Source organism: Enterococcus rotai, from assembly GCF_001465345.1.
GTDB lineage: Bacteria > Bacillota > Bacilli > Lactobacillales > Enterococcaceae > Enterococcus_L > Enterococcus_L rotai.
In genome coordinates this window covers 2,738,102-2,795,772 of record NZ_CP013655.1, presented here as the reverse complement: position 1 = coordinate 2,795,772, position 57,671 = coordinate 2,738,102, and the positions used below count along the sequence as shown (strand labels likewise).

At 35.9% G+C, this 57,671-nt stretch carries 55 protein-coding genes, 1 other RNA gene, 1 pseudogene and 1 other annotated feature (1 of these 58 cut by a window edge); of the genes and pseudogenes, 16 read left to right on the top strand and 41 right to left on the bottom strand.

The genetic code is table 11. From position 1 onward, the window contains the following. The 4 genes from pyrG to ATZ35_RS12325 all read right to left on the bottom strand — a co-directional run. On the bottom strand, nucleotides 1-555 hold the start of the coding sequence (pyrG, locus tag ATZ35_RS12340) for a CTP synthase (protein ID WP_208930483.1). Its footprint begins 1,047 nt before the window's first position; the window shows 555 of its 1,602 coding nt (coding positions 1-555); the start codon lies at nucleotides 553-555; its stop codon lies off the left edge, out of view. Nucleotides 556-799: 244 nt separating this feature from the next. Then, nucleotides 800-2,470, bottom strand: a complete 1,671-nt coding sequence (locus ATZ35_RS12335; RefSeq protein WP_208927499.1) for a peptide ABC transporter substrate-binding protein — start codon at nucleotides 2,468-2,470, stop codon at nucleotides 800-802. Between the two features lie 32 nt (nucleotides 2,471-2,502). Continuing rightward, a complete protein-coding gene (locus ATZ35_RS12330; RefSeq protein WP_208927498.1) occupies nucleotides 2,503-3,873 on the bottom strand; it encodes a transglutaminase domain-containing protein in 1,371 nt (456 codons plus the stop codon). A gap of 16 nt (nucleotides 3,874-3,889) precedes the next feature. Next, entirely contained in the window at nucleotides 3,890-4,954 is a 1,065-nt protein-coding gene (locus tag ATZ35_RS12325; RefSeq protein WP_208927497.1) for a dipeptide epimerase, read from the bottom strand. 304 nt (nucleotides 4,955-5,258) lie between these two features. Between ATZ35_RS12325 and ATZ35_RS12320 the strand changes: the two genes are divergently transcribed. Together ATZ35_RS12320 and ATZ35_RS12315 are read left to right on the top strand one after the other, a co-directional pair. Then, on the top strand, nucleotides 5,259-5,825 hold the full coding sequence (locus tag ATZ35_RS12320) for a helix-turn-helix domain-containing protein (RefSeq protein WP_208927496.1): 567 nt from the start codon (nucleotides 5,259-5,261) through the stop codon (nucleotides 5,823-5,825). A gap of 125 nt (nucleotides 5,826-5,950) precedes the next feature. Continuing rightward, on the top strand, nucleotides 5,951-6,292 hold the full coding sequence (locus ATZ35_RS12315) for a metal-sulfur cluster assembly factor (protein ID WP_086281890.1): 342 nt from the start codon (nucleotides 5,951-5,953) through the stop codon (nucleotides 6,290-6,292). 83 nt (nucleotides 6,293-6,375) lie between these two features. Here ATZ35_RS12315 and ATZ35_RS12310 read toward each other — a convergent pair whose 3' ends face one another. The 7 genes from ATZ35_RS12310 to ppdK form a co-directional block, all read right to left on the bottom strand. Continuing rightward, on the bottom strand, nucleotides 6,376-6,720 hold the full coding sequence (locus ATZ35_RS12310) for a hypothetical protein (protein ID WP_208927495.1): 345 nt from the start codon (nucleotides 6,718-6,720) through the stop codon (nucleotides 6,376-6,378). Nucleotides 6,721-7,244: 524 nt separating this feature from the next. Then, complete coding sequence (locus ATZ35_RS12305) at nucleotides 7,245-7,592, bottom strand: EamA family transporter (RefSeq protein WP_208927494.1); 348 nt, start codon at nucleotides 7,590-7,592, stop codon at nucleotides 7,245-7,247. After that, a complete protein-coding gene (locus ATZ35_RS12300; RefSeq protein ID WP_208927493.1) occupies nucleotides 7,589-7,957 on the bottom strand; it encodes an EamA family transporter in 369 nt (122 codons plus the stop codon). The genes ATZ35_RS12305 and ATZ35_RS12300 overlap by 4 nt, the downstream gene beginning before the upstream one ends. Before the next feature lie 14 nt (nucleotides 7,958-7,971). After that, nucleotides 7,972-8,940: an alpha/beta hydrolase gene (locus ATZ35_RS12295; protein ID WP_208927492.1), complete on the bottom strand. Its 969-nt coding sequence runs from the start codon at nucleotides 8,938-8,940 to the stop codon at nucleotides 7,972-7,974. 125 nt (nucleotides 8,941-9,065) lie between these two features. Further along, entirely contained in the window at nucleotides 9,066-10,367 is a 1,302-nt protein-coding gene (gene lysA / locus ATZ35_RS12290) for a diaminopimelate decarboxylase (protein ID WP_208927491.1), read from the bottom strand. Between the two features lie 111 nt (nucleotides 10,368-10,478). After that, complete coding sequence (locus ATZ35_RS12285; protein WP_208927490.1) at nucleotides 10,479-11,576, bottom strand: serine hydrolase domain-containing protein; 1,098 nt, start codon at nucleotides 11,574-11,576, stop codon at nucleotides 10,479-10,481. Between the two features lie 182 nt (nucleotides 11,577-11,758). Beyond that, the gene (gene ppdK, locus ATZ35_RS12280; RefSeq protein ID WP_208927489.1) at nucleotides 11,759-14,368 is read right to left on the bottom strand and encodes a pyruvate, phosphate dikinase; all 2,610 of its coding nucleotides are present in this window, start codon (nucleotides 14,366-14,368) and stop codon (nucleotides 11,759-11,761) included. A gap of 175 nt (nucleotides 14,369-14,543) precedes the next feature. Between ppdK and ccpN the strand changes: the two genes are divergently transcribed. The 4 genes from ccpN (at nucleotide 14,544) to ATZ35_RS12260 (ending at nucleotide 19,154) form a co-directional block, all read left to right on the top strand. Next, a complete protein-coding gene (ccpN, locus tag ATZ35_RS12275) occupies nucleotides 14,544-15,179 on the top strand; it encodes a transcriptional regulator CcpN (RefSeq protein ID WP_208927488.1) in 636 nt (211 codons plus the stop codon). Between the two features lie 41 nt (nucleotides 15,180-15,220). Further along, nucleotides 15,221-16,033, top strand: coding sequence for a pyruvate, water dikinase regulatory protein (locus ATZ35_RS12270; protein ID WP_208927487.1), 813 nt, complete (start codon nucleotides 15,221-15,223; stop codon nucleotides 16,031-16,033). A 15-nt stretch (nucleotides 16,034-16,048) separates the two neighbouring features. Then, nucleotides 16,049-17,944 (top strand): fructose-1,6-bisphosphatase, encoded by a 1,896-nt coding sequence (locus ATZ35_RS12265; protein ID WP_208927486.1) that lies wholly within the window; start codon nucleotides 16,049-16,051, stop codon nucleotides 17,942-17,944. A 253-nt stretch (nucleotides 17,945-18,197) separates the two neighbouring features. Beyond that, nucleotides 18,198-19,154: a serine hydrolase gene (locus ATZ35_RS12260; RefSeq protein ID WP_244148162.1), complete on the top strand. Its 957-nt coding sequence runs from the start codon at nucleotides 18,198-18,200 to the stop codon at nucleotides 19,152-19,154. Between the two features lie 46 nt (nucleotides 19,155-19,200). On the opposite strand, the gene ATZ35_RS12255 is transcribed toward ATZ35_RS12260, so the two are convergent. From ATZ35_RS12255 to ATZ35_RS12210, 10 genes are all read right to left on the bottom strand, one after another. Then, nucleotides 19,201-19,836: a V-type ATP synthase subunit D gene (locus tag ATZ35_RS12255; protein WP_208927485.1), complete on the bottom strand. Its 636-nt coding sequence runs from the start codon at nucleotides 19,834-19,836 to the stop codon at nucleotides 19,201-19,203. Nucleotides 19,837-19,842: 6 nt separating this feature from the next. Further along, nucleotides 19,843-21,219 (bottom strand): V-type ATP synthase subunit B, encoded by a 1,377-nt coding sequence (locus tag ATZ35_RS12250; RefSeq protein ID WP_069639671.1) that lies wholly within the window; start codon nucleotides 21,217-21,219, stop codon nucleotides 19,843-19,845. Next, nucleotides 21,212-22,993, bottom strand: coding sequence for a V-type ATP synthase subunit A (locus ATZ35_RS12245; RefSeq protein WP_208927484.1), 1,782 nt, complete (start codon nucleotides 22,991-22,993; stop codon nucleotides 21,212-21,214). Before ATZ35_RS12245 ends, ATZ35_RS12250 begins: the two co-directional genes overlap by 8 nt. 282 nt (nucleotides 22,994-23,275) lie before the next feature. Then, nucleotides 23,276-23,587: a V-type ATP synthase subunit F gene (locus tag ATZ35_RS12240; protein ID WP_208927483.1), complete on the bottom strand. Its 312-nt coding sequence runs from the start codon at nucleotides 23,585-23,587 to the stop codon at nucleotides 23,276-23,278. Beyond that, complete coding sequence (locus ATZ35_RS12235) at nucleotides 23,584-24,579, bottom strand: V-type ATPase subunit (protein WP_208927482.1); 996 nt, start codon at nucleotides 24,577-24,579, stop codon at nucleotides 23,584-23,586. Before ATZ35_RS12235 ends, ATZ35_RS12240 begins: the two co-directional genes overlap by 4 nt. 94 nt (nucleotides 24,580-24,673) lie before the next feature. Further along, nucleotides 24,674-25,255, bottom strand: a complete 582-nt coding sequence (locus ATZ35_RS12230) for a hypothetical protein (RefSeq protein WP_208927481.1) — start codon at nucleotides 25,253-25,255, stop codon at nucleotides 24,674-24,676. A gap of 130 nt (nucleotides 25,256-25,385) precedes the next feature. Next, on the bottom strand, nucleotides 25,386-25,859 hold the full coding sequence (locus ATZ35_RS12225; RefSeq protein ID WP_208927480.1) for a V-type ATP synthase subunit K: 474 nt from the start codon (nucleotides 25,857-25,859) through the stop codon (nucleotides 25,386-25,388). Nucleotides 25,860-25,874: 15 nt separating this feature from the next. Further along, nucleotides 25,875-27,866, bottom strand: a complete 1,992-nt coding sequence (locus ATZ35_RS12220; protein WP_208927479.1) for a V-type ATP synthase subunit I — start codon at nucleotides 27,864-27,866, stop codon at nucleotides 25,875-25,877. After that, nucleotides 27,853-28,179: a hypothetical protein gene (locus tag ATZ35_RS12215; protein WP_208927478.1), complete on the bottom strand. Its 327-nt coding sequence runs from the start codon at nucleotides 28,177-28,179 to the stop codon at nucleotides 27,853-27,855. Before ATZ35_RS12215 ends, ATZ35_RS12220 begins: the two co-directional genes overlap by 14 nt. A 156-nt stretch (nucleotides 28,180-28,335) precedes the next feature. Beyond that, nucleotides 28,336-28,383, bottom strand: a sequence feature (sodium ion sensor (DUF1646 type); this cis-regulatory element may regulate processes involved in with the transportation of sodium ions). Nucleotides 28,384-28,617: 234 nt separating this feature from the next. Continuing rightward, nucleotides 28,618-28,935: a hypothetical protein gene (locus ATZ35_RS12210; protein ID WP_208927477.1), complete on the bottom strand. Its 318-nt coding sequence runs from the start codon at nucleotides 28,933-28,935 to the stop codon at nucleotides 28,618-28,620. Nucleotides 28,936-29,198: 263 nt separating this feature from the next. Between ATZ35_RS12210 and ATZ35_RS12205 the strand changes: the two genes are divergently transcribed. From ATZ35_RS12205 to ATZ35_RS12190, 4 genes are all read left to right on the top strand, one after another. Beyond that, complete coding sequence (locus ATZ35_RS12205; RefSeq protein WP_208927476.1) at nucleotides 29,199-29,540, top strand: hypothetical protein; 342 nt, start codon at nucleotides 29,199-29,201, stop codon at nucleotides 29,538-29,540. Between the two features lie 448 nt (nucleotides 29,541-29,988). Then, nucleotides 29,989-30,903 carry a helix-turn-helix domain-containing protein gene (locus ATZ35_RS12200; RefSeq protein WP_208927475.1) on the top strand — a complete coding sequence of 305 codons (915 nt, stop codon included), beginning with the start codon at nucleotides 29,989-29,991 and terminating at the stop codon, nucleotides 30,901-30,903. A 291-nt stretch (nucleotides 30,904-31,194) separates the two neighbouring features. Continuing rightward, the gene (locus ATZ35_RS12195) at nucleotides 31,195-31,506 is read left to right on the top strand and encodes a hypothetical protein (RefSeq protein WP_208927474.1); all 312 of its coding nucleotides are present in this window, start codon (nucleotides 31,195-31,197) and stop codon (nucleotides 31,504-31,506) included. Nucleotides 31,507-31,842: 336 nt separating this feature from the next. After that, nucleotides 31,843-33,285 carry a YfhO family protein gene (locus ATZ35_RS12190; RefSeq protein ID WP_244148160.1) on the top strand — a complete coding sequence of 481 codons (1,443 nt, stop codon included), beginning with the start codon at nucleotides 31,843-31,845 and terminating at the stop codon, nucleotides 33,283-33,285. Between the two features lie 267 nt (nucleotides 33,286-33,552). On the opposite strand, the gene ATZ35_RS12185 is transcribed toward ATZ35_RS12190, so the two are convergent. The 3 genes from ATZ35_RS12185 to ATZ35_RS12175 are packed head-to-tail and all read right to left on the bottom strand — an operon-like array spanning nucleotide 33,553 to nucleotide 35,338. Continuing rightward, on the bottom strand, nucleotides 33,553-34,299 hold the full coding sequence (locus ATZ35_RS12185; protein WP_208927472.1) for an SDR family oxidoreductase: 747 nt from the start codon (nucleotides 34,297-34,299) through the stop codon (nucleotides 33,553-33,555). 21 nt (nucleotides 34,300-34,320) lie between these two features. After that, nucleotides 34,321-34,701 (bottom strand): cyclophilin-like fold protein, encoded by a 381-nt coding sequence (locus ATZ35_RS12180; protein WP_244148159.1) that lies wholly within the window; start codon nucleotides 34,699-34,701, stop codon nucleotides 34,321-34,323. Nucleotides 34,702-34,759: 58 nt separating this feature from the next. Then, nucleotides 34,760-35,338, bottom strand: coding sequence for a sugar O-acetyltransferase (locus ATZ35_RS12175; protein WP_208927471.1), 579 nt, complete (start codon nucleotides 35,336-35,338; stop codon nucleotides 34,760-34,762). A 115-nt stretch (nucleotides 35,339-35,453) separates the two neighbouring features. Here ATZ35_RS12175 and ATZ35_RS12170 point away from each other — a divergent pair, with 115 nt between their 5' ends. Beyond that, nucleotides 35,454-36,323, top strand: a complete 870-nt coding sequence (locus ATZ35_RS12170) for a LysR family transcriptional regulator (RefSeq protein WP_208927470.1) — start codon at nucleotides 35,454-35,456, stop codon at nucleotides 36,321-36,323. A gap of 119 nt (nucleotides 36,324-36,442) precedes the next feature. Here the strand turns inward: ATZ35_RS12170 and ATZ35_RS12165 are convergent, their stop codons facing one another. After that, on the bottom strand, nucleotides 36,443-37,891 hold the full coding sequence (locus ATZ35_RS12165; protein WP_208927469.1) for a 6-phospho-beta-glucosidase: 1,449 nt from the start codon (nucleotides 37,889-37,891) through the stop codon (nucleotides 36,443-36,445). Nucleotides 37,892-37,967: 76 nt separating this feature from the next. Then, nucleotides 37,968-39,815, bottom strand: a pseudogene (locus ATZ35_RS12160) (beta-glucoside-specific PTS transporter subunit IIABC). A 250-nt stretch (nucleotides 39,816-40,065) separates the two neighbouring features. Here ATZ35_RS12160 and ATZ35_RS12155 point away from each other — a divergent pair. Further along, nucleotides 40,066-40,662: a histidine phosphatase family protein gene (locus ATZ35_RS12155; RefSeq protein WP_208927468.1), complete on the top strand. Its 597-nt coding sequence runs from the start codon at nucleotides 40,066-40,068 to the stop codon at nucleotides 40,660-40,662. A 59-nt stretch (nucleotides 40,663-40,721) separates the two neighbouring features. Here ATZ35_RS12155 and ATZ35_RS12150 read toward each other — a convergent pair whose 3' ends face one another. Both ATZ35_RS12150 and ATZ35_RS12145 read right to left on the bottom strand, forming a co-directional pair. Then, the gene (locus tag ATZ35_RS12150; protein ID WP_208927467.1) at nucleotides 40,722-41,615 is read right to left on the bottom strand and encodes a MurR/RpiR family transcriptional regulator; all 894 of its coding nucleotides are present in this window, start codon (nucleotides 41,613-41,615) and stop codon (nucleotides 40,722-40,724) included. A gap of 27 nt (nucleotides 41,616-41,642) precedes the next feature. Next, the gene (locus tag ATZ35_RS12145; RefSeq protein WP_208927466.1) at nucleotides 41,643-42,029 is read right to left on the bottom strand and encodes a MerR family transcriptional regulator; all 387 of its coding nucleotides are present in this window, start codon (nucleotides 42,027-42,029) and stop codon (nucleotides 41,643-41,645) included. 213 nt (nucleotides 42,030-42,242) lie between these two features. On the opposite strand from ATZ35_RS12145, the gene ATZ35_RS12140 reads away from it, so the two are divergent. Next, nucleotides 42,243-43,043 (top strand): MBL fold metallo-hydrolase, encoded by an 801-nt coding sequence (locus ATZ35_RS12140; RefSeq protein ID WP_208927465.1) that lies wholly within the window; start codon nucleotides 42,243-42,245, stop codon nucleotides 43,041-43,043. A gap of 183 nt (nucleotides 43,044-43,226) precedes the next feature. On the opposite strand, the gene ATZ35_RS12135 is transcribed toward ATZ35_RS12140, so the two are convergent. After that, complete coding sequence (locus tag ATZ35_RS12135; protein ID WP_208927464.1) at nucleotides 43,227-44,207, bottom strand: aldo/keto reductase; 981 nt, start codon at nucleotides 44,205-44,207, stop codon at nucleotides 43,227-43,229. 409 nt (nucleotides 44,208-44,616) lie between these two features. On the opposite strand from ATZ35_RS12135, the gene ATZ35_RS12130 reads away from it, so the two are divergent. From ATZ35_RS12130 to ATZ35_RS12125, 3 genes are all read left to right on the top strand, one after another. Continuing rightward, nucleotides 44,617-45,123 carry a hypothetical protein gene (locus ATZ35_RS12130; protein WP_208927463.1) on the top strand — a complete coding sequence of 169 codons (507 nt, stop codon included), beginning with the start codon at nucleotides 44,617-44,619 and terminating at the stop codon, nucleotides 45,121-45,123. A gap of 94 nt (nucleotides 45,124-45,217) precedes the next feature. Next, nucleotides 45,218-45,343 carry a hypothetical protein gene (locus ATZ35_RS16885; RefSeq protein ID WP_279614908.1) on the top strand — a complete coding sequence of 42 codons (126 nt, stop codon included), beginning with the start codon at nucleotides 45,218-45,220 and terminating at the stop codon, nucleotides 45,341-45,343. Nucleotides 45,344-45,459: 116 nt separating this feature from the next. Beyond that, on the top strand, nucleotides 45,460-46,584 hold the full coding sequence (locus ATZ35_RS12125; protein WP_208927462.1) for a C47 family peptidase: 1,125 nt from the start codon (nucleotides 45,460-45,462) through the stop codon (nucleotides 46,582-46,584). Between the two features lie 32 nt (nucleotides 46,585-46,616). On the opposite strand, the gene ATZ35_RS12120 is transcribed toward ATZ35_RS12125, so the two are convergent. The 12 genes from ATZ35_RS12120 to ATZ35_RS12065 form a co-directional block, all read right to left on the bottom strand. After that, nucleotides 46,617-47,060 (bottom strand): hypothetical protein, encoded by a 444-nt coding sequence (locus ATZ35_RS12120; RefSeq protein ID WP_208927461.1) that lies wholly within the window; start codon nucleotides 47,058-47,060, stop codon nucleotides 46,617-46,619. Between the two features lie 610 nt (nucleotides 47,061-47,670). Then, nucleotides 47,671-48,038, bottom strand: a transfer-messenger RNA (tmRNA) gene (ssrA, locus tag ATZ35_RS12115). Between the two features lie 139 nt (nucleotides 48,039-48,177). Then, nucleotides 48,178-48,501 (bottom strand): DMT family transporter, encoded by a 324-nt coding sequence (locus ATZ35_RS12110; RefSeq protein ID WP_208930480.1) that lies wholly within the window; start codon nucleotides 48,499-48,501, stop codon nucleotides 48,178-48,180. Nucleotides 48,502-48,669: 168 nt separating this feature from the next. Further along, nucleotides 48,670-49,101, bottom strand: a complete 432-nt coding sequence (locus tag ATZ35_RS12105) for a VOC family protein (protein ID WP_208927460.1) — start codon at nucleotides 49,099-49,101, stop codon at nucleotides 48,670-48,672. A gap of 69 nt (nucleotides 49,102-49,170) precedes the next feature. Further along, nucleotides 49,171-49,647 carry a free L-methionine (R)-S-oxide reductase MsrC gene (gene msrC / locus ATZ35_RS12100; RefSeq protein ID WP_208927459.1) on the bottom strand — a complete coding sequence of 159 codons (477 nt, stop codon included), beginning with the start codon at nucleotides 49,645-49,647 and terminating at the stop codon, nucleotides 49,171-49,173. A 554-nt stretch (nucleotides 49,648-50,201) separates the two neighbouring features. Next, nucleotides 50,202-50,999, bottom strand: a complete 798-nt coding sequence (locus tag ATZ35_RS12095) for a MurR/RpiR family transcriptional regulator (protein ID WP_208927458.1) — start codon at nucleotides 50,997-50,999, stop codon at nucleotides 50,202-50,204. An 11-nt stretch (nucleotides 51,000-51,010) separates the two neighbouring features. After that, on the bottom strand, nucleotides 51,011-52,108 hold the full coding sequence (aguA, locus tag ATZ35_RS12090) for an agmatine deiminase (RefSeq protein ID WP_208927457.1): 1,098 nt from the start codon (nucleotides 52,106-52,108) through the stop codon (nucleotides 51,011-51,013). 123 nt (nucleotides 52,109-52,231) lie between these two features. Continuing rightward, on the bottom strand, nucleotides 52,232-53,170 hold the full coding sequence (gene arcC / locus ATZ35_RS12085) for a carbamate kinase (RefSeq protein ID WP_208927456.1): 939 nt from the start codon (nucleotides 53,168-53,170) through the stop codon (nucleotides 52,232-52,234). Nucleotides 53,171-53,180: 10 nt separating this feature from the next. Continuing rightward, entirely contained in the window at nucleotides 53,181-54,272 is a 1,092-nt protein-coding gene (gene aguA, locus ATZ35_RS12080; protein ID WP_208927455.1) for an agmatine deiminase, read from the bottom strand. Beyond that, nucleotides 54,259-55,665 carry an APC family permease gene (locus ATZ35_RS12075; RefSeq protein WP_208927454.1) on the bottom strand — a complete coding sequence of 469 codons (1,407 nt, stop codon included), beginning with the start codon at nucleotides 55,663-55,665 and terminating at the stop codon, nucleotides 54,259-54,261. Before ATZ35_RS12075 ends, aguA (ATZ35_RS12080) begins: the two co-directional genes overlap by 14 nt. 92 nt (nucleotides 55,666-55,757) lie before the next feature. Next, nucleotides 55,758-56,783, bottom strand: a complete 1,026-nt coding sequence (ptcA, locus tag ATZ35_RS12070; protein ID WP_208930479.1) for a putrescine carbamoyltransferase — start codon at nucleotides 56,781-56,783, stop codon at nucleotides 55,758-55,760. 216 nt (nucleotides 56,784-56,999) lie between these two features. After that, on the bottom strand, nucleotides 57,000-57,671 hold a 672-nt coding region (locus tag ATZ35_RS12065), incomplete at its 5' end, for a family 1 glycosylhydrolase (protein ID WP_208927453.1).

Sequence of the window (57,671 nt, the reverse complement as noted above, 5' to 3'; positions counted from 1 at the left end):
ACCAGCAGCTTTTAGGTATGGAATCAATGTTGTATGGATATACATGACATTGTCACTGCCTACTTCTGCCTTCATTTGGCGTAATGCTTCTAAGAATGGTAAAGATTCAATGTCACCGACTGTTCCACCCACTTCAGTAATAATGATATCTGCATCGGTCATGCTTGCGGCTCTCATGATTTTTTCCTTGATTTCATTTGTGATATGTGGAATAACTTGAACAGTAGCACCCAGATATTCACCTTTGCGTTCTTTTCTCAGTACTTCTGAATAAATTTTCCCTGTTGTCACATTTGAATATTTATTTAGATTGATATCAATAAATCGTTCATAGTGACCTAAATCCAAGTCTGTTTCGGCACCATCATCTGTGACAAAAACTTCTCCATGTTGGTAAGGACTCATTGTTCCTGGATCCACATTGATATACGGATCAAATTTTTGAATCGTTACTTTCAAGCCGCGATTTTTTAATAAACGTCCTAAAGATGCTGCAACAATTCCCTTCCCAATCGAAGAAACTACGCCGCCTGTAACAAAGATATATTTTGTCATAATATAAAAAAACCCTTTCTCAAAATAGATTTGTAGAGATGAGTAAACAATATCCCTTTGTTTTTTACCAGCCATAAAAAACAAAAGCTCCCTATTCAAAATGAATAGGGAGCTGGAATTCGTTGTAAACTTCTGACCTTCTTAAAGGTGCCCAAGTAGTATAATACAAGCAAATTTGTTTGAGGTCAAGTGTTTCTATTGGAAGATTTTTATTTTTTTAGTCAAGTTATAAAGCTCGTCTCATTTATTCTTTGATGTAAGCATTTTTGTATGTGCTCGTTGCACCAAAATTATGATACTCAATTCCTTCAACACCTGGACGAACAAGTTGCCCTCTGGCTTGTTGATATAAAGGAATCAAGGCAACGTCTTCTTCGATCAACACTTTTTCAGCTGCAATCAACGCTTCCCAACGTTTTTCAGGTTCATTAGCGTATTTATTTGATGCGTCATCAATCAATTGATCATATTTTTCACTACGATAGCTTGTTTTATTTTTCGTGCTGACTGAGCTTTCTAAGAAAGTCATTGGATCTTGATAATCTGGCCCCCACATGCTGACAGATAGTTCATAGTCCCCTTTTTTCATAAGTTCGATGGAATTATTAAGAGGAACTGTTTTAACATTGATTTTTAGACCAGGTAACGTTTTTTCTAATTGTCCTTGAATAAATTCTGCTACTTTCTTATCACCATCACCATCTTTAGAAAGTAATTCGATGGTTACATCACCATTTAATTCTTTTTTCGCTTTTTCTAGGTATTCATTGGCTAATTTTTCGTCTGTTTTTACTAAATCGCCGGCTTCTTTTCGGAAATCTTCTCCAGTTTCAGGATTAGCCACAAAGTCTTTAGGAATGTATCCATAAATGTCTTTTGAACCATCTGCTAAGATATTTTCGATTAAGCTTTTCTTATCAAGCGCATAGGCTACTGCTTTTCGGACATTTTCATTTGCGAAAATCGATGGTTTGTCATTTCTCTTTTGGTTCATTCTTAATGAATAGACTTTGGAACGTTGGATGGCTTCGTAGTCTGGATTGTCTTTATTTTGTTTGGCAAAGTCTCCTGTCAAAATCGCTACATCCAATTCGCCAGATTCGTAAAGGTTGAAAACTGTGTTTGTTTCTTTTAAAACTTCAAAATGAATTTTTTCTGATTTTACTTTATCTGCATCATAATATTCTGGATTCGCAACTAAATCCCATGACATTGACGCTTGATCCCAATTTTCCATTAAGAATGGCCCATTTGAGACGATATTCTCGCTAGAAGTCCCATATTCTTTGCCTTTTTCAGTCACAAATTTTTCATTTTGTGGGAAGAAAGGAGAAAATGCTAGTAGTGAGGTGAAATACGTGACAGGTTTTGCCATTTTGATTTCTAGTGTATAATCATCTATTGCTTTTACCCCTAGTTCATCTGCTGATTTTTCTTCGTTTACGATCTCTGTTCCGTTTAGAATCGTCCCATCCATCAAGAAGAAGTAATTCGCTTGATTTTTAGGATCCGCCATCTTCTTCCATGCAAAGACAAAATCATTCGCTGTTACTTTGTCACCATTTGACCATTTTGCATCTTCTCTTAACTTGATTTTATACGTTTTACCATCTTCAGAGATTTCCGGCATTTCTTTGGCAACGGCTGGAATCACATTGTCTTTTTCATCTAATTGATATAATCCTTCAAAAACATTCGACTGAGCATTGACACTTGGCTCATCTTGCGTAAAAATCGTATCCATTGATCCTACTTCCGATGCTTCCATTAAATTTAGGACTTTCGCTGATTTCTGTCCTGTCGCAACTTTATCATCTGTACTATCTGCTGATTTATTACTTGAATTTCCCCCGCAAGCTGATAGCAGTAATAGTGTTGTCACCAAAGTGATCCCTTGTTTTAACCCTTTTTTCATACGTTCCACCATTTCCTTCTCTTTTTTATTTATTACACAAGTTCTTCCATTGAAACGAGTTCTTGTTTCACCTCTAAGTAGGCATACGGAAGACCTTGGTTTTGATATTCAAATTCTCCCCGCTGATTATCAATTGGATCTGCTCGTAAAAACTGTTTTGGTGGATTAAAATCCGTTTGAATCTCACTATTGGCCGGCATTCTAAATATATCCAAATTACCAAAATAGTAATTCCACCGTTCTAAATCCCCATTTCGACGCGCGCCGCCGCCAAATGATAGATCCGCAAAAACCCAACCATACGGTGCTACATAAAATTGCGTCCAATCATGACACCCTGTATAGTATTGCGACACATAGAGCCCTGACTGCCATTTTGCCGGGATTTTAGCCATTCGACATAACGTAATGAACAAAATGGCTTGAACGCCGCAATCCCCCTTTAAATTGACTGCAGCATACTCTGAGATATTCTCGATCGTAAAATATTCTCGCATAAAAGAGTAATTGACTTTGGTTGTAATAAAATCATAGATTTTCCGAGCTTTTTTAATTGGATTTGTTTCACCCGCTAAAATTTCAGCCAACAGTTGCTCCAGATATGGAGTAAAGCGAATATGAGGCAGTTGTTCATTTAGTTCAAATTCTGGCTGCACCTCAGCAGCTTTTTCTGGATCTAATTCGACATAATCCACTTGGCTGATATAACTGTACTCAACTGAAAAAATTTGACCTTCTTCAAGAATCGTCTCAAAATAAACTGTTCGCTGTGCTTCATCTTCCGGTGCAATAAAAGTTGCTTCAGGCGTCGTTTTCAAGATTTGAATATCTGATGTTTGTTTACATTCTTTTGGCAACGGTAGATAGACTTTCACCTTTTCACCTGGACGTTCATATTCTTTTTTTACCTGAATGCTGGTTTTTAAATGGATTTTGACTTTTCTGCCGCCTTTCGTTTTCATCCATTGGACATTTTCTGTCAGCTCTTGCTTGCGTAAACGATCAACTTTGTTATCTTCTTTAACAATCAATCTCGCTTCATAATCAGCTTGTGTCTTGATTAAATTCATTAAAAAGCGGCGCTGAAAATGGACTTTTCCATCGATATAAAGCCAATCTACTTTTCCGGTTTCTTTTAAATGAGTCAGTTCTTGCTCGTCGTATTCCTTAAACGTTTCTTTCATCATTTTGGTTGCTTCTGTAAAGTCAAATGGATATTCATTAATGCCAACAATACGGATGATGTCTTGTTCAATCTCCAAGCGTTTTCTAAGCGACTCAGGTAATTCACTCGTTAATAGATAAGCTATCAACTTTCCTGCACCATCAAAATCCCCGTAATTTTTCAATTTAATGACATCTTCTGGCAATGGTACACTCATATATTTTAGATCATAATACATTTGACACTCCCCTTTCTTATTTGCTCAAACCTAAACCAGCTTTGTTTGACAATGAAATCAAACTAGTCGCTTCCAAGCCAACGCCTCCGGGAATTGCCACTTCATTCAATCCGAACGTTGCATCTAAATCAGCTCTAGTAATATTTTTAGTTGCAGCAGCTAAATGAGCGGCCGCTGTCACTCCGATATTCGTTTCTTCTACCATACATCCAATCATACACTCAACGCCTGCCGCTTCACAAATGCTATTGATTTTCAACGCTTCATGGATTCCTCCACATTTCATTAGCTTGATATTCACAAAATCGACTGCACGTGCTTTGATCAAACGCAAGGCATCTTTAGAATTAAAACAGCTTTCATCTGACATGATTGGCGTCGTCACATGATTTGTAACAAACGTCAACCCTTTGATATCATGATAAGCGACCGGTTGTTCAACTAACTCAATATCATATTGAGCTAAATGATTGATCGTATTTACAGCTTCCTTAGGGTTCCACCCTTGATTGGCATCTAATCGTAGTTTGATTTGACTGCCAACTGCTTCTCTGATGGTTTTGATTCTGGCAATATCGGATACAAACCCTGTCCCAACTTTTATTTTTAACGTATCAAACCCCTGTGAAATAGCTGATTTTGCTTTTTCAGCCATTATCTCAGGCGTATCGATCCCAATCGTCATATCTGTTTTAACAGAAGAAGCAAAACCGCCTAGAAGTTTATACACTGGAAGGTTAGCCTTTTTCCCAAACAAATCATAACATGCAATATCGATCGCTGTTTTGGCTGAGGGAGCTTGCGCCGCAACAGAATTCATAATGCTGTGAACTTTCTCCAAATCTAATGGATCCACACCTAGCAATTGTTTTTCAAATAATTGAATACATTCCGTTGTCCCCTTCAGTGTCTCACCTGTAATCAGAATCCCAGGAGAGCCTTCACCATAACCGATAATTCCTTCGTCTGTTTCAATTTCAACAATTGCACTCATCGAGTGTTCGATCGTTCCCAATGAAATGGTGATTGGTTCTTTTAGTTTTACAGCTTTGGGCGCTACATTAATTTTTGTTATTTTCAATTTTTTTCCCCCAATAGTATTTCTTCTAATTTTTTACTCATTTTCAGTGAATCTTCTACTTTATTGTTTTTGAAATTAAATCATGCTACAAGAAAAAATAACCTCGCTTTTTTTAATTTTGAATTAAATTTGATTGTTAAATTTGAATTATTGGTTACAATTTTAAGTTTAGTATATGAAAATGTCAACACAATAATGAGATTACGATGTGTTTTTATTCATTAAAATTCAAGTGCTTGTAATTTTGTAACGAATTCGAGATAATATGAATGAAAAAAGGAATTTAGACAAAGGACGGCTGTAGATGGAATTTAGAAAAATTAAGAGTTTAAGAAAAGAAAAAAAGATTACTTTAACGGAACTTGGTGAAAGAACAGGTTATTCTGCAAGCTTCTTATCGCAAATCGAACGTGGCACGAATCGCCCCTCACTAGAAGCTTTACGAAAAATTGCAGATGCGCTTGATGTCACGGTAGCTTCTCTTTTAGCGAATGAAGCGCCTCAAGTGATCCAAGACGAAGAAACATCAGCTCATGGCTATAAAGTTATTCGCAACTCTTCAGGTAAGATTTACAATCCTTGGCAAACAAATTCTACTTATTATGATACCTTGTTTAATTTACCCGTACATACGAACAACATGGTGATTTCAAAAATTTATATTGATGCACAGTCCTCTTCTAGCGGAAGAAAAATTGCTCATAATCTTTGTGAAATCAATTACGTGATCAAAGGTGAAGCAACGATCGAACTTCAAGATGAAGTGCTTATCTTACACGAAGGGGACGCAATATTTTTAGAAGCGTTCACTCAACATAACATTATAAATGCTACTGAAAACGAGTTGATGCTCTTTACTTTGCAATTTTAGTTCTAGCCCTTTTTTCACTGAGTAACTCGTGTGCCAATCGCATTTAATTGAAAAAGATTCTCATTTACAAAGCTTTTAAAAAAAGGTATTATATGGGAAGAACGAACTATAAAGGAGTAGATACAATGACTGAAACAAATCAAGAATGGTCTGCTGAAGAGATTGAAGATATCAAAGAAGAGATTCTAACTGCTCTGGAGACAGTAATTGACCCTGAGCTGGGAATCGATATTGTGAATTTAGGATTGATTTATGAAGTAGACTTCGCGCAAAATGGCGATACGGTCATCAAAATGACACTAACAACTATGGGTTGCCCACTAGCTGATATTTTAACGGATCAAATCCATGAAGCGTTGAAAGAAATCCCAGAAGTAAAAAATCCAGAAGTAAAACTGGTCTGGTATCCAGCTTGGACAACGGATAAAATGTCTCGTTATGCTCGGATTGCTTTGGGTATTCGCTAGTTTTTTATTTACTATTTTGATTACGAACAGTTAGAAAGCTTTCAAGTTGCTATCATTGTGATAGTAATCTGAAAGCTTTTATGCTAATTATCCCCCTTCTCATCTGCTTTTGTAGTTGCTACTTGCCATGCTCCTTCTGAAATAACTGATACGATATAGTTATCAGCATCCTTAGGAATTTGAACAACCAACTTCCCTATGTAACTGCCAGTTCTATCAACCAATGTTGCTATGATTTCTCCATCACTATCCAATAATTTAACGGTGAATTTTGCCGTTCCATTATAAGTTAGCGTAATGACTACAGGTCCTTTTTTAAAAGCTAAATTAGTAATTACATCGTCGCCATTACCCGTTCTTGCCAATGAAGTCCCGATAGTTTGAGCATCACTGCTACTTTCGCAGCTATAATTGCTACCTTGATTCACTCCGTAATTATCATCTCGAGCACTTTAAGGACTGTTATTTTCAATCTTGCAACCTGATAATAGAAATAAGAGCAAAATTGGCAGCACCAACATTTTTTTCATCTTTTCCCTCCCTACATTCGCACAATCACGCATCCTGACAATAGCACCACCATCACAACAAAAAATAGTGCTACCCTAAGTTTTTTACTCATTATTTCCCCTCCTTTATCTTCACTATTTTTTAAGTATATAAGATTCTAGCTAAGACAAACCTTCAATATTCTCCCAACTTTATTACTAAAAAAAGCTTTACTGCAATTGCTCTTCAAAGAACAATCACAGTAAAGCTTTCCATATATCTTTTTATTTTTTGGCTGCTTTCAAAACTGCATTCAACATAATGATTCCTGTCACGATCGTTGTTACCGCCTGCAGTAATTTGATTTTATCGATTCCTTTGCTTTTAGTAGACATAGTAACACCTCCTGTTGTTTATAGTTTCATCTTACAACTAGATGGTTTAACTTACCACCAAACAGCTCTTACTGACTAATAATAAACACACCAATGATGATCAAAATAACGGCTAGTACTTTGCGAAAAGTCAGCTTTTCCTTAAAAATAAAATAACTAATAATAACTGTCCAAACATAAGTCAAAGAAGTCATAGGAAAGGCAATCGAATAGTCCAAAAATTTTAATAATGCGATATTCGTTACAGCACTTAAAATATATAAAAAGGAACCTAAATAAATCCAACCATTCGTCACGACCCGTTTCAAGGTTAGTTGAGGTAGATCATTCATTCCCTTTTTCAAAGCCAATGCTCCTGCACTACCAGAAAAAGTCGTAATGATCAGGATCGTTAAGATCGCAACATAATTGATCATGTGCTTTCCTCATTTCCTTCAATCCCCAAAAGAATCGAACCTGCAATAATGAAGCCTGTTCCTATTAACTTATACCAAGTAATACTTTCATCTAAAAATAACGCACCCAAAACAATCGATAACGCAAAACCCAAACTCATCATTGGTTGCAAAATCGACACTTCACCATAACGAAAAGCTGCCATCATGAAAAACATCCCAGCTCCTGCCGCTATAAACCCAATAAGATAAAGTAAAATGGCATAACTGCCTGTGCCATCTGCCCCAAATTTCCAAGCTAGCTGACCTAAACTACTGAGTGCTGCAGCAATTAAAATCAATAAAATTCCCAAGCTTAATTTCTGTTGTTTATTTTTTGCATCCATACAATTTCCCCTTCCTAACAATAACGATGAATGAATTCAAAAACAGTCTCAAAATAATGTTCTGGTTCATAAATAAATGAAGACAAATGCGGGGCTTTTTCAACAATCAAACTTTCTTTAACACCCTTCGTCGCTTCCATATTCTCGTAAAGCATTTGGTGTGGCACAAATTTGTCCCCTGTCCCATGGATGAATAAAGTTGGTAACTCATTTTTGGCTAATTGACGAACTGAAGACGCATCTTTCAACGAATAGCCCACTTTCTTTTTAGCTAAAGCATTCGCAATCGTCAAAATCGGAAATGCTGGCAACTTAAATGCCGAACGCAACATAGCCCCAAATTCATTGTAAACAGAGGAATAACCGCAATCCACAACAAATCCTTTAATGTTTTCCGGTAAGTTTTCTCCACTTGTCATCATCACCGTCGCCGCGCCCATTGAACCGCCAAACAAAATAATTTCTGCAGTGGGCTCAATCACGAGTACTTCTTGGATCCATTTTAATAAATCCAAACGATCCAGCCAGCCCATTCCAATCACATTTCCAGTACTTTTTCCATGCGCCTTCAAATCAGGCACGAGGATATTGTATCCTTGTTCAGAAAATTTTGAAGCGACAAATGCCATATCACGCTTGCCAAACGAGCGATAGCCATGAACACAAATCACCCATTTTTTACTTTCAGGATGCGGGATGATCAAACGACTATATAATTTTTCTCCCCCTGTTTCAAGCCAATGATCTTGCGCAAATGCTAATTGCCAAAACGCATCACCTTGTTGAATTTGTTGCTCCTCGATCAGATCATACTGAGACTTCCCTTTATTAAAATTATCTGGATTCATCATTTTATGACCTGTCTCGTCATACCATTTATTGTTTCTAAAAAGTGCGACATTCAAGAAAAAATTAGCCGCATAGACCGAAATTACAATAACCAAAATCACTATAATAACAAAAACGTACAGAACCCACTTCAAACACGACACCTCAATTCTAACAAATTTTTTTATCTATTCTAATTATACTCTTATTTCAGAAAAAAAGTACAAATGCACATAAGTGAACAAAAACCTTTTCCAAAGGGAAAAGGTTTTTGTTTTTTCTATTCACAATCCAGAGAAATTAAATCTTCGTATGTTTCGCGGCGAATAACTAACTTATCCTGTCCATTTTCAACAAAAACAACGGCTGGCTTTAAATTACGGTTATAATTATTTGCCATTGAATAACCATAGGCGCCTGTGCTAGTCATAGCAAATAAATCTTCTGCTACCATCGGCGGTAATTCGATTTCTTTGATCAAGATATCACCGGACTCACAATATTTCCCAACCACTCTTACCGTTTCTGGTGTTTCCGTACTAATTCGATTGGCTAAAAAACCATCATAAAGCGCATCGTATAAAGCAGGACGAATATTATCCCCCATTCCGCCATCAACTGACACATAATGACGTACATCAGGAATCACTTTTTGCGAACCAACTGTGTAAACCGTTGTACCTGCTTCGGCAATAATACTACGGCCTGGTTCAATCCATATTTCTGGAAATGAGTAATTCAATAATTCACATTGACCTTTTACTGCATTCACAATCGCTTTGACAAACGCTTCTGGTTCTAATGGATCATCTGCTTCAGTATATTGCACACCAAAACCGCCACCCATATTTAAAATCTCTACAGTGTAATCAAATTTTTGCTTCCATTGATTTAAAATTAGCATCATTTTTTCTACAGCAGCTAAAAAGCCTTCAGCTGAAAAAATCTGTGAACCAATATGACAGTGGGCACCTTTTAAAATCAAATGCTCATCCGCTAAGATTTTTTCTAGCGCTTCTGTCGCCTGACCACTGTTGACATCGAACCCAAATTTTGAATCTACTTGCCCAGTCAAAATGTACTCATGGGTTTCTGCATCAACACCTGGAGTGATCCGGAACATCACATTTTGCTGCTTCCCAGTTTCTTTCAAAATAGTACTCAATAAGTCAATTTCGTAAAAATTATCAATAATGATCGTTCCTACACCTTGCTCTACAGCGTATAACAATTCTTCTTTCGTCTTATTATTACCATGAAACTCGATATTTTCAGGGGACATACCGCCTTTGATCGCTGTATAGATTTCTCCAGCAGAAACAACATCGCAGCCAAGTTCTTCCTCTTCTAAAAGCTGATACATAGCTAAACAACAAAATGCCTTGCTTGCATAGATAACCTTATTTTTTACTCCTAAAGCGTTAAATGTTTGTTTAAATCCTCGAGCACGCTCTCGGATATGCGCAACGTCGTAAACAAATAAAGGGGTTCCGTATTTCTCGGTTAGACCTACAACGTCACAGCCTCCGATCGTTAAATGATCTTGTTCATTAAATGTTGCTGTTCCAAATAATAGTGGCATCTCTTCACCTTCTTCGATTGATTTATTAAAAATAATAGCACAAAAATGAAAAACTTCCTATCTATTTTTCATGATTTTCACAATATTTTGCAGTAAGTGTGACACGCTTATTCAGTTAACGTCCAATAGTGTATGATAAATTGTCTCACTTAATTCGTTCATCCCATCATATGCTGGCTGATTTGCAAAAAGAATCACCAGATTTTGATTTTTTTGATCGCCATAGATCACGGTATCATACCCTCCTAAATTCCCTTCAGAGTATTTTAAATCATCAAAATAAAACAGCCCAGCTTGGTAGCCTTTTTGCTCAGTACTTGCAAGTTGCGCATATTCCTTTTGCTCAAAAAGTTGACCATTAGCCAAACTTTGAATAAACACCCAGAAATCTTCCGTTGACATATATAAATTCCCAGCTCCTAACAAACTTGAAAAAAGTTTCTCACTTGCTGGAAATGGATCTGCCTGATAGTCCTGTCCCATATAAAAATATGGTTTTGGTAGTGGTTCATTTTTGGGGACTTGATCCCAAAAATAAGTGTGTCTCAATGCTAATTTATTGATCACTCTTTTTTGTACAACCTCTTCATAGGTTTGTCCAGTAAGTTTGGAAATAATCCCCGCCAATAAAGTGTAATTTCCATTTGTATACAAAAATTCCTTATTCGATGTTGTAGATAAGGTATTCAACGCATTTTCTAATTGACTATCTTGATCTGACAAAAGTTCTTCTGGCTCTTTTTCTTCCATAAAAATGCCAGAGTTATGATTAAGTAACTGTTGGATCGTGATCGTCTGACTAAGATCGATTTCAGGGTAGAAATGATCTAATGTGGTATCCAATGTAAGTTGGTCCTCTTTCACTAATTCTAGAATAAGTGAACCCGTAATGATCTTTTGCAAAGAAGCAATTGGATAAAGGCTATCATTTTTATTGGGAACTTTAGTTCGTGCGTCAGCATATCCGTAACTTTGTTGATAAAAAATCTGTCCCTGATGGATAATCAACGCTGTCCCTTGAAAATGAGCTTCTTCGATCAACTGATTAATCGTCTCTTTGCTTTTTGATTCTGAACTAGTAGACGCTTGCTTTTTTGACGAATGTTCTATAAAAAAACCATTTTTCTGTTTAATAAACCAATGACCGATCAACATCACACATAAAACGAGCATCCCCAATGAAACGAACCATTTCCAGCGCAAATTCATCTACTTCACTTCTTTCCCAAATAACTTCTATTAAATTATACCATTTGCTGGAAAAAAAGCAGACTAATAAAACAAAAAGGCACTTAGAATCCTAAAAACGGTTGGAACAGAAGCAACTCCTGCTTACTTCTCGGAGTCAAACACTTCTATCCCAACCTCGTATTCTAGTCTATTGTTTGATTTTATTTTTCTTGCGCAATCGTTAAAATTGCTGCCGGAACTCGATAAGGAGAGCATGAAATATAATCCACACCAATTTTTTTCAGAAAACGAATCGATTGAGGATCTCCCCCAACTTCACCACAAACGCCGATTTTAATTGACGGATCAAAATGTTTGATTTTATCTACCGCGATCCTCATCAAAGCCCCCACTCCTTCTTCATCGATGTGCTGAAATGGATCTTCTTTTAACAATTGTTTCTGTTGATAAGCACCAATAAATTTGCCCGAGTCATCACGTGAAAACCCATAAGTCAACTGAGTTAAATCATTCGTACCAAAACTGAAAAAGTCAGCAACTTCAGCGATTTTTTCAGCAGTTAAACAAGCTCTTGGAATCTCTAGCATTGTCCCGATTTTATAAGAAATTACTTGATTTTTTTCTGAAAAAATAGTTTGAATCGTTTGATCTAAACGCTCTCGTAACCAGCGCATTTCCTCTTGACTACCAATGAGAGGAATCATGATTTCTGGTATGATCGTGAGGTCTTTTCCTTTTTGAGCAACCTCTAATGCACTTTCTATAATGGCGGCTACTTGCATTTCGTAAATCTGAGGGGTCGTAACAGCTAAACGACAGCCTCGATGTCCTAGCATTGGATTTTGTTCATGAAGCTCTTCTATGCGGTGCTTTATTTCCCCTACAGTTCGTTGGGTCGCATCCGCTAAATGGGTTATTTCAGCCTCTGTTTGCGGTAAAAATTCATGCAGAGGCGGATCCAGTAAACGAATCGTACAAGCTTTTCCATTCAATAACGTAAACATTGTTCTAAAATCTTCTTTTTGGAATTCTTTTAGCTGATTCAAAGGCGCCATTAAAGCATCCTCACTTTCAGCAAGAATCATTTTACGCATTTCAAAGATTCGCTCTTCACCGAAAAACATATGCTCTGTCCGTGCCAAACCAATTCCTTCTGCCCCTAATTTCAAAGCAGTTTTGATGTCAGCAGGTGTTTCGGCATTGGCTTTGACACCAATAGTCGCTTCTTCTTTGGCCCAGTTTGTGATTGTTTCTAGCAGTTGCCACTCATCTCCTTCAACATAAGGGATATCACCTCTGTAAATCGTTCCTGTTGTCCCATCTACAGAAACAACGTCTCCTTGATGTAAGGTAATGCCTCCTGCTGTGGCCTGTTCTAAAAATTCATCTACATAAATCTCTTCACAACCTGCGACACAACACACCCCCATGCCGCGAGCTACCACTGCTGCATGAGAGGTCATACCGCCTCTAGAGGTCACGATTGCCTCACTGACCACCATCCCCTCAATATCTTCTGGCGATGTTTCTTGTCGAATCAAAATAACTTTTTCTCCCTGTTCACTTGCTTGTTTTGCACGTTCTGCCGTGAAGTAGATGTTTCCACTCGCAGCCCCAGGACTTGCTGGTAATCCTGTGGCAAACACTTCCGCATTCTTTAACTGATCGAGTTCAAATACAGGATGGAGTAATTGAGTGACCATCGTTGGATTGATGCGTTGAATTGCCTCCGCTTTTGAAATAATCCCCTCTTCAACTAACTGAATACAAACTTTGAAAGCTGATTTAGCGGTTCTCTTTCCATTCCTAGTTTGCAAAAGATACAGCTGACGATTTTCAATCGTAAATTCAATATCTTGCATATCTTTGTAATGACGCTCTAATAAATGACTCAACGTTAAAAATTCCTGATAGACTTCTGGCATCAATGATTCTAGTTTACTGATGGGTTGCGGTGTTCGGATACCAGCTACAACATCTTCTCCTTGAGCATTTAATAAAAACTCTCCAAAAATCCCCTTTTCACCTGTCGCCGGATTTCTAGTGAACGCTACCCCTGTTCCACTATCCAAGCCAAAATTACCAAAAACCATTTCTTGAATATTAACTGCGGTTCCTAAAGAATCACTGATATCGTGCAGCCGGCGGTAAGTGATCGCTCGACGATTGTTCCACGAACGAAAGACTGCCTCGACCGCTAATTGCAATTGCTCATAAGGATCTTGAGGAAAAGCTTGATGAGTTACTTCTAGAAAAATGTTTTTATAAACCGCTACCAATTCCTGCCAATCTTCAGCTTGCATCTCTATATCTGATTGATAGCCTTTCTTTGATTTATAAAAATCCAACTGCTCTTCAAATCGATTTTTGTCAATACCGCAAACAACATCCCCAAACATTTGTAAAAGCCTTCTATAACAATCATAAGCAAAACGAGCATCTCCAGTTTTTTGTGTCAACCCAAGAACGGTTTCGTCATTCAAGCCAAGATTTAAGATTGTATCCATCATACCTGGCATTGAGAATTTTGAACCACTTCGAACTGAAACCAGTAATGGATCAACAGCATCACCTAAGCGCTTCTTCGTTCTTTTTTCCATACTCTCAATGTGTTGTCGAATTTCTAAATTTAGTTCATCTGACATCTGTTCTTTCTGTTTTAAGTAATCCAAACAGGCCTCTGTTGTGATTGTAAAACCTGTTGGTACTGGTAGCTTCAGCTTTGTCATCTCCGCTAAATTGCTCCCTTTACCACCTAATAAATCACTTTGTTCTTTACTTCCTTCAGAAAAATCAATCACATAGTTCACGAGCAAACTCTCCTTCTTGTTTTTTAATAGTGTATCACATTAACTTATTTACGATTATATTGTGTATCACATTGGATGTCAACAAGAATTAGTGTAACTTTTTTTTATTGTTGCTTTATTTTTATAAGAAATATATAATAAATAGTGTGTCACATTTAGAAAGTAGGTCGATAAAATGAAACTTACCTCAAGACAATTAGAGATCATCAAAATCGTCAAGGAAAATGAACCGATCAGCGGTGATAGTATCGCTAAAACATTAGGGTTAAGTCGGGCAACCTTGCGCAGCGATTTAGCTATTTTGACGATGACTGGTTTGCTTGATGCAAGACCAAAAGTCGGCTATTTTTATACAGGCCAAACCATTGAACCATTGCTCTACGAAAAACTGTATAAAAAAACAGTCGAAGATATCATGCTCCCACCGATTCTGATTCATCAAAGTACAACGGTTTATGATGCCGTTACTAATTTATTTATGTATGATGTCGGTTCACTCTATGTAAAAGATGATAATGATGAACTAAATGGTGTCTTATCACGAAAAGACTTATTACGAGCAGCAATTAGTAACCCAAATACAGAAAAAACGCCTGTTGCTATGATCATGAGTCGAATGCCCAACATCATCACGATTACGCGCGACCGCACCATTTTAGAGGCAGGTGGATTATTGATGCAACATAATATTGATACTTTACCTGTTGTTGAGAACGATCAACCGAAAAAAGTCATTGGGAAAGTAACTAAGACTAGGATCATGTCTTATTTTATAAATGCCGGTAATGATATTGAAAAAGAAAATTATTGATCTTCAAAAAAATAAACCTTTAAAAATTAGGAGAGTGTACCATGCAAAAAGACAAAATCAAAATTTATTTAGTATCAGATTCAGTCGGTGAAACCGCTCAAAAAATCATTTCAGCCGTCTCAGCTCAATACCCAAGTATTGATATGAGTGATATTCAGCGCTTCCCATTTATTACAGACGAAGAATTACTGCAACCAATTTTGAGAGATGCTTTACATGATAAAGCTGTTGTTGTTACAACGTTAGTGAATAAGAAACTAGTAAACTTAGTGAAAGACTTTGCCAATAGAACTGGCTTACAATATGTCGACTACATGAGCCCCTTAAGTGAAATCGTTGAAGGGACCTTTGGTGTTCAACCATTACAAGAACCAGGTGCCATCCACAAGTTAAATGAACAATATTTCAGTCGTGTTTCTGCAATTGAATTTGCTGTAAGATACGATGACGGAAAAGATTCGAAAGGCTTTTTAGAAGCTGATTATGTGTTATTAGGCGTTTCCCGTACTTCAAAAACTCCTTTAAGTATGTATATGGCTAACCGTAATCATAAAGTCGCCAACTTACCGTTGATTCCTGAGGTTTCTTTACCTGCCGAATTAGATCAAATCAACCCGAAAAAAATTATTGGTTTGACCACTAGTATGGACAGTTTGATGGACATTCGTAAATCACGGCTACATTCATTAGGGTTAAAAGAAGATTCTGCGTATACAAATGCCGATCGTATTCAAGAAGAATTAGATTATGCAAATAGTGTTTTTGAAAAATACAATGCACTCGTAATCAACGTTGATAAAAAATCCATTGAAGAAACAACAACTATTATTGAAGATTTAGCCCAAAACCAATAGTCAGGAGTCCTCTAGATGAGTAACAGACAATCGAATGAGTTGATTGCCGAAATAATTAATTTAGAAGCGATTTTAAATTTACCAAAAGGAACTGAACATTTTATCAGTGACCTTCATGGTGAGTTTGATGCGTTCAATCATATTTTACGAAATGGTTCTGGAAGTATTCGTGATAAAGTCCATACTCTTTTTAACCAAGAACTTTCCGCTGAACAAATGGATGAACTATGCTTTTTGATTTATTACCCTGAAGAAAAAATTCACTCTTTAAAACGACAGCAAGAATTAACGCAACAGTGGTGGTATGAAACAATCGAACATTTATTGGTGATTGTCCGCTTTTCATCAAGCAAATATACTCGCTCTAAAGTTCGTAAAGCCTTACCTAAAACATATGCCTATATATTAGAGGAATTGATTTATCAATATGATGAAACAACTAATAAAAAAGCCTATTATCGGCAAATCATCAAAAAAATTATCGAACTGAACGAAGCGGAACGGTTTATCGCTGATTTAGCCTATTTAACGCAACGATTTGTGATCGATCATCTTCATGTAATTGGTGATATTTATGATCGTGGGCCTCATCCTGATAAAATCATGGATTCTTTGATGACGTATCATTCGCTTGATATCCAATGGGGAAATCACGACATTATTTGGTTAGGAGCGGTCAGTGGCTCAAAAGCTTGTTTGGCGAATGTCCTGCGGATTTGCGCTCGTTATGGGAACCTTGATCTTTTGGAAGAAGCCTACGAAATTGATTTACATCGATTAAGATCCTTCAGTCGCAAAACCTATCAAGAAAATATGCATTTTAGGCCAAAGCAAAATCCTTATCAACAACTAACAACGACTGAAAAGATAGATGCCATGAAAATGCAACAAGCGATGGCGATCATTCAAGAAAAACTAGAAGGCCAAGTTATTCAAAGACGACCCGAATTTAATATGGTGCACAGACGATTACTCGATAAAATCCAAGGAAATCAAATCGTGATCGAGGGCCTCTCTTACCAACTGATCAATCCTTGTTTTCAAACGATCAACTGGGACGATCCTTATCAGCTATCTGCAGAAGAAGAGTTGATTGTAAATGATCTACTAGAGCAATTCCAGCATTCTCAAAAATTGAATCAGCATATGGCTTTTTTACTGGAAAAAGGCTCTCTGTATCTTTCTTATAACCATAATTTATTGATTCATGGCTGTATGCCACTTAATGAAGACGGTTCATTTCAAGCAGTTACTTTTAACGATCAAGACTATGCTGGCAAAGACTTACTTGATTTTTTTGAATTAAACATCAGAAAAGCCTTTGATCGGCCATGGCAAACAGATGATTTTTCAACAGATGTTATCTGGTATCTTTGGTGTGGTGAACGCTCTTCCCTCTTTGGTAAAAATGCCATGAAAACATTTGAGCGCTATTTTATTAAAGAACCTAGCACCCATATTGAAATAAAAAATGCCTATTACAAATTAAGAAACGACGCGAACATTTGCCAGCAGATTTTACTGACCTTTGGACTTGATCAGCCAGATGCTCATATCATTAACGGACATACTCCAGTGAAATTGATCAAAGGGGAATCACCAATCAAAGCGGATGGGAAAATGATCGTAATTGACGGCGGCTTTTCTCGTGCCTATCAGAAAGTGACAGGCATTGCTGGTTATACGCTTTTATATAATTCTTTTGGTATGCAGCTTGCTGCTCATAAACCATTTTCTGATCAAGAAACAGCGATCAAAAACAATGATGATATTGTTTCTACTCGTCAAATCGTTGATCGCCAAGTAAATCGCCTACAAGTTAGAGATACAACAATTGGTTTGTCTTTACTGCAGGACACTGCTCAACTGAAAGAACAGTTAGAAAATCACACCAAATTTTCTTCTACTTAAAAGTAAAAACTAAGACGTTGATGATCTTTCGTCTTAGTTTTTTTAATTGTCTCTGATAATGATTTATCGTTACCTCAAAAGAGTGATGTTTATCTAAATAAACGATCACCTTCCCCTTAGCTCTTTTTTCATCTACCTTTAACCAACCTTGCAAATCTACAAAAAAAATGATTAAATGGTTGTGGTCGTATTTTTTGCTTAAGCTATTAATAGGATCCATCATCTGATTTTTTGGGAAAGGATCGAAAGTTCGTTGGAAAAACAGAAAATGACTCTATACGGGATGATTTTCTCGATTTGTTTCTTTTTGATCGTATCGTTCTTTTTTTCTACTCATACAGTAGACTATGCAAACGAAACAGAGACAAGCGGGAAAAACAATGTACCAGTCAAAAAAATAGCTTCCGCACCTGTTAAGGATACGGAACCAAGTGACGAAGAAAGTCCGGAACTTATGGCTTTTTATCATAAAATAGAGCAAACAATGACAGCTACTGTAAAAAGCTTCAATGGTGATGTCGGCGTAACTTATGTAGATTTGACAACAGGAAAGCAGCTTTCCGTCAATGGGACAAAAGAATTTTACAGTGCAAGTACAATCAAAGTGCCTTTAGCTATGATGATTGCGGATAAAGTCCAGGCTGGTAATTTAAAATGGGATGATCAGCTGACTTTTAATGAAAAAGAAGATTATGAAGATGGCACTGGGATCATTATAAATAATATTCAACCCAGCTATTCCTTAAGAACTTTACAGGAATATAGTATTACCTATTCAGATAATATCGCCAAAAATATGTTATATGATACATTTGGTGGCGATGTTGCAGCTAAGAAAGCACTATATGCTCATTTTCTACAAAAGGAAACTGATTGGGATGACGCAAAATTCACTTCTGAAGATGCTGCTAAAATCCTTAAAATCTTGTTTGAAGAAAAATCTTCAAACCAAGAGTATCAGACTATTTATAACTATATGAAAAACACAGTGTTCCATGAACGGATGGAAACACCTACGACTTCAGGTAAAGTGGCGCATAAAATCGGCTCTTACGCAGGTTTTCTACATGATATCGGGATCTTAGAAACAGAACATCCTTTTATTCTAACCGTCTTTACAAACGGAGAAACAGATGCTGGTATTCCATTTATTTCAACACTTACAGATCAATTATGGACTGTTCAAAGTAACGAGTATCCAAAAAAATAGAGCCGAGATAACATCAATCGTTATCTTTGCTCTATTTTTAGTTTGCTCAAGTATTACTGCCCATATTTTTGATCTTGATCAAGCGAGTGATTTCACTTCGCTCATTTTCTTCCAATTTCATCTGAATATAATAAATTGTTTCTTCTAATTGAGGAATCGTCATATACTCTAAGGCGTTAACTCGTCGACGGGTTTTCTCGATTTCTTCTGACATCAGCTGACAAGTTTTTTCAACTTCTGCTAATTCCAGCAACTTCGGTAAAATGGTTGAAATTTTATCAAATGCACCATCTAGTTCAGCGTTTGAATTAAGGTACCCATAATTTAATGGCGCATTTACGATGCTCTCATCATAATGAAAGTTCATAATCGGAACTGTCACACTCATGATATTTTTTTCGATTACGTCAAGTGAGACATCATTCGCTGGAACAGCAACTAATTCCTCGATAAATGCTTCGTTCAAGGTTGCATTCGCTAAAACAAAGCTAGAGAGTGCTGTTGTCAATTCGTGTTCTACATCAATTCTGAGTTGATTATTTTTTTTAACCAGCAAAATAAAGCGACGCATCAATTCATCTTGTTTGTCTTTTAATAGTTTGTGCCCTCTAGTTGCGGTCCCCAACTGCTTTTTTAAACGAGAGAGTTCCATTCGAGTAGGATTCACATTTAAACGTGCCATTTACGATCACTCTCCTTCAGTCAAGTATTCGTCTAGCATATCATCTTTGATTCGTTTTAATTCCGTTCTTGGCAGCATTGATAATAACTCCCAACCTAAATCCAGCGTTTCATCGATCGAGCGATTTGTGTAAAATCCTTGATTGACATATTCCTTTTCAAATCGATCTGCAAATTTCGCATAGATTTTGTCAACATCAGATAACGCTGATTCGCCCAGCACGACAGCCAACTCTTTTGCTTGTTTTCCTTGCGCATAAGCCGCAAACAATTGATTCATTGTTGGTGCGTGATCGATTCTTGTTTTTCCTTCTCCAGTTCCTTTATCCTTTAAGCGAGACAATGAAGGCAAGACATCAATCGGTGGTTGAATGCCACTTTTATATAGTTCTCTAGATAATATGATTTGTCCCTCAGTAATATAACCAGTCAAATCGGGAATCGGATGTGTTTTATCGTCTTCTGGCATGGTCAAAATTGGAATTTGAGTTACAGATCCTTTTAACCCACGAATACGCCCAGCACGTTCATATAACGTAGCCAAATTCGTATAAAGATAACCTGGGTAGCCACGACGCCCTGGTACTTCTCGGCGTGCTGCTGAAATTTCCCGCAACGCTTCGCAATAATTGGTCATATCGGTCATGATTACCAAGACATGCATCCCTTTTTCATAAGCTAAATATTCAGCTGCTGTCAGCGCCATTCTTGGCGTTGCAATTCGCTCGATGGCCGGATCATTCGCTAAGTTCATAAACATCACCGAACGATCAATCGCTCCAGTCTGTCTGAAATCTTCCATGAAAAATTCTGCTTCTTCAAACGTAATCCCAATCGCAGCAAATACAACAGCAAATTCTTCATCACTATTTAGAACATTTGCTTGACGAGCGATTTGAGCAGCTAATTCTTTATGAGGTAAACCTGAACCAGAAAATACGGGTAACTTTTGGCCACGGACCAACGTATTCAAGTGATCAATGGCAGATATTCCTGTTTGAATAAACTCATCCGGATAATCTCTTGCAACAGGGTTGATGACTTCCCCATTAATATCAACCATTTTCTCTGGTAAAATTTCTGGTCCGTTATCTTTTGGCCGACCTAAACCATCGAATATACGTCCAACCATATCTTCGGAAACACCTAATTCCAAAGGATGTCCTAGAAAACGAACTTTAGAATCTCGAAGATTGATACCACTAGTTCCTTCAAAAATCTGAACCATCGCTTTATCTCCATTGATTTCCAACACTTGGCCACGACGAATTTCCCCATTTTGCATCCGCACTTCGATCAGTTCTTCATATTTGACCCCTTCGACTTTTTCAACGATCATCAAGGGACCAACAACTTCATTGATCGTACGATATTCTTTAATCATTAGTGATCCCTCCATCTGCAACAATTTGTTTTAAGGTTCCTTTTATTTCGTCTACTAAGCCATCTAAGCGATCAATCTGTTCTTCTGGCAAATATTTGCTTCTAGCGATTTGATCTCTTAAACTAACCGTTCCAGTCATGATCTCAGATAAATAAGCCCCTAAAGTTAAAGCTGTTTGGCCTTCTTGATAGAATGTTAAAATCAAGCGTAGCATTTTGTACTGTTTTTCTCTTGAGGTAAACGTATCAACCTCATCAAAGGCATTTTGTTGTAAGTAATCTTCGCGAATAGATTTAGCTACTTCTAATGTTAAACGGTCTTTATCAGATAAAGAATCAATTCCGACGAGTCGAACGATTTCTTCTAATTGTGACTCTTCTTGTAAAATTCGCATCCCTTCTCTCACCATCTCAGACCATTCGACTTGTAGCTGCTGATCTAAGTATTTACCGACTTCTGAATCATACAAAGAATAACTTTGTAGCCAGTTGATTGATGGAAAATGACGTTTTTGCGCTAATGTTGCATCTAGCCCCCAGAAAACTTTCACTACTCGTAATGTATTTTGAGTAACAGGTTCTGAGATATCTCCACCTGATGGAGAAACTGCACTTATTGCTGTAATACTTCCTTCACGATGATCTTTCCCTAATGCCACGACTTGTCCAGCTCGTTCATAATATTCAGCTAAACGACTGCCTAGATAAGCAGGATACCCTTCATCTCCAGGCATTTCTTCTAAGCGTCCACTCATCTCACGTAGTGCTTCAGCCCAACGAGAAGTTGAATCTGCCATGATTGCTACAGAATAGCCCATATCCCGGAAGTATTCTGCTATTGTGATTCCTGTATAGATTGATGCTTCACGTGCCGCTACGGGCATATTAGAGGTATTTGCAATCAAAACAGTTCGTTCCATAACAGATTCCCCAGTATTTGGATCAATTAATTCAGGGAATTCATTCAATACATCGGTCATTTCATTTCCACGCTCACCACAACCGACGTAAACCACTAAATCAACATCTGCCCATTTCGCGATTTGATGCTGTACCACAGTTTTCCCTGCACCAAAAGGACCAGGAACCGCTGCGGCTCCTCCTTTGGTTACTGGAAAGAAGGTATCAATCACTCGTTGCCCCGTTAATAATGGGACATCTGGATTTAATTTTTCTAAAATTGGACGACTACGTCTAACGGGCCATTTTTGCATCATCGTAAATTCTTTTTCTCCCGTTGCCGTTTCAATGATATAGACTGTTTCTTCAATTGTAAATTCACCTTGTTTTACTTCTTTTACCGTTCCATTAACACCAAAAGGAACCATGATCTTATGCGGGATCACTTTAGTTTCTTGAACTAAACCGATAATATCTCCCGTCGATACTTCATCGCCTACAGAAACAGTTGGTTCAAACAGCCATTTTTTGGTTCTATCCAAGGCTGGAATCTGAACCCCTCTGCTTAAAAAATTGCTTTCTGTTACCTCAGCAAAGGTATCTAACGGACGTTGGATACCATCAAACATCTCTGAGATCAAACCCGGCGCCAATTCCACCGATAAAGCTTCACCGGTTGTTACTACCGGCTCACCCGGTCCTATTCCTGTTGTTTCTTCATATACTTGAATCGACGCGACATCTCCCCGCATCTCAATAATCTCTCCAATAACACCCAGTTCCCCTACATGACAAATATCCTGAATACTCGCATCAGACATATTTTCAGCCATAACTAAAGGACCAGATACTTTAATAATTCGACCAGTTTGCAAAATCATTCCTCCTATTCAGAAAAGCTGAACGAACCCGTTTAGCTTTTGAGCAAATTAGGAAAATACGACTGAGGCGTTTTTTTGCCTCATTCTTATTTTATCTATTTGCCGAAAAAGCTGGTTCGTGAAGCTAGATCAAATGTAAAGCTGAACAGACTCACTCAGCACTGACAGAAAAATAGGAAAATACGATTGAGGTGTTTTTTACCTCACTCTTATTTTATCTTTTCCTCGAAGTGCTAGCTTCTATTTAAAAAACTTCTTTTAAAGCTTCTCAATTGTTTACAATATATTTTGTCCAACCGCTCTTTCAACATTATCTTGAATTTCTTTCAAACCAATTCCCTTTGTTCCATTATGACTTGGAATCAAGATAATCGCTGGCGTTACTTCACTTTTATAGCGCTCAATTGTTTCAGCAACAAGTTCAGAAGCATCCTCGGTAATAAAAATAACCCCAAAATTATTTTTTGCCATTGATTCGATCGTTTCTCTAACTTGTTTTGATGAAGCGGCGTACACTACCTCAAAACCAAACAATTTGAAAGGCATAACAGAATCTCTATCACCGATCACACCGATCTTATACGTCATTCTGTCATTCGCATCCTTTCTCTTACTATTTCTATCGGAAAATTACTTCTCTTACTGACTAAAAGCAAGCGTAAATTCTTCCACTCTACTTCCTTTGCATTTAGAAAAGCCAATAGTGGTAATGGACCAAATGCCATCGTTTTAGCCTTATCATATAAGCTTGTTAAATAATCATCTTTAACCTTTTCAAAAGCAACTAAATCCATCTCTTTTGTTTTGGCAGAAACAATTGGTAATACTAAGCCGCCGTATACCGTAGTCAATACAAAATCAGTAAAACTGGCTAATGTCTGCTCTGTATAGTCTAAAAAGCGTACTTTGCTTATACTTCCTGAGCTAGACAGCACTGTAGATAAAAAATTTTCGTGCTGTCCTTGAATAATTCCTCTCGCCATTGTAGAAATGTTTGTTAGATCAATAAAAGCCGTAACTTCAGCTAAGATATTTTGATCATTCAATGCTTCAGCTAAGTATTTTTGAAATGTTAGAAAATTGCGATCATAAATAATATCAATCGCTTGTAACGTAGTAGATTCTTGAAAATAGTCTAAAACTTCCAAAATCGCATTCATCAATGGTTGCGGCAATTCAGTAGAAACTCTTGTTCGAATCGCACTTTTTAGCGTCTCGATAGAATAACGCCCATCCTCAATAAATAAATGATCCAGATTTTTCCCTGTCAGTTCTGCTTTTGTCAGGACTTTCAAGTTATGAAAAGTCGCTCTTGATGTGTAAATAGTGATAACCTCAGGCTCTGGTGCCATTTCATACAGCCATTCATATAATTTTCCTTTTTCTTTTGAATAGATGTATTCAAAGGTTTCAGTAAAATCTGATGTCATATAAGGACCATATACTGTATTTTTTAAAATTTCTTTGAGTTCATTTGTACTTTTGGCATTTAACAATTGCTCGTATTGTGCATTACTCAAAAGTTCTGTTTCTTTAAGGCGAACCAAAGGATTGATTTGATTGTATGCAGTCTCTTTCATCCTGTTCCTCCTAACCTAAAATATGAACGAGCTAGTCTGTAAATTCAGCTACTACTAACAGCGTCTCAGATTGTTTCCTCCAAATAAACACTGCTTACTGAAACAACATTTCCGCAATGCTGAAGCTTTCCATTTTTTTTACTTCTTGAACTAAACTTGAAAATAAAAAGTTATATTCAATGCCCTCTTTAGCAATAATAAACCCGCCTACATTTGGTAAAAACTCGTCTTCTAAACGTAACTTCAATTTTTCAGTTGAATGCTCAGACAACCACTGACTCGATAATTTTACTTTAGAAAGTTCGCCTAATTTCAAATTGGCTTCTCCTTCAAGTGGTAACTGAGAAATGATTTGTTCCACGAAGCGTTGAAATTCAATTGGGTTCCATTGATTCATTCGTTCAACGGACTCTGAAAAAAGTCGTTCTAGATAGTCTTGTTTTTGATTTAATGTTGCTTGTTTGATTTCTAATTGTTGCCGATTTTCCTTTTGTTTAAAGGCTTTGTTCGTTTGTTCTTGATTTTTTTCAATCATCTTACTTTCTTGTAACAGTAATGCCTCTTCCTGTTCTTGGTATTCTCGATCAATTCGATCCGTTTCTGCTTTCTTTAAAGCTGAAACTTCCTGTTGACCTTTTTCTAGAATTTGTTCGATAATTTTTTCGATTGCATCCATTTTTTTCCTCCTAAATTAAAAAGCGTAGCGGCTCGTTTCGTCTCGTAGAAAAATAGGGGGATATGTTTGTGACGCTTTTTGTCATAGGCAGATTTTTCTTTTTCCCGAGAGGATAGCCCGTTTAGCTGGATTATTTCACATTTAGAACAAGTAAGAATGAGATAACAAACCCAAGAATAGCGTATGTTTCAACCATGGCAGCGTAAATGATTCCTTTGGTTGCATGCTCAGGTTTTTTCGCTAATATTTGAATACCTGCTGCTGCAACACGTCCTTGAGCAATCCCTGAAAATAATCCAGCAAAGGCGATCGGTAATGATGCAACAAAATAGTCTAACCCTTGCACCATTGTCATATCATTGCTCAAATTGATAAAAATCAAAAAGGCAATAACGAATCCGTATAATCCTTGCGTTCCGGGTAGCAATTGTAAAATCAACGCTTGACCAAATTTTTCAGGTTGCTCTGTCGTTAATGCTGCTGCAGCTTCCCCTGTAAACCCAACCCCTTTTGCTGAACCAATTCCTGCTAAAATAGTTGCCATTGCCATTCCCAACACTGCAAAAAGAATTCCACCATTATTATTAATTAAGTAATCTATCATATTATTATTCCTCCACTATTCTTTTACTTTTTGATTTTTTTCAATATTCATGTACTTCTCTTCTGTTTTTAACGGTTTGAATGCACGTCCTCCACCAGTATAAAATTTCCCGAAAAATTCGACATATTGTAAACGAGCACCATGGACATATGCACTTAGTAAACTTAAAAATAGATTCAACGCATGTAACGCAATAATCAATATAATCCCAACAGTAAACCTAGCTATAGGTGGCATAAAGGCTACTAACATATTAAATGCGGCAGCAATACTTCCACCTGAAATTCCCAGAGCCATCAAACGAGTATAACTAACCAAATCACCAATATAACTAGTCAATCCATATAACCCATAAAGACCCTTTGCTAGACCTTTAACTTTTGACTTAGTTTGGATGATCGGTACGATGACAATCGATAACGCAGAGATAATCGCCACTACGATTCCAGTTGTAACTAGTCCGTCATTACTAAATAACAACATCCCCAAAACAATAATCAAAATCCCGATTAAGAGACCTTGCCACGCAAAACTTTCGCTGATGCTATCCAAATAGCGTTTACGTTTAGTCAATTCGATTCCGTTGACCATCAATCCAGTTAACAACTGGATAAATCCAAAAACAACAGATAAAATCAAAATCGTATTGACATCCTCAGTTGTTGATAAAATGGGAAACGGTAGCTGAATGCCGAGGAATACTTTTGGCAAAGCCGCACCAAAAATCGAGCCATAAATAAATCCCCAAATCACCGTTGGAAATGATAAGATTAAAAAGAATTTAGCAAATCGCTTCATCCCTCGCGGTAAAATCATTAATCGAAGCGCAAGTAAAGCACCTAGTAACATCAGTAAGCCATATCCAATATCAGCGACCATCATGCCGAAAAATACCATATAAAAAGGGGTCATGATCGGTGTTGGATCAATCTCATCATATTTTGGTAAACTATACATTTCGGTCAACATCTCAAAAGGAGCGACCACAGAATTATTTTTAAGCTTCACGGGTATATCTGTTTGAATTTCTTGCTCTGTTGGCTGATCGAACGCTATATATACTTCATCAGTTGGCAGTACAGTTTGTAAGGAACGTTTCTCATCAATTGGAATCCAACCTTGCATGATGAAAAAATAAGAAGTATTTAGCAACTGTTTTTTTGCTTCTTCACGATGGATATATGCATACGTCATCTCTTCAGCTAAGTACAGTTCTTCTAAATGTTCCCGATATGAAGCTAGTTTGAGTTTCAACGTTTTTTCTTCCGTAACAAGCTCAGCTAACTCTTCCTTATTTCGTTGGTAAGCTTCTTTAGGCAAAATAGCATAAGGGTAACTAAATGGATCAAAACTATACTTGGTCGTAATCTCACTTACTTCTTCTGCCTGATTTTTTAAAAATACTAAGCTGTAGTAGACATGGTGTTCGCTATGATAAACTTCTTCTATATAAATAGAATCAAGATTTTTTAACTCCGTTACAAACAAGGTTTGATTCGCTGAATTGATCGATCCAAGTAGAAGTTCAGCATTTTCCATAGCATTTTTGTGTGGAATGATATCTAAATACTGCCAACGAGCTAACCATTTTTCTTTCGCTAAAAGTTCTTTTCTCGTTGTTTCAAGTGATGCCAAACTATTTTTTACTGCATTGATTTCGTTTAAATACCCACTTATTATCGCTTCATTAAATCCTTCTTCCAAGGAACGTAAGGTACGTACTTGTCTTTTGATGGGTTTCTTTTTTGAAGGATTCTCAGCAAATCTTTCAATGAAGATCAACGCCTCTTGAATCTCTGTCAACATCGTTTGAAATTGCTTTTTTTGGCGTTCATCGCTTTCTAATAACGTTGAAGCAAAATGCTTTTCGATGTAAGAGCTATCTACATTTGAATGAAAAAAATCTTTGATCTCAATAGTCTGTAACCCCTGAATTGCTTGAAGAATTGTTTCTTCCTGTTCAGAAGCTGCTATGATCGTCATTTTTTCCATCTTATTGACTGCCATAGATTTTTTTCACCCTTTCTATTACGTAATCAATGATAGAGTCTTTGTTTTTTTCGTATTTTTCTTTGAACTCCTGTGTTTGTTCTGCTGCGTCACTCAACAAAATATCTTTTTGTTTTTGAAGTTGTTCATTCTTTTGGGTTTCTACTGTTTGAAGCAAATCTGTTATTTTTTCTTGACTTTCCGCTTTTTTTTGTTTGAATTCTTCCGCTTTTTTTTGCTCATACGCACTCACTTCTGCTTTCGCTGTTTGCCGCATTTTTTCTACATTTTCTTCTGCTTCACGAATCTTATTCAATGCTTCTAAAACCAATTTTCTCCCCCCTATCATTTGTCTTGATCTTATTCAACCTTATTATTGAACGTATCCTTTTTTATTACAAACAAAAAGGGAATAACCTGTGCTTTGTTAACAAGATGCACAACTTATTCCCTAAAAAATAAAAAAGGGCGTAAGTTCAAAAAACCATTCTTCTCACCCCTTGAAGAATCTGATCCTTGAAGCTTGCGCCCAACCATTTTTATTCATATGAGTGTATCTTAGCAAAAAAAAAACAAAATTACAACTGCTTTCTGTGTCAACTTTATCTAACGTAGATTGCTAACAAAAAAATCCCATCTTCAAAAAAGATGGGAAAGGAGTTTTACTCATGAGAGTAAATGAAAAAAAGATTATTGTTAGGATGCATTTATCTTACTATCCTAGTTTTTCTTTTACAAATAATATGCATCCAAATTGCACTTTATCCGCTTAAAAAAAGAATGCTTCTAACTCATAAGGTGAACGGCTGACACGTTCAAGAATAGATTCTTTCCATACATCTGTAAACCAATCATATTGAATTTGATTGAGAATACTTTTTTTTAACTCAACCATCATCATTTCATTATCAATCTCCCCATCATAAAATAGTCCTAACGTAGTCATAATCTTGCTATTACTATGCTGTTGAAATCGATAAATGCGTCCTTTTTCTATGTAATAAAACCAGTGATTGATAATAACCGCAAAATGTTCTTCTTTATTTTCTATTAATGTAATAAACATCTTCGTCGTAATTTTTTTCATAATGATTTGACTCCTTTGATGATCTTTACTTACAATTTTCCATTGCAATCGTCTTCTATTCCTTAGATTTGTTTATCATATCAAACAATTCAATTAGACACAATCTTGATCGAACAAAAACGTTCTTCCTTTTACTTTTAAATCAATAGAAAGAAAAAAATATCTATAAATAAAGTTTTTGTCAATCTTTACGTCCAAAATGAGCGACTTTTTGGTATAATATAAAAGAATAGTCACTATATTTAGCGATTGGAGATTTGATTATGGAGCAAAAACTAATAAAAATAACTACAACCTTCCACAATACCTGGTTGATCAATGAGAAAGAAGATCGTTTTTCCAGAGAAAATAATATTTTATTTGGCGATACATTGCGACTTTCTATCAGTAAAAATGATTCCTACTATTTCTCTGAAGCGATTGCGTTGACCTACGAAAAAGAAATCTTAGAAAAAACAAAACCGTCTGAAAGTGAAATTGCTTTTTTTCAGTATATGAAGGAAGTTCAAGAAAAAAACTATTCAAAATCACTTACAGAACACTATCACATAGAACAATACGTAATTTCACCAGAGCTTGCAGAAGACTTTTCAGCAGAAAATTGAAGACAAAACAAATAACAGCCTCTGATTTACTTCATTCAACAGGAAAAGTAAATCAGAAGCTATTATTTTGCACTTTTTTTGTTACGCACTTTTTACTTATACATTTAGAAATTTTTTAGTTAAATTTTTTGTTTGCAAAATTTGTTTTTGATAATATTAGATACGTTTTATGCTCCACCTGTAACTACATATACCGAAATAACACTTGCTACAACAGCTATAAATGAAATCATCAACACACCTCCACTCATCAATTTTTGAAATCAACGTTTGCAAACAAATAATTTCCCTTAGGTAAAGAATAACAAACAAGCTTAAAAAAATAAAGTAGTAAAATTGAAAAGTGCGAAATTGGCATAAAATTCAGATAAATTATTTACTTTTTTACGAAAATTGAGATTTTTTTATTCATTTCATGCTATAATCGCATATGAAGGGAGAGAAACTCTTGAATATCATAGAAACATTACGTTTTTTTAGACTTAAATTAAAGTTAACTCAAAAAGAAATGATGTCTGACTATACTGACCCATCTACCTATTCAAAAATTGAAAGTGGCAAACGATCTTTAAAAGTAAATGAGTTAGAGGAAATATTGAATCAAACCTCTATCAATGTTGATGAGTTTTTTAGTTTTACAACTTTTGACAAACAACAACAAGATTTCAGGGAAACTTTTTATTATTGTGGTGCTCACTTAGAAAATAAAAGTACTAAACAAAAATTACTTAACTATTATTTTGGCGTAAAAGATAAAGAAAAGAAATCCTTACGGGAATTATCAAATTATATCGCCATCAAAAATTTTTTCAACGCTCATTGGGATGAAGTTGATCCAGTAACTCTTGAGGAAATAAAGGAGATATTTGAAGACCTGCTGAATAAAACATTCTACATCCAATATGATTACATTATCACTGCAAATCTAATCCGTTTTTTTAGCGCAAAGCAGGCTGATTTATTGCTTGCAAGAATGTTTCCGATAAAATATGAAGATCAACGAGACTTCACGACTAAGAAATTTGCTCATAATATTCTTATCAATCTGATATCCATGCGCTTATATGCAAAAGATTACGAAAGTGCCGAAAGATATATACGCCTTGCTAAAAAACAAGATAAACAAAACGAAAACTACAGCTTCAAATTGAATCTTCAATACTTAACAAATCTCCTTAATTATATTCTCGAAGGCGAACCAGTCTACATGGAGCGTGTTTATGATTTTATACATCTACTAGAAAATACTGGTGATACTTTACAAGCTGAACAAGTAAAAACAGAAGTAAAGATGCTTACTCATGAACGTGATAGTGAAAAAATGCTAAAGAGCTATGCAGTCGGCCTATTGAAAGAATCTTAGTATACTATTTCAGTTACTTCAAAAATATCCCACCTATTAAAGGTGGGATAAGGAGTATTACTCGGATTGAGTAAAATGAAAATACTGTTAGGGTACATTTATAATACTACAAAGTGTAACGAATATCAACCCTAAAGTTCTCAAATCGCTTTATTTTAAATATTATTTCTCATATTCAAAACCCAATCAAAGATTTCAGACCATAAACAATGATTTCCCCCTCTACTATACTTCTCATAGCGGTACATTAAAACAGGAAAGATGAACCCCACCAAGAAAGGATTAAGTTAAATGAACGTCATTACTGTTTGCGGTAGTTTAAAATTTAAAGATGAGATGATGACACTTGGTCTGCAGATGGAACTCGCAGGGCATGTCATATTACTTCCAATATTTCCGATAAATAAGACTAAAGAAGAGTTTTCTGAGAAAGAGCTAGCTATACTTAGTAACATGCATAAGGAAAAAATAAAATTATCAGATGCCATCCTCGTCATTGATATAGATAGCTATATAGGCAATAGTACGAGAAATGAAATTGAATTTGCCCACTCTTTAAAAAAGGAAGTTCTGTATTATACTGATTTGGTGAATGACTTTTAAATAGATAAACACGTCACTCATTTTTTACTCATTACCAAATGACACATTAGACCGTCCCCCTTCTAAGCAAAAAATGATATTTTTATATAATTGCTTACTTTTCTGTTAAAATAAAGAGAAACTACGTAAAGAAGGCGTATTTATTTGAATATAGTATATAAAAAAAGAAGTATCATTTTATTGATATTATTATTTATCAGTATCCTCTCTATTTTTCCTTATTTTTTCAATAATTATATTTTCAGTCAGGACGATCTTCTATTTCACCGAACTAGATTGGAAAGCTACACTGAAGCAATCAGACATTTAGATTTTTTCCCTCGGGTCTTTCCTACTATGGGACTCAATTTTGGCTACGCTGCAGACTTGTTTTATCCGTCGATCTTATTGCTACCTTTTGCACTTTTTAGGATCGTAGGACTTGCTTTTGTACCCTCTTATTACTTGTATCAGTTTTTGATCAGTTTTGTTACTGCAGCTACTAGTTATTATTTTCTTTACTCTATAAAAAAATCAAAAAAACAAGCACTTTTATTCGCTTGTTTCTATACTCTCTCTAGTTATCGATTGATCGACCAATCCGTCCGAGCAGCTCTTGGAGAAACGCTAGCTTTTGCATTTCTCCCCTTGTTTGCACTTGGCGTGTATTCGATTGTTTATACGACTAAACATCGCTGGCAATTGCTAGCTGTCGCTACGACTTTGTTGATTGCCAGTCACTTGATTACAGCCTTTTATTCGTTTATTTTTCTAATGTTCTTCATTTTGATCAATTGGAAAAAAAGTAAACTAGCTCAAGTCAAGTCTTTGATTCAATCTGGTTTATTAACACTATGCTTGTCTGCATGGTTTTTATTTCCTTATTTGGAACAAGTAACTCAGCTAACATTCAATTTCAGTAACACAACTTTATGGTCCAGTGGTTTGAACTTTAGTTTGGCAAATTTAATTGTGAACAGTCTTGCTAATGTAAGTGCCCCTTTTACTGAGTTAAAACCAAATATTGGTCTTCTACTTATCGTATTTGTCATAATTGCTGGTATCCATTTTCGACAATTGACTACTCTAAATAAACGTCTTGCTGTCGTTACATTTCTACTCATTGTACTAGCCACAAATTTATTTCCTTGGGGACTCTTTAAACTGTCGATCATAGCAAAGATTCAATTTCCTTGGAGAATGTTATTATTCGCATCCTTTTTTGCTAGCTTATTAGCTGTTGGTATGATTGAGCAATTCCGCTTACTATCAACAAAAATGGTGATTGTTTTTATTCTGATTACCAGCTTATTAACACTAGGATTCAATGTTAATAATTTGGTGCAAAGTACAGAGCAACACAACATAACTGTGACCAACAACAATGTTTCTGTTTTTTATGAATCCGAAATTGGTCATGGCAAAGAATATTTAGTAAAAGATACTGATTTTAAAAAATATTTTGCTGCACCAGGTCTGATAATTGATGGAATTCCTTATACTTCTACTCCTAATCAAATAAAAAACAACTATGATCATAGCAACTATACTGTGCGGATAAATGGCAATCAAGAAGTCCAATTACCTAAGTTTTATTACAAAGGTTATGAAGTGAAAGTGGACCAAGAAGTTGCTAAGGCTTATAACAAAAATGGATTACTGACCGTTACACTTGATCCAGGTGTGCATTCAATCGAAATTTTTTATAAAAAAACCAACATCCAGAAATTATCAGTTATTTTCTCTTTTATAACGGCTGGAACATTGGTTTTGTATAACAGACTAAAAAAAAGAAGATAAAATCAATAGCTCTTATCTAACATACTGCTTTCAAAAAATAGAGGATACCGTCACAAATAAGAGACTGTATCCTCTATTAGCAAGCTGGTCATTCGGTATAGTTCATCTATTTATAGTGATTGATTAAAAAATTCGTTTCTAACACTATTTTTTTACTTTACTTACGCAAAAAAACTTCTTTCTTTGTCTTTAAAGGTAGGTAGGTACCTCCTCCGTCCTCTATCCCAATGAATAATTTCTATCGCTTGCTTTAAAACAACTATTCTATCACCAAGGTTGACTTGTTGGTCCTACTGTAAATTCATTTATCGTAACCTCTTCAGGTTGTTCAATCGCATAAGCAACAATGTTTGCCACGTGTTTAGGGGAAATACCATATCTATCATATAAATCAGTCATTCCTGCGGCAGTTTTTTGGTCTGTAATTTTATCCAGTAATTCTGTTTTAATTGCTGCTGGATAGATTGTAGCTGTTCGGATATTCGTTCCCTCTTGTGCCGATTCCATTCGCAATACTTCCATTAAATCGCGAACTGCCCATTTAGTCGCGCCATAAACAGCACCTCCTGGGTAGGCTTTCAGCCCCGCAACGGAGGATGTTGTAATCACATGTCCTGATCTTTGTTCGATAAACAATGGAAGTACAGCTGCAAGCCCATTGAGAACTCCTTTAATGTTTATATCAATCATTTGGTCCCATTCTTCTTCCTTAAGTGCGGACAAGGGCGAATTTGGCATAATACCAGCATTTAAAAAGAGAACATCTACCTTCCCATACGTTTCAATAGCGAAATCTACCAAGTTTTGATTATCTTTTCTCTTCGTTACATCCGTGACTAAATATACTGCATCACCAGATTTTTCTTTGATTTTTTCAACAATTGATTCTAATTTTTCTTTTCTTCGTGCTGCTAGTACCAGTTTTGCTCCTTTTTCGGCTAACAACATCGCAGTTGCCTCTCCAATTCCTGATGAAGCTCCTGTAATAACTACTACTTTATCTTTAATCGCCATCTGTCTTGCTCCTTTTCATTTTTATGGTGTCAATAGGACATTGACTGCATCTGTTTCTAACATGAAATCAAGTTGTTCTACTTCTTTTATTTTTCCTATTTTAGTATATGAATAATTGGTAGAAAATGTTTGATAAAAGATGACTAAACAGTTGGAGCCAAAAAGCATCACATCGCCCTTTTCTATTCTTCTAACCTGTTCTCTTTGTGTCGGTAAATGTTCTAATAGATACGCATATTTTTCATTACCATTTAAATCAGCCATCCTTATGTTTAGTGGAAGGTGTTCTCTCATTTTTTTCGTTGCTGAATTGGGTGTTAGCTCAATATGAAATCGTTTGTTTTCAATTATGCCATTTATTGTAGACACCGTTTCACTTTCATTGATATAAGACGTAATCACATCACCCTCCCCCCTCTTTACAACTAGAAGTAATAAGCAAAGAATAGCGAATATTATTTTATGTTCTCTTTTCTTCTTCAATTTTCCGAACCACTTTAGCTGGGCTTCCTGCTACAATCACATTATCAGGCACGTCTTTTGTCACCGTTGAATCAGCAGCAACAATCGAATTCTCTCCAATCGTAACCCCAGGCAAGACTGTGACATTTGCCCCAAGCCAAGCATTCTGCTTAATATGAATCGGCTCTACTTTGATTCCCCGTCTATTTTTAGGAGAAACTAAATGGTTAACAGTGACCAATCTAGAACCAGGACCAATCAAAACCTGGTCTTCGATCGTAATACCACCTAAATCTACGAAAGTCACGTTTTGGTTAATAAATATTTCTTTTCCAAATGTGATATGCTTGCCAAAATCACTATAAAAAGGCTGGGAAATTTTTACTGAGCTATCGATTGTTTTCCCCGTAATTTCCTCCAAAAGTGCTAAAACCTCTTTATTCGGATAATACTGCGCATTTAGTTTCATTATCAATTGTTCGTTTTCATGTTTTGCGTAATGAATTTCTTCAAATAAAGGAGAATCCTTTAAAATTTCTTTGCCAACAATTTTCTTTTGCAGCTCACTATTTAGCATTTTTATTCCATCCTTTCGTTTCTACTATCCAAATTATACCTGAATCGTTTATACTTAACTAATACCAATAAAACATAGCTAACTATTCGTAAAAGTTATAGGAAGGAGTGCTAAAATGGAACTTCGTGTCTTAACGTATTTTTTAGCAGTAGCAAGAGAAAAAACTATTAGTAAAGCGGCTGAAGTTTTAAACCTCTCTCAGCCAACACTTTCAAAACAATTAAAAGAATTAGAAGACGAGCTTGGTGTTACATTATTTATTCGTGGAAATCGAGCTATCTCATTAACAGAAGAGGGTATCTACTTAATGAATAGAGGAAAAGAAATTCTATCGTTAGTTGAAGCAACAACCTCAAATCTTACCAAAAATGATGTAATCAGTGGAGAAATAACGATTGGAGGCGGTGAAACGAGCGCTTTTGAATTTATTGGAAAACTGTTGGAAGAATTAAGAGAACACCATCCAGAAATCACTATTCATCTTTATAGTGGAAATGCTGATGATGTTTTAGAAAAAATTGATAAAGGTCTGTTAGATTTTGGTTTGGTGATTGATCCTGTTGAAAAACAAAAATATGAATATATCCGCTTACCTTTGTTTGATAGCTGGGGCATTCTAGTAAATAAATCACATCCTCTAGCTGAAAAACCAACAGTCCAACCAAAAGATCTCTTGCATACCCCTCTACTGATTTCCAATCAATCTTTAGTTGATAATCAACTATCAGAGTGGCTTGGAGGAAATATAGAACACTTTACTATCATTGGAACCTATAATCTTCTTTATAATGCCTCTTTGCTAGTAAAACAAGGTGTTGCTAGTGCACTTTGCATTGATGGAATTGTGAATACCGCCGATACCTCCCTAACGTTTATTCCTTTTTCACCATCCTTGACTGCAAACATCAATATTGTTTGGAAAAAGAATCAAATTTTTTCCAATGCTTCAAAAGAGTTTCTGCGTTTGTTAAAGAATGCAAAATAATACAACAATGGCACAACGAGCGCAAGCTATTGTTGTATATAGTTTATTACAATGAAGAATCAATCATATGGACTAGTTTCTATATGATTGATTCTATTATTACCTCTTAAATTGATATCTCACTTCATAGTTAAATTTTCACTAGAAAGATTTTCTCCATTTGTCTCAATTACCCGTTGATACCAATAAAAAGATTTCTTTTTAGAACGTTCTAATGTACCTTTCCCCTCGTCATCACGATCCACATAAATAAAGCCATATCGTTTACTCATTTGACCTGTACTGGCAGCAACTAAATCAATACATCCCCACGTTGTATAGCCAAGCAATTCTACGCCATCAATCTCTACTGCATCTTTAAATGCTTGAATATGTTTGCGTAAATAATCAATACGATACTCATCTTCTACATAACCATTATCATCTGGCGTATCAATTGCACCTAAGCCATTTTCAACAATAAATAAAGGCTTTTGGTAACGATCATATAGTTGATTCAAAGAGTTCCTTAAGCCTAATGGATCAATCTGCCAACCCCATTCAGTTGAGGGTAAGTGTTCATTTTTTATTGATGCAAAGATATTACCAGTTGATTGCTCATAATCTTCTGAATGGGCACTCACAGTCCGTGAACAATAATAAGAAAAGGTTACAAAATCAACTGGTGATGCTGCCAAAATTTCTTCATCTCCTGCTTCCATCACAATATGTAACCCTTCGCGCGCTAATTTTTTCAAGGCATAATTGGGGTATTTCCCCCGTGCCTGAACATCAATAAAAAAGTAGCCTTCACGATCACGATTAATCGCTTCTTGATAGTCTTCTGGGCGACACGTATAGGGGTAATGGCTACCACCTGCCAACATACAGCCAACCTGATTTTTTGCATCCACTTCATGGGCAATTTTAGTTGCTAAAGCACTTGCTACTAGTTGATGATGCGCAGCTTGATATTTAATTTCTTCTTGATTTTCACCTTCTTTAAAGATAATTCCACCACCAACAAATGGCTGATGTAAGATGATGTTGATTTCGTTAATTGTCAACCAATACTTAACTAAGCCTTTATAACGCTTCAAAACAGTTTCAGCATACCGTGTATAAAATTCAACCAACTGACGGTTCTTCCAGCCACCATAAGCTTTAATCAAATGAACGGGAACATCAAAGTGAGCAATCGTCACTAATGGTTCAATCTGGTGCTTTCTTAATTCTTGAAAAATAGCTTCATAAAACGCAAGACCTTCTTCATTTGGTTTAGCGTCATCTCCATTTGGGAAAATACGAGACCACGACAATGACATACGATAAACTTTAAACCCCATTTCCACAAATAATTGAATATCTTCCATATAACGATGGTACATATCAATTGCCTCTTTTGCAGGGTAATAATAGCCGTCCTGCCAATCTAACATTTCCAACTCACCTAAAGCTACTTTCTTACGATCTTCACCACATGGTAATACATCAATATTAGAAAGCTTTCTGCCACCTTCTAATACACCGCCTTCTGCTTGGTTTGCAGCTGTTGCCCCACCCCACAAGAAATGTTTATCTAAAGTCATATATTTACAGCTCCTATTCTTTTTTCAAAACTATTAATCTTAATTATTATCCATTTAGATGATTATTCTATTATCTTTACACTTTAACGATCAATACTTCTTCGTTATTTGCTAATTGTCCTTTAGTTGTTAATTCAATTGAAGAGTATTGAGGGGTATTAGTTATCACAACTGGCACTTGCGTTTCATAGCCAGCTTCTCTTATTTTTTCCAAATCAAAATTTAGGATTACCTGCCCTTTTTTTACTGTTTGCCCCGACTCTACCAAAGTATCAAAATATTGACCTTTTAACTCTACAGTATTTAAACCTACATGAATCAAAAGTTCTATTCCAGTATCCGACACAAGTCCAATTGCATGTTTTGTTGGAAAAATAGCCTCGATTTTCCCATTAAATGGTGCAATTACTTTTCCTTCTATTGGCTCAATAGCAAACCCTTTACCAAGAGCCTCCGATGCAAAAGCGCCATCTTGTACTTCACTCAAGGACATGACATTCCCTTTAATAGGATTAGCAATTATTGTATCCTCTAAAATAATTTCTTTAACTGATGGTACTGTTACTTCTTTTTCAAATTTAAAACTTAACACATAGGTTAATACGGCTGATACGACTGCTGAAATGATCAAAGCAATCATAATATTCCAGAAAAAAGCCATCGAATTATCACCAATATAAAGTAAAATTGCAGGTAAACCAGATGATCCTGTTGCAAAGCGATGTGTATTCGTTAATCCAGCATATAAACCACCTGCTCCACCACCAATCATAGCTGCAATCAACGGGTATTTTTTAGGTAAATTCACACCATATAATGTTGGTTCAGTAATCCCCATGTATGCAGTAATTGAACCCTAAACAGCTAATTGCTTCAATTTTTTATCTTTTGTTCTAAATGCAACTACCGCAGAAGCCGTTGCTTGAGCAATATTTGAGCAAACACAGCCTGGCCCAAAAATACTATCATAACCAAGCTCTGCCATTTGCATCACCCCTAAAGGAGCAACACCATTGTGAAGACCAAACATCACCATAATCGGCAGAAAACCACCGATCAAGACTGCTGGTACCCAACTAGCATTTACACTTAAAAACGTAAAGAATGCTGCCAGATAACCACCAATAATACTGCCAATCGGACCTAGTACTGAAAACGCCAAAGTTCCCATAATTAGAAAAGTCAACATTGGTACAAAGACTAATTCAACTGATTTTGGTATCACACGATTGAGAAATTTCTCTACATAAGACTGAACGAAAATAATTAAAAGAATCGGAATAACAGAACCAGTATAAGTAGCTAAGGTAAAAGGAATAAGATCAAAGAATTTAACTGGCTCTCCTGCTGTGACTAATACCCCCCAATTTGGATGCATCATCATTGCTGCGACAGATGCTGCCAAGATAGGATTGCATCTCAATTTTTGAGCAACTGTAAAAGCTAAGATCATCGGTAAGAAGAAAAACACGCCATCTGCAAATAAATTCAATAAATAATACGTTTGTGATTCGACAGAAACAACCTTAAAAACAACTAACAATGCTAGAACAGCTTTAACCATTCCAGCTCCAGATAATGCAGGAATAATTGGCTGGAATGTACCAGCTACAAACTCAATAATGCTATTAAATATGCCTTTTTTCTCAGATGATGGTTCATTTTTTGCAGTAATATCGATTTTTTTCTCAATCTCTTCAAAGACATCTTTCACATGCGTTCCTATGACAACCTGATGAACACCTGCATTAACTAAATAAGTTGCGACTCCTTCTAATTCACCAAGACCTTCTTTGTCAACTTTTTGTTCATCTACTAGTTTAAAACGAAGGCGTGTTTGACAATGATAGGCATCTGCAATATTTTCCTTTCCACCTAACGTCTCAATAATCTCTTGGGCCAACTGTTCATATTTTTTACTCATGGATTTCTCCCTTCAATGTAACAAGATCCTATTTTGAATCAACCGGTTATTCAACTCTTGTTTCTAATCGAACTTTACCATTTATTGATAGCGTTACCAATAGTTTCAAAACATCTCGAAACATATTTCGGAAAATAAAGGAAAAAGTTGACATTATTGAAATCCGTTTCATATTTCCTTGAATTTTTAACGGAAATGATTGACTTAAAGCTCACTTTAAGATTTATAATGAGCTTGAGGAGGTGTTCAAATGAAAAAACAGTTATATCTGATGCGTCATGGAGAAACACTTTTTAATCAGTTGGGTAAAATCCAAGGTGCATGTGATTCCCCATTAACAAATAAAGGAAAAAAACAAGCAAAGCAAGCAGCAACATTTTTTCAAGAAAATCAAATTCACTTTGATCATTACTACTCATCAACCCAAGAGCGTGCTTGCGACACATTGGAAATCATTACAAACAGCAATCACTTTTATCAACGAAAAAAAGGGTTGAAAGAAATGAATTTTGGACGATTTGAGGGAGAAAGTTCGGAGCTACAGCCAAAAGGTCCCCACAATTTTGAAACTTTCTATGAACAATTTGGAGGCGAAAAAGCTTCTGACGTTCAAAATAGAATGATTAAAACACTTCATTCGATTATGGAGCAGGAAGATCATCAAAAGGTTTTGGCAATATCGCACAATGGTGCGTGTTTTTACTTTTTAAACTCTATTTGGAAGCATTCTGATAGAAAAATTCCTATTCATTTGCCAAACTGTGCCATTTTTATTTACACTTATGAAAAATATCATTTTGACCTCACTGACATTATTGACCCCTCAAGTAAAAAAAGTATTCTTTAATCTGGTTATGAAGACAGGTAAAAAGCACTTGGCCCAAAATATCCAAGTGCTTTTTATGATCAAAATTTTTCAGATAATTGTTTAAAGGTTGCTTGTCTTTTAGACTCTAATAATTTTGAATTTGTAATTTTATTCCTTCTATTGACTTCATAATCAAGTGAAAATACTTTTGCGAACAGAGCATCGAGAATAAATAGAATGGATTCCTGTGTCGCAAAATTGGCTATCTTGGAATACAATTTTTCTTTACTAGAAATATTAAGAACAACATCTGAGTAATCCCTTAAATAGTTTTCACCACCGCTTGTGATACTAATGATTGGTACAGAATTTTTCATTAATAATTTTACATTGCTAGTTGGGTTGTCATCAAAGCTACTCCCAGAATAAGAAATCACAATCGCACAATCTTTGTTATTCACTGTTTGTGTGATAATACCACTTTCACCCGAATTGGCCATAATTGCTTTCTTTTGAATCGATAACAAATTTCTCTTAATCAGTTCACCGTAATAATAATTTGGACTCGTCCCATAAATCACAACGCTATTTGCACCATGAATAAGTTCTGCAGCTTTGTTAAGATCTTCTATAGCAATCAAAGAAACAGTATCTTTGATACTCTGAATTTTTAAAGTCGCAATACTTTCAATGATTTCTAACGTATCGTGTTCAGCTGAAAAAGGAAAGTTAGGATCAACATCTACGTAAGCATTGTCGTCATGATAGGCCACTTCATGAGTAAAAGCATACATAAATTCTTTCCAACCCGAATAGCCAAAATATTTCGCAAATCGAACTAAGGTTGGCTTAGACGTAAAGGTTTTCTTGGCAATCTCTTCCATCGAGTAAGATTTTAGTTGGTCACGATTTTCAAGAATAAATTCGCCAATCACTCGTCGGGCATCATTTTGCTTAAAAACTGCTTCTTCAATTCTTTGAAAAAGATACATTTTCATTTCCCTCCAGTTTAAACTAGCCTAGTTCTTTTCCTTAAATATATTTTCCTCACACTCTTTGATTTTATGATCATAATCCTCGATTTTCTTCTCTAATTTAGCCACAGTACCATTAATTAATGCCTGTTTCTTTAAAAGTTTCTGATATTCATTCACCAAAATCTCTTTTCTTTGGACCAACGTTTGTTCCCCCATTTGATATAATTCTGAATATTTTGAAAGAGAATGAATAGACAAACCTGAATCCCTCATGCATTTAATAAATTCAACCCAAATTAAATCTTCTTCTTGAAAATCTCTAATTCCTGATTGGTTACGGGTAATTGCAGGCATTAATCCTTGACTCTCATAGTAGCGAATCGTAGCAGGTGTCATATCATATTTTGCTGCAACTTCTGAAATATTCATAGTAATCAATCCCTCTTCTATCATTTAAGTATTTGGTCATTCTATCTTACCAGTATTTCCACTTGATTTAAAGTGCACTTTAAGGTGTATACTTTAAACAGATGCAACATTAGGAGGTTATCAATTGTCGCTAACATTACAGCAAGATTTGATTAACTTTTACTATTGCTAAAAATAGTTATACAAAATAATGTTCTTGGACAGGAGAAAATAATGAACGAACAATCACAAGCAACACCACCAAAAACCATTCCGTTTGGCGCAGAAGCCTTTCAAGTGAATCATCATACTGAAATCCGCTGGCTAGGAAATTCAGGTATATTTTTAAATAGCAGAGGCTATTGTATGATGGTTGATCCAGTATTAGAAGGATTTGATTTGCCTTTGTTAATTGAAATGCCAATCAAAACGGATCAAGTGCCGCATCTGGATAGTATACTTATCACCCATGCTGACAATGATCATTTTAGTATAGCAACCTTAAAAAAATTACTACCGCTGACAAATGCTCTACACGCACCTAAATATGTTGCTGGACTAGTTAAAGAAAAAATGATGTTTGAAGCATTTGGTCATGAAATACATGCTTCTTTTAAAGAAGATCCATTAAAAATAACATTAACACCTGCTGACCATTTATGGCAAAATGAAAGTAAAAAATACAATCGTGTCTTTAAATTAGAGGACTTTTGTGGATTTTGGATTGAAACACCAGATGGAACCATGTGGATTCCTGGCGACTCCAAGTTATTAACATCCCATCTAGAAATGCCTGAACCTGATGCGATTCTCTTTGATTTTTCTGATAACGAATGGCATATTGGCTTAGATAATGCGATTAAACTTGCTAACACTTATCCAAATGCTGCTTTACTTTTGTCTCATTGGGGAACAGTGGATGCTCCTCATATGAATGTTTTCAATGGAAATCCAGCTGATCTGATTCATAGAGTAACCAATCCTGAAAGAATCCAGATAATGGCTGCTGGAGATCGTTTCATTTTAAGAAAATAGCAAAAAATGAGCGTGGGACAAAACTAAAAAAAAGTTTTGTTTCGCGCTCTAAATCCGAATAAACGGCGACAAAAAAGCAGCTCCTTCGGAAATAAGCTGAAATTCACAAAAATTTGAAAAGTAATTTTCGTGAATTCCCTCTTATTTCTCGGAGCTAAACGCTTTTGTCTCGGCCTCATTTTTTTAGACATGTCCCACTACTTTGTGTGGGATATAAGGTTCTTCTAAATAAAGTACATCTGCTTGACTTAATTTAAAATCTACCGCGCCAACCGCTGTTTCGATATGATTCATTTTTGTTGCGCCAATAACAGGTGCAACTACTGGATTTTTTTGTAGTAACCATCCTAAGGCAATATTCACTTTATTGGTCTCATATTTGGCAGCCAATTCAGCAACGCGATCTATAATCATCTGATCTTTATCCGCGGTTTCATCATATTTAGCTTTTTGTGCATCATCAGTGGTGCTTCGTTTGGTTGCTTCTGTGGCACTTCGAATTAATCGCCCTGATGCCATTGGACTATAAGGTGTAAGTGCAATTTTTTCAGAAAGACAATAGGGAATCATTTCACGTTCTTCTTCACGATAAATCAAATTTAAGTGGTTTTGCATAGAAACAAATTTTGCCCAACCATTCTTTTCTGCTATATTGTTTGCTTGTTGAAATTGATAAGCATACATCGCTGAAGCCCCAATATATCTTGCTTTTCCAGCTTTGACAACGTCATTTAGTGCTTCCATAGTTTCTTCAATTGGTGTATAAGGATCCCAACGGTGGATGATATATAAATCCACATAATCTGTTTGCAGACGCTTCAAACTCTGATCAATTTGAGACATAATCGCTTTTCTTGATAATCCTTGTCCATTTGGACCATCAAACGTTTTTTGGTGAACTTTCGTTGCTAGTACAATTTCATCTCGGTTTGCGTAGTCCTTCAACGCTTTCCCTAAAATTTCTTCGCTTCTACCCAAAGAATAAACATTGGCAGTATCAAAAAAGTTTATGCCTAGTTCTAGGGCTCTTTTGATTAGCGGTCTACTATCTTCCTCTTCAAGTACCCATTTATGAATCCAATTTTTAGGGTCTCCAAAGCTCATTGCACCTAAACAAATTCTTGAAACATCTAGTCCAGTATTACCTAATTTCGTATACTCCATTCTTATCATCCTCTCAATCTACTACTTGTTTATTATTTATTATACAACTTAAAGTACACTATAATGCAAGAGGTAAATGTTAATATAAAGGAAAAACAGGAATAGATTACTGCTTTGTTTGCTAATTATGGAAATGGCATTCATTACAAAAAAATAGACAGTAGAAACGCTGTACAAACTTCTGTACATCAACGTTTCTACTGTCTGTCTCCATAAAAGTTATAGAGACGGCGTTCTTTTAACCTACTTTGAAAATACTGGGTTTTCCATCTTTTTATAAATACAAATGCAAAATTAATGCAAATTCATTTATTCACTTCTTATCTTTTAGGAAAGTATCTTACGCTAGACAAACGAGAACAAACGTTTGCACAATAAAAGCACCTTAAATAAACGGAGGGTGTTTACGATGTCAGATAAACCAGATCTAAACGATACTTATTTTTTGAAATATGCAGATCGTGTGATGAAAAAATGGATGACCGCTTTTGCCTTGGGTGAGTTAACTGCAGCAATCAATAAAGTAAAAGCTGAAGCTATGAAAAACATCCCTCGCCTACCTCAGCAAGATTTACAATATATCGAACGTTGTCTTGAGCGATCAATCAAACAAAATAAAGTTCTTGAGATCCAACTAAACATTCGAGATCACCTTGGACGAGTTAAGGATCACGTAGTTGGCACATTTCGCGGTTTTGCAGATCTCAACACTGCAGTGATAAACTCTACAGACGGGGCCAAGCAATACGATCAGTACATCGATTTTAATGACTTACGCCACATGATAGTACATAACTTCACCAAGTGGTCTAATAAACATGATGAGGATCCCTACAATGGTATGGATTTAGAGATTACTCAAGATATTAATGATTTTTGTGCTAGTTACTTTGATGATGGCGATTTTATAGAGTGACCTCTCCCCTACTTTTACAGTAGGGATTTTTATTTGTAAAAAGATTAATAATTTCCTCCCCTCCTTGCGTATATTATCGTAAGGGGGTTTTTATGTGGATCAGATAATTATATTAGACGGTAATGTAGTAGGCTTGGTTAGCGATGGTGGATCGGCTAGTTGGGAGTTTGAGGATCTAGAGGATGCTGCAGAGTTGTATAAATTGCTAGTGCTAAGTTGAGAATAAGATTGCCGAATTTTGCGAAAAAAGCATATATTGGCAGACACAATAGAATGACATATAGTTATTTATGTAATACAATTGTTTGAATAAAATATTATTAAGGAGTGATTTAATTGTTTAAGAAAAAGTTGTTAGTATTAGGTCTATGTTTGTTTAATTTTATGTTGTTTGGAGAAAACGCTATGGCTGCGGAAAATCAAATCCATATTGCAACTCCTGAAGTCAGTGATGTTGTCAAAAATTATGCCAAAGATAACATAGAAAGTTATTTGACTGGTTATTTGTCTTTTGAAGGTAGAAGTATTAACATGGCAGATTATAAGTTATTAGAACCTTTTCAAATGATTAGCGAAAGTAACGAACAAAAAACAAATATATTTCCAGTTAGTGAAAACGGAATTGTAAAATATGTATTTTCCGTTAATTTAACGGAAGACGGGAATTATTCTACTAAACTTTCAAAATTTTTAGCAAATGAAATTGAAAGTTTAAAGTCTACTTATGATAATGCAACAATAACATTTATAGAAAAAAATGGAGATATATACATTGAAAATGATGATTCAATTACTAAAATCTATACTTCTCCAATGAGACCAACTATTGAAGAAAATGTGAGTCAAGATACTTTGAGACAAGAAGTGGATTCCTCTTTAACTACAAGTGTCGAGCTTGACGAATTGAGTAGCATTAAACAATCAAATATCGTTAATAGTCGATCGATAACGGTGGATCAAACTGGTACTAAAATTAATTGGAATGTAACAGAAACTCAAAAATCAGACGAGCAGTGGTGTTCAGCTTATGCCGCAGCAATGATTTTGAACAACAAAAATGATGCTAGACCAACCACTGCAAAACAAATGGCTCAATTCGCAGGAAAAAACAAAAATCAAGCTTTAAGCGCACAGAATGTTATTGAATACGCAAACTCTAGAGGTGTTTATCCTTATTATGTTAATCGCCCTATGAATTGGCAAGAAGTTCTAACACAAGTTAGAAAAAGTAATGCCATTTGGGGAGCATGGGAAGGCTTTGGTGGAAACTATCAAGGTAAATGGCATGCTCTTGACATTATAGGAACATACAAAGTTCCTGGATGGGGTGGTGGAGAACAAAGAGCATACTTTGTTTGGAATCCTTGGTATACTTACCCTGAACTTTGTAATTCAGATAACAATACTTATTATTTAGTTGGTTCGAGTTTTGTTTGGCGTTATTCTGTTACTAATTGGTAATATGAAATTTACATCTTTAAAAAAGAGACTATTCAAAGTCTCTTTTTTAAAGTTATAGGAGCCGAAACACTAGGAATATTTTCAGCATTTGAATGCTTAGAGCTCTCGGAAAAAACTAATGTACTATCGTCATTTAAGGTAAACGAATAGATCGTATCGTTATTTGTACCTAATACATCAATTGTATTATCTTGAATTCTATTGACTTTTAAATTTTCTCCTGAAATCATGTTATCATCAGAAAAATTTAAACTAGCTTTTTGTGAATTGTCTGACTCTTTAATTGTTACTTCAAAATCATCATTTTCATTATACCACTTGCCAAAAAAAGATTTATTAATGACATTAGTTTTGTTTGAACTTGTATTGTTGATATAAATTTCAGTATCTTTTGTATAATCTTCTTTCATTTTACACCCTCCAACGCCAATGAGAATCATAACCCCTACCAAAAGTATTATTTTAACTTTTTTCATCTCAACCTCCAAATAGTATAATCTGTTTCAGAAACACACATTAAGTATACTATATTATATATTAGAAATAAAGAACTAGGTATTAAGGTCGAATTAATTATAAACGAATCGAATTTAACGGATTTAGCTTATGAAACCAACCACATACAATGTTAACACTTTGCCTTTTTATTAAAAAAATGTAAACAAAAAAACCGCCTCGTAAGAGACGGTAAACAATAAATAATTATTCTAGGGAATCTTCTTACTTACACTGAAAGAAGATACTCCTATAATAAGTTAGGTACACCTAAAAGTCAAACGCAAAATAAAACCGCCCTGATGAAAGAGCGGCTGATGATTATGACGAACACATAGATAGGTGTTCTTTTTTTAGTTTATAGTGGTTGAGCGGAGTTGTAAAAAATGTTGAATGGTTAATGGTGGTACCATTTTACTAATATATTACTTAGTTTAATCTTTACAAAAAAATACAGGTACGCTTATACTCACTTTTGCGTTACTTTCTTTTTCTTAACTTTTCTCCAAAAACAAAAAACAGCTATAAACGCCTATACAAAAGCATTTATAACTGTTTTTACATTTCAACTTTTCTTCTCACATTTACTAAAAATGGAGACGGCGGGAGTCGAACCCGCGTCCAAACACATTGTCACTTAAACTTCTACGTTCATAGTCATACTATTTTAAGGTTTCGCTGAAGCTTATGCCGCATAACAGGCCCAAACTCTCGCTAGTCTGATGATCTCTTCTAAATTTTACAGACGGAAAAATTTAGCGTATCCCACTTAATTTGAGACCCTTACTCGAGCACATGGGCGATGCCGAGAGGATCTTCACCCGCTGTTTTTACGCAGCTAGAGCGAAAGTATTGTTTGTGTTTTTAGCAGTTATATTTAACTGTAACGTTTTTACGTAGACGTAACCTACGAAACGCGATTCAAGCTCAACTATGCCTGTCGAATCCGTAACGTCCCCGTTAAGATTAAATAGCATACTATACGCTTTTGTTAGTATAACATATTTTTTTAAACATTTAAAGGATCAAACGTTGCTTCTTCCACCTTTTAGCTGAACAAGATAACAAGCTTCTCTTATTTGACTTTGGCTCTAAAAATCAATGACCTGTTCCAAATACATTCACTAAAACCGTTCCAATCACAATAAAGCCAAGTCCGATAATCGTGGGTGTATTGATTTGTTCTTTCCAATAGACAACAGAAAAAACAGTAATTAAGATGATACCCACTGCTCCCCATAATGCATACGCTACATTTAATGGCATATATTTTATTGCTTTTGATAAACTGTAAAAACAAACTACATAAGCGATCAAGCATTCTACAGATGGAATTAATTTACTGAAACCATCCGTCGCTTTTAATAAATTTGTGGCAATGACCTCACTTATTATAGCTACAAAAAGATATAGATAACCAATCAAACTCGCTCACTCCTTACTATTTCCTCAATCATTATAGCAGAAATCAAACCAAATGAAACAATGATCTTAAGTACTTGCTACGAACATAAAAAGACCACCAATAAACGCAGCAGTTTGTGCTAGCTTGGTGATCTTTCATTAAATGTATAGTGTTAAACTTTAAAATCAAGCCTCATCAGAGTAATTAAGCATCCAATTGATTCCAAATTTATCAACGACCATACCATATTTTTTAGCCCAAAAAGTTTCCCCAAGCGGCATCGATATTTTACCACCTTCTGCTAAACGATTAAAAATTCGATCGATTTTTGCCTCATCATTTGTATTGATTACTAGCGAAACATTATTGCCTTCAATAAACGTCAAGCCCATACCATCTGGTACATCTGATATCATGACAGGTACACCTTCGATTGTTATCGAAGAGTTGATGACCAAGTCTTTCCAAGCTTCCGGCGTTGGGTGTTCGGGATCTGCCGGTGCATCTGCGAATGTCATAATGCCTTCATTTTTCACATCAAACACTGTTTCATAAAAAGCGATCGCGGCCTTTGCCTCATTCTTAAAATTCAAGTACACTTCTAACATGTTAATCATCCTCTCGCTCTATTTTTAATGATTATCTCATGGCAAAATAGATTACGCGAAAAGAACGCTCAACTTAAACTAGAAATCAGTATTCTTTAACAGGGCTTCAACAAATTGTTCCAAGTACGTTTGATCCACCTCGTCATAGCCGTGAGTGATCGAACTATCCAAATCTAACACACCTAATAGCTTCCCATCCTTAACCATCGGCACAACAATCTCAGAACGAGCAGCTGAATCACAAGAGATATAGTTTTTATGATTTTTAACATCTTCAACGATTAACGTTTCACGCTTTTCAGCTGACTCTCCGCAGACCCCTTTCCCCATCGTGATTCGTGTACAAGAAACTTTTCCTTGAAATGGCCCTAAAACTAATTCTTCCCCATTAAATAAATAGTAACCTGCAAAAACAGTATGAGGTAAGGCATCGGCTAATAAGGCAGAAGAATTTGCAAGATTAGCGATTTTATCATGCTCAATTTCAATGATTGCTGCTTGTTGCTGTACTAGCAATTGGTAGGCTGCTGTTTTCTCTTCAGTTGTTTTCCACATTATTCCTGTCACGCTCTTTTCTAGTCATTTACTTTTTATTATAGCACAGAGTAATCCGTTTCCTTTCTAAGTCGTTTGTTTTTTTATTCGCAAAGATATTCATACTCTTCATAACAAGTTCAAACGAATTCACACTTTCTTCAAGCTTTTTTATGTTTGATTTAATCTATTAAGGTTATAGTTTAATCATAGTAAACAACCAATAACTTTGTGGATGAACGTGGTGTTAAAACTCTTTGAGGACTAACGGATGTTTATTCTCGACCTGATGAGGTGTAGGTTCGAATCCTACCGTCCACGTATGTGCAGTTTTTGCACTTAAGTATAGATAGACGCTTTTATAGAAAGGAATGATGTTTATGAAAAAAATTTTAGTTACAGGAGCAACATTATCTGCGATCACGCTGGCTGCCTATTCATTGTTGAAGCATACACCAAAACATCAACATGATTATGGCAAACTATAGTCAAAAAGTTGTCCTGAACGATGCTTGTTCAAGGCAACTTTTTTTGTTATTTTCGATAAATATTTCACAAATATAAATGAGGGCTAGTTATTTAAAAACTAAATGATACTCCCCTTCTTCAGCATTATCTAAATATTGATATAAAATCAATTCCATGATCGCCAACATTGAAATATGAGACGTAATTTCCATCTTATTTAAAAAAAGTTCATCTGTAAATACATAAAAATTAATATCGCTCATATTTTGTACGACGTTATTATCAGCTCCTGTGATCGAAACAAGCAGTGGATGAGCCGCATTTTTTAAGTATTGCATCAATTGAATCCATTCTTCATCTTTTCCTTGATACGTTAAAATAAATACCATATCCTCTGATTTGATCTGCCGTTGCACAATTGCCCGCATCGACTGATCTTCAGGAAATACGACTAAAAATCCAGCTGCGACAAATAGATACTTTACGTATTGCATCAGCTGTTTATTCATGCCTTTAGCAAATAAATAAATAATCGGCTTTTTCTTCAAAAATTCGCCGACTTTGAGCAAACTATTTTTATCGATCACGCGAACGGATTCATTGATATTCTTTAAATACTCTTCCCGATAATCCTTTTGCGACACAACAAAGGGACTGACTTTCTCTTCTTTTTTCTGGTTTAAAAGAGTATATTTGATTACAGTTGTAAATTCACTATAACCAGAAAACCCAATTTTTCTAACAAATCTCAAAAAAGTCGTTGTGGAAACAAAACAATCATCAGCTACTTCTCGAATACTTTTATTTTTAATTTCATTCAAATTTTTCACAACATAGTCAAATAATAGGTGCTCATTTTTTGTTAACTCTGAAACATGAGGGTTTACCACTTCAAAAAAGTCCATCTATTTCCCTCCTACCTAATTTTAGGAATACTTTGTGCAATACAATGAATATTTCCACCGCCTAATAAAATTTCCCTAGCAGGAACGCCGATAATTTTGCGGTCTGGGTATAATGTTTCCAATAATTCTCCAGCTGCCTGATCATTTTTATCATTAAATAAGGGATAGATAATACCGCCATTCGCCGTATAATAACTAACATAGCTAGCAGTCAGTCGATCTCCAGGAAATCTTGGCAACATGCCATTGACTGGGTCTACTCCCTGACTTTCTTCGGTTGTAATATACATGGGTTCAGGCATCAACATTTTGTGAATAGTCAATTTTCGACCTTTGGCATCCGTTTCATTTTTTAATTGTTCATAAGCAGCCTTAGAAATCTCATACTGAGGATCTTCAGGATCATCTGTCCACGTCAAAACAAGCTCACCTGGTCGTACCACATTGAGCATATTATCAATATCACCGTTCGTCTCGTCTAAAAAGAAGCCTTGTTTTAGCCAAATGATTTTTTCTACATTACAGTAGCTTTTTAAGATCGTTTCGATTTCCTCTTTAGAGAGTTTACCATTTCTACCTTCTGAAAGTAAAACTTCTTCAGTTGTATACAATGTTCCATCTCCATCTAAATGAATAGAACACCCCTCTAAAATAAATTCCTTCAAAGAATAATAATCGATTCGATTGAACTCGCATAATTTTTCAGCAATCAAATCATCTTGATCCCAAGGAAAATATAGTCCATCTAATAAGCCGCCCCAAGCATTAAAGCGCCAGTCAACTCCACGAACTTCCCCTTTTTCGTTCGTTACATAAATTGGACCATAATCCTTGATCCAAGCATCATTATTGCTCATTTCCAGTACTCTGATTTTTTCTGGTAATGATTGGCGGACATTTTTGTATTGTTTAGCAGAAACCAACATAGTAACAGGCTCAAACAATGCAATTGCTTTAGCTACGGCTGCATAGGCTGCTTGAGCAGGTTTCCCACCATTACGCCAATTATCAGCTCGCTCCGGCCAAATCAGATATGTTTCTTCATGTGGATCAAATTCTCCTGGTGCAAAAAAGCCATCCTCTTTAGGATTGCTAGTTGTTAATTTCATACGAGCTGCACTCCTTTACTTTATCGGTCACTCTTTATTATTTCAGTATGTAAGCGATATATTTTTAATATATCAGAAAAAAAGAGTAGAAACTAGTTTTTGCCCCTACTCTTCTTATTAAAACTAAGCAGTAATGATTGTGCCGGTTTCTTCTTCTAATAAATTTTTGATATTTTCTAAGGAGGTAATCACCGCTTTACCTTTAGCATTTTCTTTAATAAAGGTTATTGCTGCTTGAACTTTTGGCAACATACTGCCAGGTGCAAACTGATTGTCTTCAATATACTTTTCAATTTCAGCGACACGAACTTTAGTTAAATCCGCTTGGTTTGGTTGATTAAAATTGATACTAACATGATCTACACCTGTTAATATAACCAACATATCTGCATGCACTAAAGCCGCGATTTTTTCAGAAGCAAAGTCTTTATCGATGACAGCTTCAACTCCTTGATAAATTCCCTCTTTGATCACTACGGGAATGCCACCTCCACCTCCAGCAATCGTGATAATCCCGTTTTCTACCATTTGTTGGATCACAGGATATTCAACGATATCGATTGGCTTTGGTGAAGGAACCACTTTACGAAAACCTCGGCCTGAATCCTCGACAAAAACGGCAGATGTCTGTTGTTTTTCGACTTCCATTTCTTCTTTACTTAAAAAAGGACCAATCGGTTTACTTGGTGCTTGAAATGCTGGATCAGTTTCGCTAACAACGACTTGAGTTAGAATTGTAGCGGTATTTTTAGAGAGATTTCTTTTTTTCAACTCAGCTACTAATGCATTTTCTAACCAATAGCCAATGCTGCCTTGAGTCATTGCAACAGCTGTGTCAACTGGCATAGCTGGATTTTTCTCTGTTGCTCCTAATTGCTGCTGCAGTAATAAGTTGCCAACTTGTGGACCATTGCCATGCGTGATGATCAATTCATGTCCTGCCTCAATAAAATCAGCTAAATAATACGCCGTGTGCGCTAAAGCCTTTTGCTGACCTTTAGCACTAGGATCCGTTGTCAGGATCGCATTTCCTCCTAAAGCTACTACAATACGTTTTTTCATAGGTTCCACCTCATTTTGGTACTTGTTGGGTGATACAATGGATATTGCCACCACCTAAAAGAATTTCTCTTGCAGGTACACCAACAACTTTTCTATCAGGATATAATTCTTGCAATAAACTTATGGCTTTTTCATCATTTGGATCATCGAATAACGGTAAAACGATCCCACCATTGGCCGTATAATAATTTGCATAACTGGCAGCTAAACGGTCCCCTTTTTCTCGCGGTAATGTACCTGCTACTGCATCAACACCGAAGCTTTCTTCTTCAGTAATCAAAATAGGTTTTGGTACATATAATTTATGGATAACCAGTTTTCGACCTTTAGCATCTGTTTCATTTTCTAAAATAGCTAAGCATTCTTTAGAAATTTCATATTGTGGATCATTTTGATCATCCGTCCAAGCCAAAACGACTTCACCTGGTTTTACAAAATTAACGATATTATCTACGTGACCATTCGTTTCATCTAGATAAATACCGCGTTTTAGCCAAATAATCTTTTCTAATGAAAGATATTCTTTTAAGACTTGTTCGATTTGTTCTTTTGAAAGTTGAGCATTTCGACCTTCTGAAAGTAAGCACTCTTCTGTCGTGATTAACGTCCCTTCACCATCCACATGAATTGAACCACCTTCTAAGACAAAATCATTTAGGCGATAACGATCTTTCCACTCTACTTCACAAATTTTTTGTGCTACTTGATCATCTTTGTCCCAAGGGAAATAAAGACCGTCGACTAAGCCGCCCCATGAATTAAAGGTCCAATCCACACCACGGATTTCCCCTTCGTCGTTTTTGACAAAGGTCGGTCCACAATCTCGAACCCAAGCATCATCATTCGCTATTTCAACAACCCGAACACTTTCAGGTAACATATGACGAGCATTATCATATTGTTCAGCAGATACACCAACCGTCACAGGTTCAAATTCACTGATTGCAACGGCTACCTCTACAAAGGTTTTCTGAGCTGGTTTACCACCATTTCGCCAATTATCTGGACGTTCCGGCCATAAGATATAGACTCCTTGATGAGGTTCAAATTCTCCTGGCATCCGAAATCCATCTTTTTTTGGTGAGCTATCAATTGTTTTCATGTTCGACACTCCTTTTATCTTGATTTTTTTCTACTTGTTTTTTAGCATATTCTTTATCGCCTAGACGAATACAAATTTCACCTATGATCGTGGCAACAACTGTTCCAATTAGAATCGGGATTTTCTCACTAAATTCCGTACTAGATAATGGTACGACTGAGAAAAATAAGGTAATAACTAATAAAACAAATGGTACATAGGCAATTATTTTTAGTAAAGTTGGCCCACCTGGTACTTTAAACGGTCGTTCTTGATCAGGATCGATTTTACGTAATTTTAAGAAAGCTGGGAACATCATAATATATGAAATTAATAATGCCACCACATTTAAAGCGAAGAAGGCCCAAAAAATATTTTCATTTGGAATAAAGGGTGCTGCAATCACTAAGACTGAAGCGACGATTCCATTGACGATAGATGCGCCTACTGGCATTTCATTTTTAGGATTTTCTTTTGCAAATACTTTTGGCATATCATGATTTTTAGCAGCGTAAAAGGCAACATAGTTGACTCCTAAAGCCCAAGAAATCAGATTTGCTGCTAATGTATACATAAACAATAACCCAATTATGATGACAAATGGATTGATTCCACCAACCAATAAAATAAAGCTATCGATCAAACCACCAGATGTCGACAATTGATCTGCTGGAACTGCTGCTCCCATCCCAAATGCAGCAAAGAGATAGAAGAAGGCAATTAAAATACCACCGAAAATAATGGCTTGAGGAATTTGTTTTTTAGGATTCTCCATATCACTGGCAAGTGTTGTGACCACTTCAAACCCTAAAAAGTTAAATAGTATCACCGAAATAAAACTTAAACTTTCCAAATCAAAACTTGGCAGTAACGCTCTACCAGAAAAATCGTTTGCCATCCCTTTGGTCACAGCGTGATAAATTCCTAAAACACCTAAACAAACCATGATGGCTACTTTAGCAAATGCTGCTAGATTTAAGATCCATTTACTATCACTAACTGGAAAACAACTAATAAACGTAACGGCCCAAATAAAGACTAACTGTCCTACGATCAAAACGGGTGTCCCTAATTCTAATCCGAAAATTTGAGTCATGACCTCTGTAAATAAAACAGCTAAACTTGCCATCCAAATTGGGAAATTGATCCAATAAAACCAAGCTACTCGAGCACCCCAGCGACGACCGAAAGCCATTTTTACCCAATCATAAATTCCTCCATCTCCAGTATACGTCGTCCCTAGTTCAGCTGAAATTAAACCATACGGTAAAAAGAACAAAATAAGTAAAATCCCCCACCAGAAAAATTGCGAGGAGCCAATAGCAGCGGCTGGAGCGGCAGATTCCACAACAAGGATGACAACAACCGCCATTAGAACTGCGTCAAACAACCGAAATTTCTTTTTTTCTTTCATGCTTTGTACGCACCTTTCATTAAAGAAAATGGAAATAGAAGGAGAAAACAATTAACGATCAGTTCTGCTTCTATTCCATTATTTCTTTAAAATCACTTAGCAACTACAGCATTTCTTAACATTAATTCAAATTCCGCATCATACTGCTCACCAACTGCTTCACTGGCATAATCTAAATACGGATTCATGAAATAGACTAATAATGAACGCATGGCTGTTAAACGATTTTCAGCTTCATCTAAAACAACAGAGTAAGGAGCATCTAAGACTTCATCGGTGACTTCTTCTCCTCTGGTTGCAGGTAAGCAATGTAAAAATTTAACGTGAGGTGCAGCCATATCGATCAATGATTTATTAACTTGGTACTTCGGATAGAATGTCGCCATTCGCTCTTCTTCTGATAGTTCCGCTTCATATAAACCGTACCAAACATCTGTATAAATAAAATCAGCATCTTTCATCGCTTCTTCAGCATTTTCTGTAATTAAGACACTACCGCCAGAAAGCTCAGCATTTTTTTTGCCGATAGCAAGAGTTTCGGCTTTGATTTGAAATCCTTTTGGTCCGAACTGAACAAAATCCATCCCCATTTTTGTTGCCATAAACATTGTAGACACACAGACTTGAGTCGCATCTCCAACAAAGACAATTTTACAATCACTGAGTTTTTTACCTACTGGTAAATGTTCTGTCATGGTAATAATGTCGCCTAATTCTTGTGTTGGATGATTATAATCACTCATGCCGTTGATAACTGGAATCGTTGCGTCTTTAGCTAAATCAACGATTGTTTGATGGCGTTCAACACGAGCCATTAAAATATCGACTAATCGGGATAATACTCTGGCTGTATCTCCTAAAGACTCATGCCCACCTAATTGAATTTGACCCGGTGCTAAATATTGGGCATGTCCGCCGAGCTGGGTCATGGCGGTTTCAAATGATACTCTGGTACGAGTTGACGATTGTTCAAAAATCATTCCAAGCGTTTTATCTTTTAAGAGCGGAGGATAATAGCCATTTTTAATGGATTCTTTCAATTTTAAAGCCAATTGGATCATAAAATCGATTTCTGCTTTCGTAAAATCATTTGTATCGACAAAGTCTCTTTTTTTCATCATGTCTTCCACCAATCTATTTTTGATTTTTAATGTCGGAGTCCTCGAGTTTTCCTTTTGACGAGATAAGCATACCTCGAAGTCTACTCTTTTTAAAGCGGTTTCTAAACTCTTGATGAGAAGAACAGTAGCTTGTATTTTGTTCCATTTTACGTAACAGGTTACAAAAAAAGGACAAAAACGAGTTTTTTTCTCGTTTTTGTCCTTTTATCTTATTTATGCGTTCGCTAAATCTTCCCCGTTTGTCGCAATCACTTTTTTATACCAGTCAAATGATTTTTTCTTCGAACGTTTCAAAGTGCCATTGCCTTCGTTGTCGCGATCGACATAGATAAAACCATAACGTTTTTTCATTTCACCTGTTCCAGCTGACACTAAATCAATACAGCCCCACGTTGTATAGCCTAATAAATCGACACCATCAAGTTCCACGGCATCTTTCATTGCTTGGATATGCGCCGCTAGATATTCGATGCGGTAATCATCAATCACGTTGCCGTTTTCGTCTGGTGTATCCACAGCGCCTAAGCCGTTTTCCACGATAAACAATGGTTTTTGGTAACGGTCATACAAATCATTCATTGTTGTCCGTAAACCTAGTGGATCGATCTGCCAGCCCCATTCGCTTGCTTCTAAATATGGATTTTTTACTGAAGCAAAAATGTTTCCCGCTGTTTGTTCATTAACCGCTGGATCGGTTGATTGAACACGTGATGAGTAGTATGAGAATGAAATAAAGTCTACTGTGTGTTCTTTCAATAATTCTAAATCACCGTCTTCAATTGGCAATTCGATGCCTTCACGTTCTAATTCTTTCAACGCATACGCAGGGTATTCTCCACGCGACTGAACATCGATAAAGAAGAAGTTTTCGCGATCCGCTTTACG

Bases quoted from the DNA above. Each gene is read 5' to 3' on its own strand.
- ATZ35_RS12270 (WP_208927487.1), top strand. From the start codon at position 15,221: ATGCAAAAAGACAAAATCAAAATTTATTTAGTATCAGATTCAGTCGGT.
- ATZ35_RS12135 (WP_208927464.1), bottom strand. From the start codon at position 44,207: ATGGAGTATACGAAATTAGGTAATACTGGACTAGATGTTTCAAGAATT.
- ATZ35_RS12315 (WP_086281890.1), top strand. From the start codon at position 5,951: ATGACTGAAACAAATCAAGAATGGTCTGCTGAAGAGATTGAAGATATC.
- ATZ35_RS12105 (WP_208927460.1), bottom strand. From the start codon at position 49,101: ATGATTAACATGTTAGAAGTGTACTTGAATTTTAAGAATGAGGCAAAG.
- ATZ35_RS12330 (WP_208927498.1), bottom strand. From the start codon at position 3,873: ATGTATTATGATCTAAAATATATGAGTGTACCATTGCCAGAAGATGTC.
- ATZ35_RS12300 (WP_208927493.1), bottom strand. From the start codon at position 7,957: ATGGATGCAAAAAATAAACAACAGAAATTAAGCTTGGGAATTTTATTG.
- ccpN (WP_208927488.1), top strand. From the start codon at position 14,544: ATGAAACTTACCTCAAGACAATTAGAGATCATCAAAATCGTCAAGGAA.
- ATZ35_RS12150 (WP_208927467.1), bottom strand. From the start codon at position 41,615: ATGTATCTTTTTCAAAGAATTGAAGAAGCAGTTTTTAAGCAAAATGAT.
- aguA (WP_208927457.1), bottom strand. From the start codon at position 52,108: ATGAAATTAACAACTAGCAATCCTAAAGAGGATGGCTTTTTTGCACCA.
- ATZ35_RS12320 (WP_208927496.1), top strand. From the start codon at position 5,259: ATGGAATTTAGAAAAATTAAGAGTTTAAGAAAAGAAAAAAAGATTACT.
- ATZ35_RS12145 (WP_208927466.1), bottom strand. From the start codon at position 42,029: ATGAATATTTCAGAAGTTGCAGCAAAATATGATATGACACCTGCTACG.
- lysA (WP_208927491.1), bottom strand. From the start codon at position 10,367: ATGCCACTATTATTTGGAACAGCAACATTTAATGAACAAGATCATTTA.
- arcC (WP_208927456.1), bottom strand. From the start codon at position 53,170: ATGAAAAAACGTATTGTAGTAGCTTTAGGAGGAAATGCGATCCTGACA.
- ATZ35_RS12305 (WP_208927494.1), bottom strand. From the start codon at position 7,592: ATGATCAATTATGTTGCGATCTTAACGATCCTGATCATTACGACTTTT.
- ATZ35_RS12205 (WP_208927476.1), top strand. From the start codon at position 29,199: ATGGAGCAAAAACTAATAAAAATAACTACAACCTTCCACAATACCTGG.
- ATZ35_RS12195 (WP_208927474.1), top strand. From the start codon at position 31,195: ATGAACGTCATTACTGTTTGCGGTAGTTTAAAATTTAAAGATGAGATG.
- ATZ35_RS12225 (WP_208927480.1), bottom strand. From the start codon at position 25,859: ATGATAGATTACTTAATTAATAATAATGGTGGAATTCTTTTTGCAGTG.
- ATZ35_RS12175 (WP_208927471.1), bottom strand. From the start codon at position 35,338: ATGCTAAATAGTGAGCTGCAAAAGAAAATTGTTGGCAAAGAAATTTTA.
- ATZ35_RS12220 (WP_208927479.1), bottom strand. From the start codon at position 27,866: ATGGCAGTCAATAAGATGGAAAAAATGACGATCATAGCAGCTTCTGAA.
- ATZ35_RS12140 (WP_208927465.1), top strand. From the start codon at position 42,243: ATGAACGAACAATCACAAGCAACACCACCAAAAACCATTCCGTTTGGC.
- ATZ35_RS12095 (WP_208927458.1), bottom strand. From the start codon at position 50,999: ATGGACTTTTTTGAAGTGGTAAACCCTCATGTTTCAGAGTTAACAAAA.
- ATZ35_RS12185 (WP_208927472.1), bottom strand. From the start codon at position 34,299: ATGGCGATTAAAGATAAAGTAGTAGTTATTACAGGAGCTTCATCAGGA.
- ATZ35_RS12240 (WP_208927483.1), bottom strand. From the start codon at position 23,587: ATGACGTATAAGATCGGTGTGATCGGTGATAGAGATTCTGTTATGCCT.
- ATZ35_RS12285 (WP_208927490.1), bottom strand. From the start codon at position 11,576: ATGAATTTGCGCTGGAAATGGTTCGTTTCATTGGGGATGCTCGTTTTA.
- ATZ35_RS12265 (WP_208927486.1), top strand. From the start codon at position 16,049: ATGAGTAACAGACAATCGAATGAGTTGATTGCCGAAATAATTAATTTA.
- ATZ35_RS12210 (WP_208927477.1), bottom strand. From the start codon at position 28,935: ATGAAAAAAATTACGACGAAGATGTTTATTACATTAATAGAAAATAAA.
- ATZ35_RS12255 (WP_208927485.1), bottom strand. From the start codon at position 19,836: ATGGCACGTTTAAATGTGAATCCTACTCGAATGGAACTCTCTCGTTTA.
- ATZ35_RS12165 (WP_208927469.1), bottom strand. From the start codon at position 37,891: ATGACTTTAGATAAACATTTCTTGTGGGGTGGGGCAACAGCTGCAAAC.
- ATZ35_RS12155 (WP_208927468.1), top strand. From the start codon at position 40,066: ATGAAAAAACAGTTATATCTGATGCGTCATGGAGAAACACTTTTTAAT.
- ATZ35_RS12130 (WP_208927463.1), top strand. From the start codon at position 44,617: ATGTCAGATAAACCAGATCTAAACGATACTTATTTTTTGAAATATGCA.
- ATZ35_RS12190 (WP_244148160.1), top strand. From the start codon at position 31,843: ATGGGACTCAATTTTGGCTACGCTGCAGACTTGTTTTATCCGTCGATC.
- ATZ35_RS12335 (WP_208927499.1), bottom strand. From the start codon at position 2,470: ATGAAAAAAGGGTTAAAACAAGGGATCACTTTGGTGACAACACTATTA.
- ATZ35_RS12170 (WP_208927470.1), top strand. From the start codon at position 35,454: ATGGAACTTCGTGTCTTAACGTATTTTTTAGCAGTAGCAAGAGAAAAA.
- msrC (WP_208927459.1), bottom strand. From the start codon at position 49,647: ATGTGGAAAACAACTGAAGAGAAAACAGCAGCCTACCAATTGCTAGTA.
- aguA (WP_208927455.1), bottom strand. From the start codon at position 54,272: ATGAAAACAATTGATAGCTCACCAAAAAAAGATGGATTTCGGATGCCA.
- ATZ35_RS12235 (WP_208927482.1), bottom strand. From the start codon at position 24,579: ATGAAAGAGACTGCATACAATCAAATCAATCCTTTGGTTCGCCTTAAA.
- ATZ35_RS12230 (WP_208927481.1), bottom strand. From the start codon at position 25,255: ATGGATGCAATCGAAAAAATTATCGAACAAATTCTAGAAAAAGGTCAA.
- ATZ35_RS12120 (WP_208927461.1), bottom strand. From the start codon at position 47,060: ATGAAAAAAGTTAAAATAATACTTTTGGTAGGGGTTATGATTCTCATT.
- ptcA (WP_208930479.1), bottom strand. From the start codon at position 56,783: ATGAAAAAAAGAGACTTTGTCGATACAAATGATTTTACGAAAGCAGAA.
- ATZ35_RS12250 (WP_069639671.1), bottom strand. From the start codon at position 21,219: ATGATTAAAGAATATCGTACGATCAATGAAGTTGTTGGTCCCTTGATG.
- ATZ35_RS12075 (WP_208927454.1), bottom strand. From the start codon at position 55,665: ATGAAAGAAAAAAAGAAATTTCGGTTGTTTGACGCAGTTCTAATGGCG.